This is a genomic window from Streptomyces sp. NPDC048565, assembly GCF_040650935.1.
Taxonomy (GTDB): Bacteria; Actinomycetota; Actinomycetes; order Streptomycetales; family Streptomycetaceae; genus Streptomyces.
The window spans coordinates 1-55,754 of sequence record NZ_JBEZIH010000017.1 but is presented as its reverse complement, the minus strand read 5'-3'; the positions used below and the strand labels follow the sequence as shown (position 1 = coordinate 55,754).

Sequence of the window (55,754 nt, the reverse complement as noted above, 5' to 3'; positions counted from 1 at the left end):
GATGGCGAACGAAGGCATCCGCGCCGAGTCGCCCGGGATGAGGGCGGCGGCGTCACGCCGCTTCGCCGCCCTGATGATCCAGTCGTTCCGGGCGGACCCGGTACCGGCTCCGCTCCCACCGGCCGTCCGGCTGCCCCTGTCGCGCTGAGAACCGTCTGTCCGGGAAATCCAGCCCGGCCGCGATCAGCCGAGCACGAACTCGCCCCCGGCCGCGGTGGCCAGAGCGGGCCCGAAGGCCGCCGCCGGGGTGTAGGCGCCGGGCTCGGCCTCGCCCCGTGACAGCCGCAGGGCGGTCTCCGTGGCGACGTCGGCCGTGTAGTCCATGCCGTCCCCGGCGCGCAGCCAGCCCTCGCGGCCGGTGCCGTCGGGCCAGGTGACGACGGCGTGCCCCCAGGAGTGCTGTCGGGGCCTGGGAGTGGCCCGACCGGTCATCCGTGCCATCCGGCGGACAGCGAACCGGCGCAGGGACGGGACGGACAGCAGCGCCCCCAGCAGGGGCAGTACGGCCCGGACGACGGGCGAGGCCGGGGCCAGTGCGGAGGTCACGGTGACGGACGGCGCCCCGCTCGCCAGCCGGGCGGCCAGGAGCTCGCCCGACGGGACACCGGCCGACTTCACTCGCTGCCCGTCGGGCAGCGTGAGGTGCTGCGGGCTCCCGCCGAGCCGGGCCCTGACCGGTCGGCCGTTCTCGTAGCGGCGTCCGCCGGTGGTCAGCACGTCGACGACGGAGAGAGCGAAGGCGGTGCCCATAGCCCCGGCCTCGACCGCCACCGACGCCAGGGCGTCCACCCGCACCTCCTGCGGAGTGGGACGGCCCTCGCACAGTGTCGCCACGACCGCCTCGGTCGCCAGGACGCCGAACCCCGCGCCGGTCACCAGGGTGCTGCCCGCGGCCTTCGCGTCCTGGTGCAGGCCGAGCAGCAGGGGGATGGCGGTCAGATCGGCGGCCAGGTCCACGTAGTGCCCGCCCGGCATGCAGGCTCGGGCGATCGGCGCGCCCGTCGCGGCGTAGTCGCCGATGGTGTTGACGACCACGGCGGGCCGCTGCCGCGTGATCTCGGCGGCGATGCGCTCCGCCGTACCGGCGACGAGTGTCCTCGCCCCGGCGTCCGGGCCGAGAGCCGCCCCGGCCGCGCGCAGACGCTCCTCGTCACGCCCCACCAGCACGGGCACGACTCCCTGGGCCACGAGGCGTGCGGCGACCGCACGGCCGATCCGGCCCGTGGCGCCCAGGATCCACACCTCGCCGGTCCGCCTGCCCTGCTCCGCTTCGTCCGACGTCGTCCTGTTCGGCATCGTGATCATTCCTCCCATCGTGATGTCTCACTGTGTCATCACTGAGGCTAGCACCGATGACACAGTGAGACATCAGCTTGGTAGGATCGGACCATGGCGAGATGGGACCCCGGAACGGAAGAGCGCCTCAAGAAGGCCGCGCTGGAGCTCTACGGCGAGCACGGATACGACAGCGTCACCGTGTCGCAGATCGCCGAGCGCGCGGGAATCACCCGGCGGTCCTACTTCCGCTACTTCGCCGACAAACGCGAAGTCCTGTTCGCGGGCTCCGAGCAGCTTCCCGGCGCGGTGGCCGCCGCGGTCCTGGACGCCGAGGGGGGCCTGTCCCCCCTGTCCACGGCGCTCGACGCCCTCACCCGGGTCGGCGCGCGGCTCGGCGCGCTCATCGAGCACGCCGCGGAACGCCGCGCCGTGATCAACAGCAGCGCGGAACTCCAGGAACGCGAGCGCACCAAGCACGCCGAGGTCACCACAGCGATACGTGACGCGCTCCGACAGCGCGGCGTGGATCCCGACAGGGCCGGTCTTGCTGCCCAGATCGCAACGGTCGTCTTCCAGAACGCGTTCGCCCGGTGGGTCGACGCCGAGGGACGCACCGACCTCCCGTCCTGCCTCCGCACCGTCGCCGCGTCGGTGCGGGAAACCCTGACCGACGACGAACAGCCGAAAACACCGCGTCCCGGCTCGCTGCGCGATGACCGGGACGACGGTGTTGTTGCCGGGGGCTCCTGAGCGGGCGGTCAGCCCTTGACGTGGCCCGACTTCAGCGACAGCTGGTCGAGGTTGGCGTCACACGAGTCGCCCTCGTTGCAGGACAGCATCAGGGTGTTCGGCCCCTCCTTCAGCTGCACGAAGGCGTACGTGTTCGTCCAGCCCTTCTCCAGGTCACCCTCCGCGGCCTGCGCGTAGTTCTTCATGTTGATCGAACGGGGGTCCTCGTCGTTGACCGTGAGGGACGTCTTGGCGTCCTTGCCCGGCACCCCGTACGTCACGAACAGCGTGTACTCGCCGCCCTTCGGCACCTCGACCGTCCAGGTCGCCGACCGGCCGACCTCGTTGAGGCTGATGTACTGGCCGTTGGCGCTCTTGGCACCCTTGACCGTGTTGTCCAGGGCGGCCGTACCGCCGAGCGTCAGCGTCGCCGCGTCCTGCTCAGGCAGATTGACGGGCTTCTCGGACGCGTCGGCGGACTTCTCCGGCTCCGGGGAGTCCTGGACCTCGCCGGCCGGGCCCTCCGACGAACCGGCCTCGGCCTTCTTGTCCCCGTTGTCGTCGCCCGTCATGAGCGCGGCACCGATACCGATGAGCACCACCGCGACCACGGCGACGGCCGCGATCAGCAGCGCCTTGGTGTTGGGGCCGCCACGGCCGGAACCGGAGTTCCTGCCGTCCCCGCCCCCGCCGTACGGCGGGACCTGGCTCTGCGCCGCGGGAGCACCGCCGGGATAGGTCTCCGGCGCCGCGTACTGCGCGTTCGGCTGACCGTACTGCGGAGGCTGCTGTCCGTACGCCTGCTGCGGCGGGACCTGCCCGTACTGGCGCTCACCGACCGTCCGCACCTGGTTGTACGACGTCCTGGGCACCCCGGGCTGTGCGGCCGGACCCGGGTAGCCGTATCCACCCTGCCCGGGCGGCTGTGCGCCTGCCGCCCGCCCGTCCTCGTACAGATAGCCGAACGGATCGTCGTCCTCGGGCTTGCTCGCGCCGTTGTTTCCGGCCGTCATCCCTGGGTCACTCCTCACCATGTCGCCAGCCGTCGCCGACCGGCCGAGCCTACCCCGAACGGAGCACGCGTCGAATTGCCATCGGCCCCCCGGAAAACCGGGCGGTGTACGGGGACAGCCGGGGCATGAACGTCAGCCGGCTCTGCGGTGAACCTTCGACCGGGACCGCTTCTCCATGTACATCCGCTGGTCGGCGGAGTGCAGGACCTCTTCCTCGGTCATGCCGCACTCGGCCCAGCCGATACCGAAGCTCGCCCCGACCCTGACTGCCCGGCCGTCCACCCGGATGGGCGGAATAATGGCATTACGCAAGCGTACGGCCAGATCTGCGGCATCTGCCGACCCGAGACCGTCCGCGAGGACGACGAATTCGTCACCCCCGAGCCGCGCGACGGTGTCACCGTCCCGTACGCAGGTCGTCAGCCGCCTGGCGACCTCGATGAGAACCGCGTCACCCGCGTGGTGCCCGAAACGGTCGTTGATGGACTTGAAGCCGTCCAGGTCGCAGAAGAGCACCGCGAGCCCCTTGGCCCCGTCGTCGCGGTCCGGATCGGGCGCCACGATGTGCACATGGTGGTCGTAGGGTCCGACACCCGGAGCCGCCTCCCCCTCGTGGCCGTCCGCCCGGTAGCCGTGGGCCGTGCTCTCCACGTCGCCGTAGGCGGCGTCCAGCGCCTCGATCGCGGTGGAGGTCACGGCGTGAGGCCTCTCACACAGCCGCGCGCCGAGCCGGGCGCGCAGCTCCGCGCTGTTGGGCAGACCGGTGAGCGCGTCGTGCGAGGCGCGGTGCGCGAGGTGCAGCTCGTTGCGCTTGCGCTCCTCGATGTCCTCGACATGCGTGAGCAGGAAGCGGGGGCCGTCGGTGGTGTCGGCGACGACGGAGTTGCGCAGGGAGACCCAGAGATACGTGCCGTCCCTGCGGCCGAGCCGCAGCTCCGCCCGGCCGCCCTCGGCCGAGGTGCGCAGCAGGGTGCCGATGTCCTCGGGGTGGACGAGGTCGGCGAAGGAGTAGCGGCGCAGGACGGACGCGGGGCGCCCCATGAGGCGACAGAGCGCGTCATTGGTGCGCAGCAGCCTGCCGTGCTGCTCGCCCCCGATCTCGGCGATGGCCATGCCGCTCGGCGCGTACTCGAAGGCCTGACGGAAGGATTCCTCACTGGCTCGCAGCGCCTGCTGCTCGCGCTCCAGTCTGACCAGGGCGCGCTGCATGTTTGCTCGAAGGCGAGCGTTACTGATCGCAATGGCCGCCTGGGATGCGTACATCTGGAGGGCTTCACGGCCCCAGGCGCCGGGTCGACGGCCGTTGCGCGGCCTGTCGACCGAGAGGACCCCGAGAAGATCCAGGCTTCCTCCGCCGGAGGCGTACATGGGGGCGTAGAGGCGGTCCAGGGGGTGCCACTCGTCCTCGAAGCGGGGCTCGGGCCCGTCGGTGTGCCACTGCGGTACGTCGTCGTCGAGGAGCACCCAGCCCTCGGTGTGCGGTATGAACCGGAGCTCGTCCCAGGCCTCGCCCATCGACAGCCTGCGCTCCCAGGATTCACGGGAGCCGACACGGCCGGTGATCAGGGATTCCGCGGCCCTGTTGCCGGCGAACGCGGCGACGACGAGATCGCCGTCGGGCCGGACGAGATTCACGCAGCCCAGTTCGTACCCGAGGCCGGCGACGATGCCGTCGGCCACGGACTGCAGCGTGTCCGCCAGGCTCCGCGCCGTATTGAGATCAGCGACGGCCTGGTGCAACTGCCGCATGGTCGCAAGGCGGACGTACGGCTCCGACTCGGCCTCCATTGCTCGCACTCCCTGAGACCTCGACAGCAACTCCAGGTTTCATATCGACGTACTTGTTGCACTGTCACGGCCACTGAATCACAGTGAGCTGTGCACCCGGTACACAGGGTCAACAAATATTGCTCTCTGTGACTCAAGTCACAACAGATGGTAAAGAGTTGTTCGAGGCTCCCTCAGAGGCCGCTGTTGTTCTCCACAAGCAAATCGGCGCTCCTCCGGAACCGGTCCCGGACCGTGGTCCTAGGACCCGGCTGGTCCTGTGGCCCGATGCGAGCCCGCGTGTCGCGGGACTAGCGTGCCCGGTGTGCTGCAGAAGACTCCCCCCGCCTCGCGATCCGAAGCCGTCCCCCATGCTGAAGGGGTGAGCAACGACGAATTCCGCGCCGCCCTGTCCCGCCTGGCCGCGGGCGTGGTGCTGGTCACCGCGCAGGAGCCGCCGCTGGACGCGGACGGCCGGGGCGAGGACGTCGGGATGACGGCGACCGCCTTCATGTCCGTGTCCCTCGACCCGCCGCTGGTCATGGTGAGCCTGCGCAACGACTCACGGATGGACGACCTGCTGGCCGAACAGCCCCTGTGGGCGGTGTCGGTACTGGCGCAGAGCCAGCGGCAGATCGCCGGCCGGTTCGCCATGAAGGGGCGGATCAGTGACCGACTGCTGTTCGAGGACATCCCCGGCACACGGGGCGACACCACGGGCGCGCTCCTGATGGGCGGGGCACTGGCCACCCTGGAGTGCCGCACGGAGCAGCGGGTCCCGGCGGGCGACCACACGCTGGTGATCGGCCGGGTGCTGACGGCATCGCTGCCGAGCTCGGACGGCGAGCCGCTGACGTACTTCAAGGGCCGCTACCGGCAACTGGGCTGAACACCGGGCCGCTCGCGGCCGCCTTCTCCCCCACCGGGCCGCTCGCGGCCCGCTCTCCGCCGGACCCTCGCGGCGGGTTCCGCCTTACCAGTCGCGGCCGGAGCGCCCCCGCTTCGTGTCGCCGCGCTGCTTCTTCTCGCGCAGCCTGCGTTCGTTGATCCCGCGCGGAATCTTCTTCTTGAGGCGCGGCTTCGGCGGTGGCGCGGTGGCCTCCGCCAGGAGCGCCGCGAGCCGCACGGCGGCCGTCTCACGGTTGCGCCACTGGGAGCGGTGCTCCGAAGCGCGTACGGACACGACACCGCCGACCAGCCGGCTCGCGAGGCGTTCGAGCGCACGGGCCTTCCACACCTCGGGCAGGGACTCGGTCGCCGCGAGGTCGAAGCGGAGCTCCACCTGGGAGTCGCTCGTGTTGACGTGCTGCCCGCCGGGCCCGGAGGACCGCGAGAAACGCCACATGAGTTCGGCCTCCGGCAGGGAGACCGAACCGCGGATGACATAGGGCCCGGACATGACACCCATGTTCCCTGGCGCGCGGCCGGTTCGTCACCTTGTTTTGCGCGCATCCGGCCGGAAATTCGGCAAAGAAAGTAAAGCGAACAGGAACCTCGTAGTCTCTTGCCTGCGTTAGGACGGGTGACGGTAGCTTTCGTGATGGCACGAAGCCCGCACACGACGAGGAAAGGGACTTCCCATGGCTGTAAGCCTGTCCAAGGGCGGCAACGTCTCGCTCACCAAGGAGGCCCCGGGCCTGACCGCCGTCACGGTCGGCCTCGGCTGGGACGTCCGCACCACCACCGGCACGGACTTCGACCTCGACGCCTCGGCGATCGCTGTCAACGCCGCCGGTCAGGTCTACTCCGACGGCCACTTCGTCTTCTTCAACAACAAGGCGACGCCGGACCAGACCATCGTCCACACCGGTGACAACGTCACGGGCCAGGGCGAAGGCGACGACGAGCAGATCAACGTCAACCTCGCGGGCCTTCCGGCGGACATCGACAAGATCGTCTTCCCGGTCTCCATCTACGACGCCGAGGCGCGCAGCCAGAACTTCGGCCAGGTGCGGAACGCCTTCATCCGCATCATCAACCAGGCCGGCGGGACCGAGATCGCCCGCTACGACCTGAGCGAGGACGCCGCCACCGAGACCGCCATGGTCTTCGGCGAGCTCTACCGCAACGGCGAGGAGTGGAAGTTCCGCGCCGTAGGCCAGGGTTACGCCTCGGGTCTGAGCGGCATCGCCCAGGACTTCGGCGTCAACCTCTGAGGTAGCGGCTTCCCGCGCGAGCCCTCGTCCGACTCCGGTCGGCCGGGGGCTCCCGTGCGTCCGGCCGCGTTCGGGCGTCCTTCGCGCGACGCCAGGACCGTGTGCGTAGCTGACTTCGCTTCATATAGCGGACACAGAAGAACTCCAGTCGGACAAGAACTGGTCAAAAACTTGTGAGGTAATTGTCGGCGACCCGTCAAAGTCGTTCATTCAGTGGCACGCTCTCTGCTCGTAACCCCCACAGGAACGAGCAACGGAGAAGGCATGACCCCCCACATGAACACCCGTCGCGCCGCCGCCCTGGCCGCTGCCGCAGCGATGGTCGTCGTCGGCATCCAGACCGGTACCGCAACGGCCGGTTCGCGCACCGCGGATGACACCGCCTCTTCCTCCCGCACCGTCGCCGGCGCCACCGCGCTCGGCGTGAACACGGCGACCCAGCGCGCCACCGCCCTCCAGTCCGCCCAGTCCGACGCCCCGGCCGCCGCGAAGTCCCTCGGACTCGGCAGCCAGGAGAAACTGATCGTCCGTGATGTGATCAAGGACGCCCACGGCACCGTCCACACCCGCTACGAGCGCACCTACGCCGGACTGCCGGTCCTCGGCGGCGACCTCGTCACGCACACCGCCGCCGACGGCGCGTCGAAGGGCGTGGACAAGGCCACCGACGCCCGCATCACCGTCCCCTCGACGCAGCCGAAGCTGAAGGCCGCGGCGAACGCGCGCACCGTCGTCTGGGCGGGCAGCGGCAAGCCCGCCCTCGCCTTCGAGACCGTCAAGACCGGTGTCCAGAAGGACGGCACACCCAGCCGGCTGCACGTCATCACCGACGCCACGACCGGCAAGCAGCTGCACAGCTACGAGGCCATCGAGACGGGCACCGGCAACAGCCAGTACAGCGGTGAGGTCGAGCTCTCCACCACCGAGAGCGGTTCGGGCTTCGAGCTGACCGACGGCGACCGGGGCGGCCACAAGACGTACGACCTCGGCCAGGGCGAGAGCGGCACCGGCGAGCTCGTCACCGACGACGACGACACCTGGGGCGACGGCACCGGCGACGACGGCCAGACCGCCGCGGTCGACGCCCACTACGGTGCGGCGGCGACCTGGGACTTCTACAAGTCGGAGCTGGGCCGCGACGGCATAGCCGGGGACGGCAAGGCGGCGTACTCCCGCGTCCACTACAGCAGCGGCTACGTCAACGCCTTCTGGGACGACAGCTGCTTCTGCATGACCTACGGCGACGGTGCCGACGACAAGAGCGCGCTCACCGCGGTCGACGTCGCCGGCCACGAGATGAGCCACGGCCTGACGGCTGCCACCGCCAACCTCGACTACGCCGGTGAGTCCGGTGGCCTCAACGAGGCGACCAGCGACATATTCGGCACCTCCGTCGAGTTCTTCGCCGACAACGCCACCGACCCCGGTGACTACCTCATCGGCGAGAAGCTCGACATCAACGGCGACGGAACCCCCCTGCGCTACATGGACGAGCCGAGCAAGGACGGCGGCTCGGCCGACTACTGGGACGCCGACCTCGGCGACCTGGACGTCCACTACTCCTCCGGTGTCGCCAACCACTTCTTCTACCTGCTGGCCGAGGGCAGCGGAGCCAAGACCATCGGCGACGTCGACTACGACTCCCCGACCGCCGACGGCTCCACGGTCGAGGGCATCGGCCGCCAGGCCGCCTACCAGATCTGGTACAAGGCGCTCTCCGTCTACATGACGTCGAGCACCGACTACGCGGACGCCCGCGTCGCGACCGAGAAGGCCGCCACCGACCTGTTCGGGGCGGACAGCACCGAAACCGCGGCCGTCGACGCCGCCTGGACCGCCGTCAACGTGAAGTAACGGCGCCCCCAGGGGAGTCCCACGGGAGTCCCGACTGAAGTCCCACAGGAGTCGGCCGGCCTCGGGCGGGCCGGCTCCTGCCGTCGACGCGGCGACCTACGAGTGGTCCAAGGATGTCATCCAGGCGGTGGACCAGGCGGCCGTGGAGAAGAACTCGGATCACTACAGCTCGGGCATCGGCGGTACGTACAGCCTCATCGACGCCTGGGCCGAGGACCGGGGTGTGGACGTCGACGACCCGAAGAACAGCAAGAACGACCCCGACCGGGACGCCTGGCAGGCTATGCGCAACGAGGCCAAGCAGCCCTACTCGGGATCGAGCGGCGACGGCGCTGTCCACCTCGGACGGGACTGAGCACGAATGAGCACGGAAACACCCCGCAAGGACCGCCGGGTATGGCTGGTCGCTGCCTCCATCTGCGCGCTGGTCGTGGTGGCGGGGGTGACAACGGCGACCAACACCAACGCTCTGGGGCCGAACGACCTGTGCGACGGGTGGCTGAGCAGCGGGGACGTCGGGAAGACTTTCGACGGATTCGGCCGGGTGACCGGGAAGACCGATCACGCGGACAGCTGCTTCGTGGAGCAGTCCGGCTGGCTCCCGGGCGCCAAGGACGCGCAGGTGGCTCTTGAGCCGTTGTCCGTCAACGCCGTCGACCCCTTCGCCCGAGGGGGGTGGGATGTGTCGGGTGCCCAGAACATCCTGCCCGGCGCCCTGCCCGGCGCCTTCGACCAGCACGGCAACGGCTGGGTGTCCCTTCCGGCCGGCTGCGCGGCGATAGGCGACGGGACGGCACCGGGCTCCCGTACGGTCCTGCATGTCAACGTCAGGCGGGGTGACGTGGATCCGACGGAGCTCGCCCGGCTGGCGCAGGGAGCCGCCCGTGAGCTCGCCGCCGACCACGACTGCGCACCCGCCGCCCCACAGCCGAAGAACGCCACGGCGGACCTCGTCGCAGCATCCGCTCCCGCCAAGAGCGACCCGGCCGAGGTGTGCGGCCTTGACGGCTTCGCCCTCGGAGCCGAGGCTCCTGCGGGCAGCCCTCTGCGGGAACAGACCTCGGGCTCCCGCGACGACTCCTGGTTCTGCGACCTCTCCCTCGACCACCCCGCCACAGGCCTGCCCCGGGACGACGAGCGCGAGCCCTTCGTCCGCCTCGCGATCATCCGCAACCCGGAACTGCTGGCGGCGGCGAAGGAACGGCGCTTCGACCATGCCGTCTGCGGCGGCAAGGAGACCTACTTCGCGATGGACACCGCCACCTACGTCTACGCCCCGGACACCCCGGAGGAGAAGGCCGAAGCGACCCTGTTCAAGGCATCCGACGTGGCAGACCGCTTCACCGAGGCCGCACGCGCCTCGCTCGGCTGCGCCTGACCCGGCGTGCGGGCCGGACGGCACGGCCTGCCCGCGCGGCATGACACCATCGAACCGTGCTCGACATCGGCTACTCCCTCTCCCGGCGCTTCCCGGACCCCCCGCAGACCGACTACCGCCGCGCGGACGTCCGTGCCCTGCGGCACGACCTGTTCTCCGGGGACGTCTACCTCGCCGACACCAAAGCCGACCGCGAGGTGTCCACAGCCTGGGGATGGGTCCCCGTACTCGACTTCGCCTGGGCCCTGTGCGACATCGTCGAGCAGATCGACCGCGACCCCCGGGGCAACCGCTCGCACCGCCAGCAGTACGCCGAGCTCGACTTCACCGAGTCCTCCGACCGCATGCTCTTCGAGCGCCGCTTCGGCTGGGTCGACGTCGAGGCCGACTGGATGCCCGGCGACGAGCCCCCGCTCACCTTCAGCCACTCCCTGCTGCGCCGCGAGGCCCGCGACTTCCTGCACGACCTCATCGCCGACCTGGCCGACATGCACGAAGGCCTCGCCGACAACCCCGTCGTATGGGACCTCCAGGCCCGCTTCCCCCGCCTCTGACAGCCCCGCAGACCCACAGGAAAGCCGACAGGCCGTCGCGCTAACCCTCCACCCGCACCCCGATCTGCGCCGCGAACGCCGGAGCCAGCTCCATCAGCTGCGACGGGCTGATCACCGCCCCCGCCAGCCGCTCCACACCCCGCGCGATGTCGAGCTCGGCGACCGTCCGCAGATCGACGGACTCCATCCGCACCGCGCTGAAGTCCGCGCGCTTCAGCACACAGTCCCGGAACTCCACCCGGACCAGCTGTGCCTCACCGAAATCCGGCTCCGAGAGCACGCACCCCTCGAACACGACGTCCTTCAGCCGCGCCTTGCGGAGATTCAGATAGTCGATCTTCCCGCCCCGCACCAGCACCCGCTCCAGCACCCCGCCGTGCAGCTGCACCCCTCCCAGCCGCGCGTCCAGGACCTCCACATCACGCAGCGACGCCCCCGCGAGATCGGTGCCCACACCCCGCACCCCCGTCAGCACCGAGTCGATGAACCTGGCCCGCACCAGCTCCGCCCGATCCAGGGCGCAGCCGCGCAGCTCACAGTCCATGAAGCGCGCTCCAGGACCCGACGCGTCGGCCAGGTCCGTCCCGTCGAACCGCACCCCGTCGTAATCGCCGTCGGGCTCCAGCCCCTCCCCGTCGAACTCCGTCAGGGGCGGCAACCGGACCTCCGGCCGCCGCGCCTCGGCCACCCCGTCCTTCGCGCCCGCGCCCCTGCTGCTCCTGTTGCCTGTACGTGCCATGCCCCCCATCGTGGCGCACACCACTGACATCGACCGCGGCCAGGTGTCACAGAACCGGCCGGCCGAACCGTCCTCCAGGCAGAAGCGCCCACCGCGAGGAGACAGCCATGCAGCGCATCCACATCGTCGGCGGCGGCCTCGCCGGACTGACCGCCGCGATCACCGCCGCCGAATCCCGGGTCCAGGTCACCCTCCACGAGGCCCACCACACCCTCGGCGGCCGGGCCAGGACCTCCGACGGCCCCTACCTCACCAACGAGGGACCACACGCCCTGTACCACCGCGGACCGCACTGGACCTGGCTCGAACAGCGAGGGCTCCTGGGCCGTGTCGCCTCAGTACCACCGCTCGAAGGCACCCGTTTCCTCTTCCACCGCGACGGCGCCCTGCGCAGGACCCCGCCCCTCGCCATGCTGCGCCTCACCCGCCGCGCCGCCCGCCGGGCCCCGGTCGACGCCGACTTCCTCAGCTGGGCCACCCGCCAGGTGGGCGAAGAAGGCGCACGCGCGGCAGCGAACTACATGGGCGTGGCCCTCTTCCACCACGACCCGGGTTCGCTCTCCGCCGCCTTCGTCCAGGAACGCCTGCGCCGCGCCACCGCCCTTCCGCCCGAGGCCCACTACCCCGTGGGCGGCTGGGCGGAGCTCGTCGACCGGATGGCGTCCCGGGCCTGGAGCCTCGGCGTGCGCATCGAAACCGCCGGACGCGTCGGCCCACGCGATCTGGCCGACTTCCACCGCAGCGGACCTGTGATCGTCGCCACCCATCTGGACTCTGCCCGCACCCTGCTGGACGACCCCGCCCTGACCTGGGACAGCGGCCGGACCGCCCTGCTCGACCTGGCCCTGCGGACCCGGCGCGGCGACCCGTTCATCATCTCCGACCTCGACGCCCCCGGCTGGATCGAACGGTTCACCGCCCAGGATCCGACCCTCGCCCCGGCGGGCGAACAGCTCGTCCAGGCACAGATCCCCCTTGCCCCGGCCGCCCCGCGCGCCGACGCCGTACGCCGCGCCGAGCACCTGCTCGGCCTCGGTTTCGCCGGTCTGCACGACCGCACAACCTGGCGCCGGGAGGCCCTGGCGTCCGGACGTACCGGCGCCGTCGACAAGCCCGGCACCACCTGGCGCGACCGGCCCGCCGTCGACCGCGGCGACGGAATCCTCCTCGCGGGCGACCAGGTGGCCGCCCCAGGACTCCTCAGCGAAGTCTCGTTCAACAGCGGCATCGAAGCGGCGGTCCTGGCTCTGGGACTCCTCGGCAGGACGGCACAGGACACTCCCCGCACAGCAGGAACTCCTTGACCTCAAGCGCACCTGAGGTGGGAGCAGTCGCCACGCACCAGCACCCGGGGAGTCCCACCCTGTACGCCATCCGCCTCCATGCCTTCGGTCCCGCGGAGGACCTCGTCCACGGAGCCTCCGGCGGTCAGATGCTCACCATCGGGCGAGGAGGGAACAGGCCGAGCACGGCGACGTAGACGGCCTCAGGCCGCGCCGAGCTCCGCCAGCGCCCCGTCGTCGAGCCGGTACACCGTCCAGCCGTCCTGAGGACGCGCGCCCAGGGACTCGTAGAAGGCGATGGACGGGGCGTTCCAGTCCAGCACCGACCACTCCAGACGCCCGTAACCGCGTTCCACGCAGATCCGCGCCAGCTCCCTCAGCAGCGCCTTCCCGTAACCGCCGCCGCGCCGCTCGGGGCGCACGTACAGGTCCTCCAGATAGACCCCGTGCACCCCGCGCCACGTCGAGAAGTTGAGGAACCACAGCGCGAAACCGACCACTTCGCCGTCGTCGTCCGACACCGCGACATGCGCGTACGCGGCGGGCCGCTCACCGAACAGGGCCTCGCGCAGCTGCTCCTCGGTGGCCTTCGCCTCGTCGAGCGCCTTCTCGTACTCGGCGAGCTCACGGACCATGGCGTAGATCGCGGGGACGTCTTCGGAAGTGGCGGTACGAATCATGGAGGCAGCCTAGGGCGCGTTTCGAAAGTCCCGCCCCAGCAGCCGGCGGCCGATCTCCGCATGGTCCGGCCACAGCCGCGGCCTCCCGCGCCCGATCCCCCACAACGCGTTCTGCAACACCCGCCCCAACGTCCACGCCCGCGCACGCTCCCGGTCAAGGCCCAGCACCCCGCACAGCAGATCGAACCTCCACAGCACATCGGACGCGTCGAACCTCTGGTCAAGCGCCGGGAAGAGATCGAACCCCGGATCGCCCGCGAGAGGCTTCGGATCCAGCACGACCCACTCCCCCGCCCGGTGCTCATCCGCGCGCCCGGCCAGGATGTTCGCGTAGTGCAGATCCCAGTGCAGCAGACGGTCCCCCGGCTCCCCCGCGACCTCCTGTACCGCGGACGCGCAGTCCAGCAGCAGCCGCCGCTCCCGCGCATCCGTCAGCAGGCCGACCGCCCCGGGGGTCTCCTCCAGCATCCTGGCCGCGGCGTCCGCCAGCCGCCTCATCCCCGGCGGAGCCGGCACACGCACCAGCCGGGCCAGCGACTGAGCGAGCGTCCGCACCGCCACCCGCACGTCCGGGACGCCGGTCAACGGCCGCCGCTCGTCGAGCCGTTCCAGCAGCATCGTGCCCGTCGCCGCGTCATGCTCCAGCAGGCCCACCACCCCCGCGCCCGCCGCACCCCAGGCCCGTAGCGCGACCGGCTCCCCCACCGTCTCCGCATCCACCATCTGCAGCTTCAGCGCCGCCCCACGGCCATCGGCCTCCCGCACCACAGGAACCACCAACGCGCACATCCCGCACATCGGTGCCCCGTCGGGCCGCAGCCCCCACTCCTCCAGGAACCTCCCCGCCAGCCCCGGCAGCCCGACGGCGAACTCCCGTCCCGCCGCGCCCTTGTGCTCACTCAGATTCACGGCCAAGTCATCCGGAACGTCGATCACGCCTGCGAGCGTAGGGCCTCACCAAGCGGTACCGTCCCACCAGCGACTGGGCTGCACACGGACAAGCAGGGGACACATGAGCACCGTCAGTACCGTCAACGGCGGCATATCGTTCTGGTACGCGAACGAGGGCACCCCGGCCCCACGCGAACCCCTGCCCGGCGGCACGAGCGCCGACGTCTGCATCGTCGGCGGCGGCTACACCGGACTCTGGACGGCGTACTACCTCAAGAAGGCCGTCCCCTTCCTCAACATCACCGTCCTCGAAGCGAAGTTCTGCGGCTACGGCGCATCCGGCCGCAACGGCGGCTGGCTCTACAACGGCATCGCGGGCCGCGACCGCTACGCCAGGCTGCACGGCCACGACGCCGCCGTCCGCCTCCAGCAGGCCATGAACGACACCGTCGGCGAAGTCATCCGCATCGCCGGCGAGGAGAACATCGACGCCGACATCCACCACGGCGGTGTACTCGAAGTCGCCCGCACCCCCTCCCAGCTCGCCCGCCTCAAGGACTTCCACTCCGTCGAGATCGCCTTCGGCGAGACCGACCGCGTCCTGCACGGCGCCCGCGACACCGCCGAACGCGTCCGAGTGTCCGGAGCCGTCGGCTCCAGTTGGACCCCGCACGGCGCACGCCTGCACCCCGCCAAACTCGTCAAGGGCCTCGCAGACACCGTGGAGGCCCTCGGCGTCACGATCCACGAGTCGACCCCCGTCACCGAGATCAAGCCCAAGCACGCCGTCACCCCGTACGGCACGGTCCGCGCCCCCTACGTGCTGCGCTGCACCGAGGGCTTCACCGCGGGGCTCAAGGGCCAGAAGCGCACCTGGCTCCCCATGAACTCCTCGATGATCGTCACCGAGCCCCTGTCCAAGACCCTCTGGGACACCATCGGCTGGGACGGCCGCGAGACCCTGGGCGACACGGCCCACGCCTACATGTACGCCCAGCGCACCGCCGACGACCGCATCGCCATCGGCGGGCGCGGGTTCCCCTACCGCTACGGCTCCGCGACCGACCACGACGGACGCACCCGCCCCGCGACCGTCGAGGAACTTCGCGACCTGCTCGTCCGCTTCTTCCCCACCACCGCGGGCACCCGCATCGACCACGCCTGGTCCGGCGTGCTCGGCGTTCCCCGCGACTGGTGCGCGACCGTCACCCTGGACCGCTCCACCGGCCTCGGCTGGGCCGGCGGCTACGTCGGCTCCGGCGTCGCCACCGCCAACCTCGCGGCCCGTACCCTGCGCGACCTGATCCAGCAGGACTCAGGCCAGGCCGGCCCCACCGACCTGACCGCCCTGCCCTGGGTCAACCACAAGGTCCGCCGCTGGGAACCCGAACCCCTGCGCTGGCTCGGCGTCCACGCCCTGTACGCCGCCTACCGCACGGCGGACCGCAGGGAGACCACCTCACCGCGCCTCGGCACGGACCGCGTCGCGAAGGTGGCGAACCGCATCGCGGGCCGCCACTGAACCGGCCGGTCCGCGGCCTTCAGGCGGCCTCCGCCCCGTCCCGGTGGTCGTCCCGCCTGCCGTCCCGGTGAATCGGCGTCGCGGAACCCGTCAGCGGGACACCCGTCCCACCCCTCCGGGCCGCCACGATCTCCGCCGCGATGGACAGGGCCGTCTCCTCGGGCGTACGGGCCCCGATGTCAAGACCGATCGGCGACCTCAGCCGAGCCAGCTCCTCGTCCCCCAGGCCCGCTTCCCGCAGCTTCCGGTCGCGGTCCGCATGGGTCCGGCGCGACCCCATCGCTCCCACGAACGCGACAGGCAACCGCAGGGCCTGCTCCAGCAGGGGTATGTCGAACTTCGCGTCGTGGGTGAGCACGCACAGCACCGTGCGCCCGTCCGTCCCCGTGCGCCGGAGATAGCGGTGCGGCCAGTCCACGACGAGATCGTCGGCCTCGGGGAAACGGGCCCTGGTCGCGAAGACCGGACGGGCGTCGCACACCGTCACGTGGTAGCCGAGGAACTTGCCGACGCGGACCAGCGCCTGGGCGAAGTCGATCGCTCCGAACACGATCATGCGAGGCGGCGGCACGTTCGCCTCGACGAGGAGAGTGAGGCCGCCCGGGCAGTGCGTTCCGTCCTCCGCGAGTGCGAGGGTGCCGGTGCGCCCGGCATCCAGCATCGCCCCCGCCTCGGCCGCCACCGTCCGGTCCAGCTCCGCGGAGCCGCCGTACGACCCCTCGTACGATCCGCCGGGGTGCACCAACAGCGCCCCGCCCAACAGCTCGGCCGGGCCCCGGACGACCCTGGCCAGGGCCAGAGGTCCGCCCGACGCGGCGGCCGAGAGCGCCGACCGGAACACCTCCCGGACGGGCGCTCGCGCACCGACCGGGGTCACCATGACATCGATGACCCCACCGCAGGTCAGGCCCACCGCGAAGGCGTCCTCATCGCTGTAGCCGAACCGCTCCAGGACGGTCCCACCGTCCTGGAGCGCCTGGAGGCACAGGTCGTACACCGCCCCCTCCACACAACCGCCGGAGACCGAACCGACCACCGTGCCCTCGCTGTCGACAGCGAGCGCGGCGCCCGGCCCGCGCGGCGCACTGCCGCCGACGGCCACCACCGTGGCGACGGCGAACTCCCGGCCCTCATCGGCCCAGCGGGCCAGCTCGCCGGCGATGTCAAGCATGCGGGCCCGCCGTGAGAACACGGTCCGGCCTGATGGGCAGAGTCCGATGGCGTACACCGGTCGCGTGCCAGACCGCGTTCGCGATCGCCGCCGCCGCCCCCACGATCCCGACCTCACCGATGCCCTTGATCCCGACCGGGTCGTCCGGATCCGGGTCATCCACCCAGTCCGCCTCGACGAGCGGCACATCGGCGTTCGACGCGACGTGATAGCCCGCGAGATCCGCACCGTAGAGAGCACCGGTGTTCCGGTCCCTGACGGCCTCCTCGTGCAGGGCCATGGAGATGCCCCAGATCATCCCGCCGGTGAACTGGCCACGCGCCGTGAGCGGGTTGACGATCCGCCCGGCGGCGAAGATGCCGAGCATGCGACGCACGCGCACCTCCCCGGTGGCCACATCCACGGCGACCTCGGCGAACTGCGCCCCGAAGGAATGCCGCTCCTTCTGCGCGAGGGCCCCGATGGCGGCGGTGGTGTCCGACCGCACCGTGATGCCCTCCGGCGGGATCCCGTCGCCCAGGGCGATCCGCTCCCGCAGTTCATCGGCCGCGGCCGTCACCGCCCATGCCCACGACCGGGTGCCCATCGAGCCGCCGGCGATCATCGCCTGGCCGAAGTCACTGTCACCGATCCGTACGCGCACCCGGTCGGTCGGCACATCGAGGGCGTCGGCGGCGACCAGGGTGAGGGCCGTCCGTGCCCCGGTCCCGATGTCCGCAGCATTGATCCGCACGGTGAAGGTGCCGTCGGCCTCCGCGGTCGCGGCCGCCGTGGAAGGCGCCGCCCCCGCGAAGAACGAGGCCGCCGCCGTCCCCGTACCGAGCAGCCAGCGCCCGTCCCTGCGCACCCCGGGACGCGGGTCCCGGTCGGCCCAGCCGAACCTGCGCGCGCCCTCCCGGAAGCAGGCGGGCAGATTGCGGGTGCTGAACGGCAGCCCGGAGACCGGACCGACCTCGGGCTCGTTGCGCGTGCGCAGCTCGATCGGATCGATGCCGCACTTCTCGGCGAGTTCGTCGAGCGCCGACTCCAGCGCGAACGACCCGGGCGCCTCACCGGGAGCGCGCATGAACGTCGGACTCGGCACATCGAGCCGCACGACCCGGTTGGCGGTGTGGTGAGCGGGGGCGTCGTACATCACCCGCGCCACACCCGCGCCCGACTCGATGAACTCGTGCACGGTCGAGGTGAGACTCAGGCAGCTGTGCTCCAGCGCACGCAGCCGCCCCTCGGCATCGGCACCCAGCCTGACCCGCTGCCTCGTGGGGCTCCGATAGCCGGCGAGCGAAAACATCTGACGGCGCGTCATGACGACCCGGACCGGCCGCGCCAGAGTCGTGGCCGCCATCACCGCCGCGACCTGGTGCGCGCGTACGCCCTTGCTCCCGAAGCCACCACCCACATGCTCGGACCGCACCCGCACCGAAGCCGGGTCGAGCGAGAAGAGGTTCGCGAGCTCACCCGCGACCCACACCGTGCCCTGGTTGGAGTCCACGACCTCCAGCCGGCCGCCGTCCCACAGGGCCGTCGCCGCATGGGGCTCCATCGAGTTGTGGTGCTCCTCCGGAGTGGAGTACTCGGCGTCCAGGACCACGTCGGACGCGCCCAGCTCCGCCTCCAGGTCGCCCTTCCCCGTCACCCCCTCCCCACCCGGACCTGAGATCGAGTACGCGTCCGGGTGCTCACCGGCGAACGTGACGTCGTGCGGCTCCTCCTCGTACCACACCACCAGCGCCTCGGCGGCCTCCCTGGCCTGCTCGGAGGTCTCGGCCACGACCAGCGCGACCGGCCAGCCCGCGTGCGGCACCCGGTCGTGCTGGAAGACGGCGACGGTCGGGTCCGGCGGCATCCCGAGCATGCCGACGTAATCGGTGTCGACCCGCGGGGCGTTCCCGTGGTGCAGGACAGCGAGGACACCCGGCATCTCCAGGACCTCCGCCGTCTCCACCGAACGGACACGGCCACGGGTGATGGTCGACAGCACCAGCCATCCGTGCGCGAGGCCGGCGAAGGGGATCTCCCCGGCGTAACGAGCGGCGCCGGTGACCTTGTCCCGGCCCTCCACACGGGTGTGCGCGGCGCCGACGGCCTTCGCCGCCCTGGCTGCCCCGGTCGTGGTGGTGGTCATCGGGCTGCCTCCTCGGCGAGTTCGCTCAGCACGGCGACGACGAGGTTGCGCATCAGCGTCACCTTGTATCCGTTGTGCGGCAGCGGCCGGGCGGCCGCCAGTTCGGCATCGGCCGCGGCGGCGAAGGCCGCGGCATCGGCGGGCCCGCCGACCAGGGCCTGCTCGGCCGTACGCGCCCGCCACGGACGGGAGGCGACCGCCCCGAAGGCCAGTCGCACCTCGCTCACAACACCGTCACGGACATCCAGCGCCGCGGCGATCGAACCGATCGCGAAGGCGTACGACGCCCGCTCACGCACCTTGCGGTAGCGGGAGTTGGCCGCCACCGGAGCGGGCGGCAGGGTGACGCCGGTGATCAGCGCGCCCACCGGAAGGGCGGTCTCCCGGTGCGGGGTGTCGCCCACCGGCAGATAGAAGTCGGCGAGCGGCAGCCGGCCCGGCCCGTCGGCCGTCTCGTACTCGACGACGGCGTCGAAGGCCGCCAGCGCCACCCCCAGATCGGACGGACTGGTGGCCACGCAATGGTCGGAGGCCCCCAGCACCGCGTGGTTGTGGTGCTCGCCCTCGATCGCGGGACAGCCGCTGCCGGGCACACGCTTGTTGCACGGCTTGGTCACGTCGGCGAAGTAACCGCAGCGGGTCCGTTGCAGCAGGTTCCCGCCGACGGTGGCCATGTTGCGCAGCTGCCCCGACGCGCCTGCCAGCACCGCCTGGGTCAGCGCCGGGTAGTTCCGTCGCACCTCCAGGTGCGCCGCGAGGTCGCTGTTGGTGACGGTCGCACCGATCCGCAGCCCGCCGTCCTCGGCCACCTCGATCCGGTCCAGCGGGAGTTCACGTACGTCGACGAGCCTGCCGGGCCGCTCCACACCGGTCTTCATCAGGTCGACGAGGTTCGTACCGCCGCCGAGGAACCGGGCGTCCGGGTCGGCGTCGAGCAGCGCGATGGCGCCGGAGACATCGACCGCGCGCTCATATCCGAACTCCCTCATGCCGCCGCCCCCGCACGCTTCACCACGGGCTTGCTCCCCGCGGCCCGTTCACCGTCCGCCGCTCGGGCCGTCGCATCGGCCTCGGCCGCCCTGGCGACCGCCTGCACGATCGAGACATACGCGCCGCAGCGGCACAGGTTGCCGCTCATCCGCTCCCGGATCTCCTCGGCCGTCAGCGGCGGTGGCCCCGCTTCAGGGCGTACGTCATCGGTGGCGGCACTCGGCCAGCCGGCGGCATGCTCCTCGATCACCGCGACGGCCGAACAGATCTGGCCCGGCGTGCAGTACCCGCACTGGTAACCGTCGAGATCGAGGAACGCCTGCTGCACGGGGTGCAGTTGCTCACCCTCGGCGACGCCCTCGATGGTGGTGATCTCCCGCCCCTCGGCCGCCACCGCCAGCTGCAGGCAGGCGACAGCACGACGCTGATCGAGCAGAACGGTGCAGGCACCGCATTGCCCCTGGTCACAGCCCTTCTTCGTGCCGGTCAGATCGAGCCGCTCACGCAGGGCGTCGAGCAGGGTGGTGCGGTGGTCGACGGTCAGCGTGTGCTTCTCGCCGTTGATGTTCAAGGTCACGGGGCTGTACGTCGACGTGGGCGCTGGGGCCATGATCAGCCTTCTCTCACATTCCGGACGGACACCGACGCCGGCGCGGCGACGGGGGCCAGAAGTACGGCTGTCCGCCGGGGCCGCTCACCGCTAAGGTGAACCTAACCGGACAGCTGTCCACTCAGCGTGAAAAACGTAGTGGACAGTTGTCCACTTAGCAAGGGTGGGATTCGGCCACGAACCCGCGAGGAGGACGAGTGCAGCAGAAGAAGGACGCGCCTCTGCGCTCGGATGCGCAGCGGAACCGTGAGCGCATCCTGGAGGTGGCCCTGACGGAACTGACGCTCTGCGCGGACGTCCCGCTCAGCGTGATCGCCAGGAAGGCGGGCGTCGGGCAGGGCACGTTCTACCGCAACTTCCCCAGCCGCGAAGCCCTGGTCCTGGAGATCTACCGCCACGAGATGAAACAGGTCGCCGACGCCGCGACCGAGCTGATCAGGACCCACGAGCCGGACCGGGCCCTGCGCGCGTGGATGGACCACCTCGCCGGATTCGCCATGACCAAGGCCGGCCTCGCGGACGCCATCCGCCAGGCCACCGGCGCACCGGGCAGCCCGGAGAAGCCGGGCCACACCTCGCTGATGTCCGCGGCGGAAACCCTGCTCCGCACCAACGAGAGGGCCGGCGCCATACGCCCCGGAGTGACCGCGGACGACTTCATCCTCGCCATAGCCGGCCTCTGGCAACTGGACCCCCACGGCGACTGGCAACCACGGGCCGCCCGCCTCCTGGACCTCGTCATGGACGGCTTGCGCGCGGGAGCCCCGGACGGGGGGAGCACGGAAAGGCCCAGATCAGAGGATTCCTGACCTGGGCCTTCGTGGAGCCCCCTGTCGGATTCGAACCGACGACCTACGCATTACAAGTGCGTTGCTCTGGCCGGACTGAGCTAAGGAGGCATGCGGAAGCATTGTAACCAACGCCAGGACCGGAACCCGCTCGATATTCGGGACCCCGGACTGCTGACAGATTCGAAAACGCCAGGTAGCGTCACCTCAGGTTCACTCCAGTGGACCACACCACTCCCTACTCGGATCGTCCGGCACGTTCCTGCCGGTGGAGGAGAAGAACCGTCATGGCCAGTGTCACGTTCGACAAGGCGTCCCGCGTCTACCCCGGTTCCACGAAGCCGGCTGTGGACCAGCTCGAGATCGACATCGAGGACGGCGAGTTCCTCGTCCTCGTCGGTCCTTCCGGTTGCGGCAAGTCGACCTCCCTGCGCATGCTCGCGGGTCTCGAGGACGTCAACGGCGGTGCGATCCGCATCGGTGACCGCGACGTCACGCACCTGCCGCCGAAGGACCGGGACATCGCCATGGTGTTCCAGAACTACGCGCTCTACCCGCACATGTCCGTCGCGGACAACATGGGCTTCGCCCTCAAGATCGCCGGTGTGAACAAGACCGAGATCCGGGCGAAGGTCGAAGAGGCCGCCAAGATGCTGGACCTCACCGACTACCTGGACCGCAAGCCGAAGGCGCTCTCCGGTGGTCAGCGCCAGCGTGTGGCGATGGGCCGCGCGATCGTGCGTGAGCCGCAGGTCTTCCTCATGGACGAGCCGCTGTCGAACCTCGACGCCAAGCTCCGTGTGTCGACGCGTACGCAGATCGCCTCGCTGCAGCGCCGTCTCGGCATCACCACCGTGTACGTCACCCACGACCAGGTCGAGGCCCTCACCATGGGCGACCGTGTCGCGGTCCTCAAGGACGGTCTGCTCCAGCAGGTCGACTCGCCGCGCAACATGTACGACCGCCCGGCGAACCTCTTCGTGGCCGGCTTCATCGGCTCCCCGGCGATGAACCTCGTCGAGGTCCCGATCACCGACGGTGGCGTGAAGTTCGGCAACAGCGTCGTGCCCGTCTCCCGCGAGGCGCTCAGCGCCGCCGCGGACCGTGGCGACCGCACCGTCACGGTCGGCATCCGCCCCGAGCACTTCGACATCGTCGAGCACGGTGGCGCCGCCGCGCAGGGCCTCTCCAAGGGTTCGGCCGACGCCCCGGCCGGTCTGGCCGTCGCCGTCAACGTCGTCGAGGAGCTCGGCGCCGACGGCTTCGTCTACGGTGCCGCGCAGGTCGGTGGCGAGCACAAGGACCTGGTCGTCCGTGTCGGCGGCCGTGCCGTACCGGAGAAGGGCACCGAGCTGCACGTCGTGCCGCGCCCGGAGGAGCTGCACGTCTTCGCGACGTCGACCGGTGAGCGCCTGACCGCCTGATCGTCCGGCTGTCCGACCCGCACGTCGTTCCAGTCGTCACGGCCCCGCGCCATCGAGGATCTCCTCGATGGCGCGGGGCCGTTCGCGTGGCCGGATTCCCCGGCACACCGGTCAATTCCCCACGCCCCGTCAACGCGTAATTCGAAAGAGGCTCTCGAACCATCCCCCACAGGGGTGACGAAATGTCGCCAAGTCATCACTGCCCGCTACGCTCGCCTGCGTGACCCACACCGCGCGCCGAATCGGCCGAACCCTAGCCCTCGTACTGCCCGTCGTCATGGTTCTGTCCGGGACCCTCGCGGTCACCCGTGTGCAGTGGTCGGGGCAGGACACCGAGACCCAGCTGCTGACCGCCGCATCCGAGACCACCGCCAAGAAGGCGAAGGCCCAGGCACCCCAGGACATTCTGCGGGACAAGCTCCTGCTTGAGCTCCGTGAGAAGGACCCGGGGGTCGCGCTGACGAGCCTTCAGCGCACCGTCGAGGGTCGGCCGTCCCTGGCCAAGCACTGCATGTCGATCGCGAAGGCGCTGGGCAAGGCCGCCGTGGACCAGTACGGCCCGACGCGCGCCCACCGTTTCTCCCGTCCGGTCTGCGACACGTCGTTCGCCTCGGGCGTCGCGCAGTTCAGCTGAGCCGGGTGTGCCCGGGCACGGCCTATCGTGCCTGGCATGCATACGTTTCCGACGCAGGCCGTGATCCTGGCGGGTGGTCAGGGCTCGCGGTTGCGCCCGTACACCGATGACCGCCCCAAGCCGATGGTCGAGATCCCGGGGACCGGGACCCCGATCATCGGCCATCAGCTGTCCTGGCTGGCCGCCGAGGGTGTCACCGACGCCGTGGTCTCGTGCGGCCATCTTGCCGATGTGCTGGAGGAGTGGCTGGACTCGGCCGTTCTTCCGTTGCGCGTCACGACCGTCGTCGAGACCGAGCCCTTGGGCCGGGGCGGCGGTCTGAAGCACGCCGCGGCGCGGCTGCCCGATCCGTCGGAACCCTGGTACGCGACGAACGGTGACATCTGGACGCGCTTCTCGCTGCGGGAGATGGCCGCGTTCCACGCCGAGCGGGACGCCACCGCGACGCTCGCGCTGGCCCGTCCGCGGATCCCCTGGGGGGCCGTGGAGACGGACGCGTTCGGGCACATCACCGACTTCATCGAGTCTCCGCCGTCGCCGTATCTGATCAACGCGGGTGTGTACGTCTTCGCGCCCGCGTTCACCGCGATGCTGCCGGACCGCGGCGACCATGAGCGTACGACCTTCCCGCGGCTGGCCCGTGAGCGCCGGCTTGCCGGGTTCCCGCTGCCGCACGGGGCGTACTGGCGGGCGATCGACACCGCGAAGGACCTCACGGAGGCGGCGAAGGAGCTGGGCGGCCAGGCGGGCGGCTGAGACCGACCGCACACACTTGAGGACGGCCACCAAGGGTTCGGTGGCCGTCCTCGTACGTGCGGTACCTCGCGGGTGTCAGCCGAGCAGGCCGCCGATGGGGTTCTGTCCCGCGCTGCCGGACGAGCCGCCGTCGGAACCGCCGGTGGAACCGTCGCCGTCCGAGCCGCCGGTCGTGCCGCCCGCGGAGCCGTCGGAGCCGGAGGAGCCGGTGCTCGCGTCACCGGACGGGGGCTCCTGCGGGGTCGGATCCTGCGGGGGTGCCTGGCCCGTGCCCTGGGTCTGGCTGGGCTGCCCGGTGCTCGCCCCGGCCGTCGGACCGGTCTCCCTCGACGAGCCGGAGCCCGGGGTGGACTTCTCCGCCTCCGGGGTGCCGGGGGCGCTGGACGGTGAGGTCTCGGGAGTGCGGTTCTCCGGGATGGTGGAGGGCTTGCCCTTCTTGCCCTTGGTCTCGTCGGGGAGCGGCGAGCCGGGCAGCTGGTTGGACGGGTAGCGGTCGGGTCCCGGCACGGTGACGACCTCGGTGGAGCGGACGGCGCCGCCGAGCATGGAGCCGACCAGCAGGGTCAGGCCGACGACGACGGTGGCGATGGCGGCGCCGCGGCGCAGTACGCGGCGGCGGAGGTCCCAGAGCGCCGAGCGGGGACCGAGCGTGCGCCAGGCCTCTCCGGCGAGGCGTCCGTCGAGGGAGTAGACGGGAGCACCGGCGATGACGAGGGGGCTCCAGGCGGCCAGCAGGATGATGTCGGGGGTGTCGTAGGCGGCGGCGGTGCGCCAGCTGACCGTCACCAGGATCGCTGCGGAGAGCAGGGCGCCGAAGCCGGCCGCGATCCGCTGCCAGAGACCGAGGACGGTGAGGACGCCGACGACGACCTGGAGGAAGGCGACGGTGAGTCCGGCGGCGACGGGGTGGCCGAGCGCGAAGTCGCGCAGGGGCTCCGCGGCGGCCCAAGGGTGCAGTGAGCTCAGCCACTTGACCATGGAGCCGCGGTCGCCGCCGTCGAAGTAGGCGGGGTCGCAGAGCTTGCCCATGCCGGCGTAGATGGAGAGGAAGCCGAGGATGACGCGCAGCGGGAGGAGCACGACGCCGAGGTTCATGCGGCGGCCGGGGTAGTAGGCGTGCCGTACGGAGTCGTTGGCGTGGCGCCTGTCGCCTGCGGTGTCGCCGTCCTGGCCTTCGGCGTCGGTGCCGGCGGCGTAGGCGTCGTCGTGGGTGAGGTCGTACGCGCCGCGGGGCGGGGTGTCGGTGGCGGTGACGTCGTAGGCCCCGACGGCCTGCCGCATGGGGGGCAGGAGTGGGCCTGTACGGCCGCCTCCGGGCTGGTGGGGCGTCCTGAGCACGGGGTTGGGCTGGGTCTCGTCGAGGCGCGGGATGACCTGTGTGCCGCCGCCCGCGTCGTCGTGGCCCATGCCGAAGTCGCCGCCGGGGCGGGCGTCGAGGTGGCCGGCGGAGTCGAGGTGGCCGGCGGTGGAGTTCCGTACGGCCTGCAGGAGTCCGGTCGCTCCGGGGTCTCCCGGTTGGGACCTGCCGCTCCAGACGACGGGAGCCCGCCTGCGCGCGCCTGCGCCGCTCATGGCGGGGATCCTGGCCGGTCCGGCGGGGCCCACGGGGCGCAGACGGGTGCGCTGGCCCGGGGCGAGCTGCACCCGGAAGCTGGCGTGGCTGACGATGACCTGCGCGGGGTCGCTGTCCACCTTCGTCATGCTCAGGGCGGGTTGGTCGTCGAACCGAGGCGTTCTGGTGTCCACACTCATCTAACCGAGTGATGTGTGATTAGGACACTGCCTTGACGCGTCCGAAGTGTCCGAGACCCGTCAACCCTCCTTCGGGGCGCGCCGATCCTCCGCGCGCGCGGGCCGGCCGAGGCCCGCGCGCCGCGGTTCACGCCCTGCGGCGTGCCACCTCGTAGAGAACGATGCCCGCGGCGACACCGGCGTTCAGGGATTCGGCGCCGCCCGGCATCGAGATGCGCACCCGGTAGTCGCAGGTCTCGCCGACGAGGCGGCCGAGGCCCTTGCCCTCGCTGCCGATGACGACGACGACGGGGCCCGCCAGGGCCTCCAGGTCCTCGACGGTGTGTTCGCCGTCGGCGGCGAGACCGACGACGGTGAGGCCGGCCTTCTTGTAGCCCTCCAGGGCGCGGGTCAGGTTGGTGACGCGCGAGACCGGTGTACGGGCCGCGGTGCCGGCCGAGGACTTCCAGGCTCCGGCCGTCATTCCGGCCGCCCTGCGCTCGGGGACGACGACGCCGTGGCCGCCGAAGGCGGAGACGGAGCGGACGATCGCGCCGAGGTTACGGGGGTCGGTGACTCCGTCGAGGGCGACGATCAGCGGGTCCTCGTTGTTGTCGTACGCGGCGGAGGTGAGGTCCTCCGGGTGGGCGTACTCGTACGGCGGGACCTGGAGGACGAGGCCCTGGTGGTTCAGGCCGTTCGTCATCCGGTCGAGCTCGGGGCGCGGGGCCTCCATGAGGTGGATGTTGCCGCGCTCACCGGCGAGCTGGAGTGCCTCGCGGACCCGCTCGTCGTTGTCGATGTACTGCTGGACGTAGAGGGTGATCGCGGGGACGCCGTCCCGCAGCGCCTCGAAGACCGGGTTGCGGCCGACGACCATCTCCGACGTTCCCTTGGCGCCACCGCGGCGCGGGGCGGGGCGGCGGGAGGCGGCCTGCTTGGCCTGGGCGTTCGCCACCCGGTTCTTCTTGTGTCCCTTACGGTCGGAGGCGGGCGGCGTCGGTCCCTTGCCTTCGAGACCACGGCGTCGGTTACCGCCGCTGCCGACCTGCATGCCCTTCTTGTTGGACGTGCGGCGGTTCCTGCGCTGGCTGTTCCCGGCCATGACCTGTACCTGTTTCGTTGCTTCAGAGAAAACGTCGTCAAGTGAAAGTGTGCCGCCCGGACGGCCGGGCGGCACAGGTGCGCTGCTCACGCACGGTGCGAAGGGTCCGCTCAGCGCGGCCCGAGTGTCCACCGGGGTCCGCTGGGGCTGTCCTCGATGACGAGACCGGACTGGTTGAGCTGGTCGCGGATGGCGTCGGCGGCGGGCCAGTCCCTGCGCGCCCGTGCGGACTGGCGCTGGTCGAGGACGAGGCGTACGAGGGTGTCGACGACACCGTGGAGGTCTTCGCCCCGGTCGCCCTCGCCCGCCCAGTGCGGGTCGAGCGGGTCGAGTCCGAGGACACCGAGCATCGCACGGACCTCGGCGACGCGGGCGACGGCGGCTTCCTTGTCGTCGGCGGCGAGGGCGGAGTTTCCCTGGCGGACGGTCGTGTGGACGATCGCGAGCGCCTGCGGGACCCCGAAATCGTCGTCCATGGCCTCGGCGAACGCGGGCGGCACCTCGGCCGCCGCCTCGACCGGTCCCGCCTTCTCCACCACGCGCTGGACGAAGCCCTCGATCCGCGCGAAGGCGGACTCGGCGTCGCGCAGCGACTCCTCGCTGTACTCGATCATGGACCGGTAGTGCGGGGTGCCGAGGTAGTAGCGGAGGACGATCGGGCGCCAGTTCTTGACCATCTCGCTGACCAGCACGGAGTTGCCGAGGGACTTCGACATCTTCTCGCCGGCCAGGGTGACCCAGCCGTTGTGCACCCAGTACTTCGCGAATTCGTCGCCGAAGGCCTTGGCCTGGGCGATCTCGTTCTCGTGGTGCGGGAAGATCAGGTCGATGCCGCCGCCGTGGATGTCGAAGGCGCTGCCGAGGTACTTGTGCGCCATGGCGGAGCACTCCAGGTGCCACCCGGGGCGGCCACGGCCCCACGGGGTCTCCCAGCTGGGCTCGCCGGGCTTGCTGGCCTTCCACATGGCGAAGTCGCGCTTGTCGCGCTTGCCGGTCTCGTTGTCGCCGGAGGGCTGCCGCAGGTCGTCGAGGTCCTGGTTGGAGAGCTCCAGGTATCCCTCGTACGAGCGGACGTCGAAGTAGACGTTGCCGTCGGCCTCGTAGGCGTGGCCACGCTCGATGAGGCCGCGCATCATCTCGACCATCTCGGTGATGTGGCCGGTGGCGCGCGGCTCGTACGTGGGCGGGAGGCAGCCCAGGGCGTCGTAGCCGTCGTTGAACGCGCGCTCGTTCTCGTAGCCGATGGACCACCAGGGGCGGCCCTGTTCCGCGGACTTCTTGATGATCTTGTCGTCGATGTCGGTGACATTCCGGATGAACGTCACGTCGTACCCGCGGTATTCGAACCAGCGGCGCATGATGTCGAAATTCAGCCCGGACCTGATGTGCCCGATGTGCGGGGCGGCCTGCACCGTGGCGCCACAGAGGTAGATCGAGACACAGCCCGCGGTGAGCGGGACGAAGTCACGGATCTGCCGGGCGTTGGTGTCATGCAGGCGAATAGTCACCCCTCAAGGGTAGTGGGCCCGCACCAGTGCCCAGCGCCCCCTGTGGAAAACGTGTCACAACTAATCGGTGACGGTGCTATCGCGCGACGGCGCGCCCCGTCCCTGGTCCGGCGTGCGCCCCTCCGCGGGCAGGGTCAGAGCGAGCCCGGCACCCGCCAGGGGGACGGCCGCGAGCGCGGCCCAGAGGACGGGCGCCGGGGCGTCGAGGAGGGTGCCGGCGGCGGCGCTGCCCAGGAGCACGGCGACTCCTGAGAGCGAGGACAGGGCCCCGGTGGCGAGCCCGAGCCGGTGGTCGTCGACCAGGTCGGGTACGAGGCCCCGGGCGGCCGGGACCAGCAGCATCTGGCCGAGGGTGAGCAGGACGACGAGCGCGGCCGCCGGGAGCAGCCCGGCGGGGCCGCCGGGGGCGAGGGGCACCACGGCGAATCCGGCGGCCACGACGGCGAGCCCGCCGACCAGGGCGGTCCGGGGCGCGACGCGGCGGGCGGACCAGCGGGTCAGCGGCAGCTGGGCGGCGACGACGAGCAGGGAGGACAGCGCGAAGAGTCCGCCGAGCGCGCTCTGGGAGCCGGTGGCGCGCTCCACCTCCGCCGGCAGGGCGAGATAGAGCTGGTTGTAGGAGACGAGGTAGCTGCTGTACACGAGGCAGAGCACGAGGAACGGCCGGTTGGCGAAGACCTCGCGGGGCAGGACGGCGCCGGCACGGGCGGTCGGGGCGCGGCGCGGCCTGCGGGGCATGAGGCGGGCGTGTCCGGCGAGTACGCCGACGAAGACCACGGCCCCTGCCAGGCACGCCGTCCGGAATCCGCCTCCCAGGAGCAGCAGCAGGCTGCCGAGCAGGGGGCCGATGAACGCTCCGGCCTGGCCCGCGGCGGAGAAGACGGCCAGCACCTGGGCGCGCGGCGTCCCGGTGGCGGTCTCGTGGGCGACGGCCGCCCTGGCGGTCTCGGACTCGACGGCGGGCGAGAAGAGGGCGGCGGCGAAGCCGATGAGGAGGACGGCGCCGATGACGGTGGCGGTGCCGCCGGCCTGGGCGAGCCAGCAGAATCCGGCGATGCGCAGGACGCAGCCGCTGAGGACGACGGGCCTGGGGCCGTAGCGGTCGGTGAGCGCCCCTCCGACGACGAAGAGGCCCTGCTGGCTGAAGGTGCGCAGGCCGAGCACGAGCCCGACGAGCCATCCCGCCATGCCGAGCCCGTCACCGAGATGGGCGGCGAGATAGGGCAGGACCGCGTAGAAGCCGGTGTTGAAGGCGCACTGGGTGGCGGTCAGGAGCCGGAGGTAGGGGTTGAGCGGGGCTGATCCCGACCGGGTGCGCGCTGTGGTGGCCGTCATGTGCGGTGCCTGCCGCGTACGGCCGCCGAGGTGAGCACCGCGAGCGCGCCCAGGGCCGCGAGGGCGGCGGCGGGGGCGAGGACGGCCCAGGGGGCGCGTTCGGCGTAGGGCATGTTCTCGGAGAGCATGCGGCCCCACTCCGGTGCCGGGGCGGGGGCGCCGAGGCCGAGGAAGCCGAGGGAGGCGAGCGCCAGGGCGACGGCGGGGACGCGCAGGACGGCGTGGCGTACGACGGGGGGCACGACGCCCGGCAGGAGGTGGCGGCGCAGCCGGTGCCACCGTCCGGCTCCGAGGGCGCGGGCCACGGTGAGGTGCGGGGCGGCGCGCTCCTGGGCGTACAACGCGGAGGTGTGGGCGGCGAGCGGGGCCCAGGCGACGGCGGCGACGGCGACGGCCGCGCCCCGGGCGCCGGGGCCCGCGATCCCCGCGACGACGAGGCCGGCCAGGACCGCCGGCAGCGCGTTGGCCGTCTCGGTGAGGGCCCCTGCGCGGGCGAACCCGGCGAGCAGTCCCAGGAGCAGTGTGACGGCGCCGACGGCGACGGCGGTGAGCACCGTGGTGGCGGCCCCGTGGCCGAGGCGGGCCAGGACGTCGCGGCCCAGGGAGTCGGTGCCCAGCGGGTGGGTGGCCGACGGCGGGGCGAGGCGGGCTGCGGCATCGGCGTACAGGGGGTCGCGCAGCAGTCCTGTGAGGACGACGGCGGCGATGAGGGCCGCCAGGACCGTGGCACCGACGGCCACGGCGCGGCGGGTCGGCAGGGGCGGCGCGACGAGCGGGGGCAGCGCGCCGTCGGTCCGTGCGGGGCCGAGCAGGGCTCTGGAGCCGAGCCTGGCCGCGAGTCCGGCGGCGACGCCCAGGAGCAGCAGGAACAGCACGCAGGCCTGGAGGACGGGCAGGTCCTGGGCAAGGGCGGCGGCCAGCGCCGTGCCGCCGAGCCCGGGGATGGCGTAGAGCGTCTCGACGGCGACCGCGCCGCCGGTGAGCCCGACGACGACGAGGCCGAGCTGGGGCAGCAGCGCGGGCAGGGTGCGGCGCAGGGCGTGGGCGGCGATCCGGTGGGCGGGCATCCCGTGGGCGGTGGCGGCGCGCGCCCAGGGTTCGGCGAACGCGGCGGGCAGCGCGTCGTCGAGCAGCCGCCCGAGCAGCGCGCCGGCGGGGACACCCATGGCGAGGGCCGGCAGGACGGCCTGCTCGGGGCCGCCCCAGCCGAGGGCGGGGAACCAGCCCGCCTGTACGGCGAGGACGGTGGCCAGGACCGCGGCGATGAGGAATTCCGGCAGTGCTGCGAGCACGGCGGCGCCGACGCCGGCCCGGGTGGTGACGAGCCTGCGGTGCGCGCCCCGCCGGAGCGTTCCGCCGACGAGGGCGAGCGCCAGGAGGACGGCGACGGCGAGTGAGGCGCCCATGAGGGTGAGGGAGACGCCGAGCGCGGAGGTCACATCGGGACCGACCGGCTGTCCGGAGACCCAGGAATCCCCCAGGTCGCCGTGTGCCAGTCCGGACGCCCAGCTGCCGAGGACGCGCAGGGGCCCGCCGTCGAGGCCGGTCTCGGCGCGGATCGCGTCGAGCACGGCCGGTGTGGGCGGACGGTCGGCGTAGCGCGCGTGCAGGATCGTCAGCGCCGGGTCGGTGCGGGTCAGCCTGGGCAGCAGGCCGATGACGGCCACGACGGCCAGGAGCGCGCCGAACCGTCCGGCCAGGTACTTCACCCGGTCACCCGACGTGGGTGTCGGCGGTGATGAGGGTGCGTTCCATCGGGTCGAGCGCGACGCCTTCGACGCGGGCGTCGTCGTAGCCCTGGATGAAGCGCTCGTGGACGAGGGGTACGAGGGCGTCGGCGACCAGGACGGCGGCCTCGGCGGTCATCTCGGCGTTGTGGCGGGCGTCGGTGCCGGTCAGCGATGCGGCCCTGCCCACCGCTGCGTCGACCTGCTCGTCGCAGAGCTGGGAGATGTTGAAGCTGCCGTCGCAGGTGAAGTCGGAGGCGAGGTAGGAGACGGGGTCTGCGGTGTCCAGCAGGGTGTTGCGGGCCTGGATGAACGCGTCGTACTTCCCGGCGAGCGCGTCGGCCTCCATCTGCGCGTAGTCACGGACGACCTGCTTGACGGTGAAGCCTCGCTTCTCCAGCTGCTGCTGTACGAGCGTGGCGACCTCGGGGAGTTCGGGGCGGTTGGTGTAGGTGGCGAGGGTGATCTCCTTCGTCCTCGCCACCTCGGCGCGGCTCGCCGCCGGGCTACGGCCGCCGGGCGTGGCGCGCTTCTCGGCGGCCCAGGGGATGCCGGGGCCGAGGAGTCCCTGTGCGGTGTCGGCGCGGCCCTCGTACACTCCGTCGGCCAGGGCCTTGGAGTCGATGCCCTCGCGGGCGGCGGCGCGCATGGCGGGGTCGGCGAAGACTCCGTGTGCGGTGTTGAGCGAGAGGCCGTTGGTCCTGGCGGAGGGGAACTCGTGCACGTAGGAGTCGCCGAGCAGCGACGCCTGTGCGATCGGTACGTACTCGGCGATGTCGACGGTCTTCGTGCGCAGTGCGTTGGCGCGCGCGGTGCCGTCGGCGGCGAAGGTGACGTCCACGCCCGGGGCCTTCGCCTTGCCGCCCCAGTAGTCGGCGTTGCGTTCGAGGGTGGCGGAGACCGCGCCCTTGACGCCGGTCAGGGTGAACGGGCCGCTGGCGTGCCCGGCGGGGTTCACCTTGCCGTTCTTGTAGGCGCCCGCCGACAGGATCGTGAGGGAGGGGTTGGCGAGCCGTTGCGGGAGCAGCGGGTCGGCCTCCTCGGTGACGATCCGTACGGTGCGCGCGCCCGCGTCCGTCGCCTTCAGGGTGGTGTCGGACAGCACCCTGGGCAGCGGGGACGCCTTGGACGCGGCGGTGAGGGACCGTACGACGGCGTCGGCGTCGACCTTCGCGCCGTCCTGGAAGACGGCGTCGCGGAGGGTGAACGTCCAGGTGGTGGGGTTGTCCTGCTTCCAGGACGCGGCGAGGGCGGGCTTGGCGGTGCCGTTCTTGTCGAGGCTGGTGAGCCCCTCGATGACGGCGAGCCTGCTGAGGGTGACCGCGTCGTCCCCGTACGGGGACATGGCCTGGGCGGGCGGGAAGGCCATGACGACCCGGAGCCGCTGTGCGTCGCCGGACGCGCCGGAGCCGCTCGACGAGGAGCAGGCGGCCAGCGGGAGCAGCAGAGCCGCGGTGGCGGCGATGAGCGGCAGCGGAGAGCGGCGGCTTCGGGGCGTAGACATGACGGGAACCCTATATGGAAACGATTGTCATCTGATATGAGGGGTGACCGGAACCGCGGGAGAGGGCATCGGCAGCTCGAAGTGGACGATGCCCTGCCCCCCGTCCGGAGCCGCGCGTTCGTCGCAGACCTCATGGGCGAGCGACCGCCAGAACGGCTCGGCGCCGGGGACGGCCGGATCGGTGTGCAGATAGAGCGAGGTGTAGCCGCCCGCCCGCGCGGCGAAGTCCCCGAGCTCCCGCACCAGCCTGCGGGCCAGACCGTGCCTGCGATGCTCGGGGCGTACGTAGATCCGGCACAGCTGGGCCGTCGAGCCCGAGGGGAAGCGATCGGCGACCCACTGGGGATTGGGCGGCGCCTGCGGGCCCCGGTCCCGCACCGCGCCCGTCGCCACGACCTCGTCGCCGCGCACGACGACCAGCAGGGTGCAGCGCTCGGGGAGCAGATAAGCACCCTCGAGGTCGATGATGTCGGCGTGCCAGCGGGGCACGTAGCCCGAGCGCAGGTCGTGGTAGACGGTGTCCAGCATCACGGCCCTCGCGCCGCCGATGTCCTGCGCGGTGGCGGTCCGCAGGACGTACCCGCCCGCTCCGGCCGGCGTGACCGGCATCCTTGTCGCCCCGGCGGTCGCGGTCACCACTGACGCTCACCCTCGCTCTCGGCCGTACGGCACACCACTTGCCGTACCAGCGTACGTGCGAGTGATGCGCAATAAGACCTCGGGCTCCGGGTCAGCCGGCCGTGCGGTAGACGAGAGCGGTCGCGATCCCCGCGATGCCCTCGCCCCGGCCGGTGAACCCCAGACCGTCGGAGGTCGCGGCGGAGAGCGAGACGGGGGCGCCGATCGCGTCGGACAGCACCTTCTGGGCCTCGTCGCGCCGCTTGCCGATCTTCGGCCGGAGACCGACGACCTGCACGGCGACATTGCCGATCCCGAAGCCTTCGCCGCGCACGATCCGGGCGGCCTCGGTGAGCAGCGTGACCCCGGACGCACCCGACCACTGCGGCCGGCCGGTCCCGAAGTGCTGCCCGAGGTCACCGAGCCCGGCGGCCGAGAACAGCGCGTTGCAGGCGGCGTGCGCCACGACGTCGGCGTCGGAGTGCCCCGCGAGACCGGGGCCCTCGCCCTCCCACAGCAGCCCGGCGCACCAGAGCTCGCGACCCTCCTCGAAGGCGTGGATGTCGGTCCCGATGCCGACCTGCGGAATCACGGGAGCCGGCTGCCGCGCCGCTGCTTCAGAATCCATCGTTCGCCCTCCGGCGTGCGAGAACCGCCTCGGCCAGGACCAGGTCCAGCGGCCGGGTCACCTTGAACGCTTCTTCGTGCCCGGGTACGACGACGACCGGCGCGCCCAGCCGCTCGACCATGCCCGCGTCGTCGGTCGCACCCTCACCGTCGACGGCCACCCGCTCGTGCGCCTCGGCCAGGGTGCCCCGGTCGAAGCCCTGGGGCGTCTGCACGGCCCGCAGCCGCGCCCGTACGGGGGTCGAGAGCACCGACTCCGGTGCGCCGTCGCCCGGCTCGACCTCCTTGACGGTGTCGGCGAGGGGCAGCGCGGGGACGACGGCCGGAGCCCCGCCCCGTACGGCCTCGATCACGCTGTCCACGGTGTCGACCGGCACCAGCGGCCGGGCCGCGTCATGGACGAGCACGACGGAGACGTCCTCGGGAAGAGCGTCGAGCCCGAGCTTCACGGACTCCTGCCGTGTCGCACCGCCGGGGACGACCACGTAGTCGGTGTGCTCGGGCAGCACATGCCCGTCCATGAGGTTCTTCACCTCGGGCGCGCCGTCCGGCGGCGCGACCACGACGACGAGAGTGACGGCGCGGGACGCGGCCATGGCCCGTACGGCGTGGATCAGCATCGGGACACCTCCGAGCGCGCGCAGCGCCTTGGGGGTACCGGGGCCGAGCCGGACACCGCGGCCCGCCGCGGGGATCACCACGGCGGTGCGGGAATGGCTCGATCCGGCGGGCGTCGGGGACATCGGTGACATCGGTTGCACTCCGAAGCTTGGGCAGGTTTGTTTCCACGGCCGACATGGGTATGGCCACACCAAGCCGGGCTCGACGCCTCGACCTGACCGGGAACCCTTCCGTGACCCCCGGTCGGCCAGGGCGGAGCAAGCTCGGCGAAGGCCCCGAGGGGACGGCGCCGGGGCACATCACCCGGGTCCGAGCGCGTCGCCCGGGTCCGAACATGCCGCAGCGCCCGACGACTCACCGTAAAAACGGCTGGTCAGCGGGCACCACGGCAGATTTTCTTCGCACCGGACCGATCGAACACCGGATCCGGCTACCGGTGGGGTCCGGTCACTGTCCGGTCACCGGTGTGGTGCGATTCAGGACGCGAGGACCTCGTCGAGCAGTGCCTCGGCCTTGTCCTCGTTCGTGTTCTCCGCGAGAGCGAGCTCGCTCACCAGAATCTGGCGGGCCTTGGCGAGCATGCGCTTCTCACCTGCGGAGAGTCCACGCTCGCGCTCGCGACGCCACAGGTCACGCACCACTTCGGCGACCTTGATGACATCGCCGGAGGCGAGCTTCTCGAGATTTGCCTTGTAGCGTCGGGACCAGTTCGTCGGCTCTTCGGCGTACGGCGCGCGCAGCACCTCGAAGACCCGGTCCAGCCCCTCCTGCCCGACTACGTCGCGCACACCGACGAACTCCGCATTGTCCGCCGGTACACGAACCGTCAAGTCGCCCTGAGCGACCTTGAGCACCAAGTAGGTCTTGTCCACGCCTTTGATCTGGCGAGTTTCGATAGCCTCGATCAGCGCGGCCCCGTGATGGGGATAGACCACGGTGTCGCCAACCTTGAACGTCATGTGACAGGTACCCCTTCCGTGGCTATCCAGAGTAACACGAGAACGGCTTCTCCTGAATGGTGTTTTCGCAGGTCAGGGCATATCTCGGGGCTTGACAACTACAACACGAACGTGCTGCGGGAGCCTTCCGGAAGGCGATATTCGCAGGTCGGAGCGGGCGTACGGGCAGCCCGAAACACGCGCGTCACAGGCGCCGGAAGCCCTCAAGAAGGGGCCGAAAGTCCCGTTTTGCCGGATTCTTGGCGGTGGACTTTCTGCGCTCCGTTCGAGTCTCGATCATCCGTACGGCTCTTAGCGTCGATGGCCATTGAAATTGATCTACGCCCGGGCGGGCGGATTATGCACGGGAAATGCGCCGCCGTCCGGAAATCGATCATCGGCCGGTCAGCCACTGCTCCCGCGTTTTGTGAACGCTGTGCGAATCACCATGCGCGGGACCGCCCGGTCCCCATGCCGGCCGGACCTGGACCCCGCAAGGGGCGGGTCGGGTGCGGGCCCGGGACCCCGGCTCGGTAACCTGAGGCCGCTGACACACACTTAGGGCGGCTTTACAGCCGCTCGGGCCTTCCTGTCCGCAGAGTCCGAAGTCCGCAGTCCGAACGTTCAAGGAGTTGCCGCCGCCGTGAGCCGCAGCCTTCGACACGGCGCCTTCGCCGCCACTGCCCTCGTGTTCTCGATCGCCGCGCTGTCCGCGTGCGGTGCCGGCAAGGACGCGCAGACGCTTCAGGTCAGGCCGGACAACGCAGCCACCGCTGTCGACTCCATCAAGATCCAGAACCTGAACATCATCACCCAGCCCGAACCGGACGCCGAGGGCCCGGCGGTCATCTCCGCCACCCTGTTCAACGACGGCCCCAAGCGCGAGGTCGTGGAGAAGGTCGCCCTGCCGGGCACCGACGCGACGGTGAAGCTGCAGCCCGCCAAGGGCAAGGGACCGCTCGTGGTCCCGGCCGGCGGACGGCTCATCATCGGCGGGAAGGACAACGCATCGGCCGTGATCGAGAACGGCCGTCAGGCGGGGAGTGACGGCAGCGTGCAGACCGTCGCCTTCACGTTCAGCGAGACGGGCGACATCGACCTGGGCGCCGCTGTCGTCCCGGCGACCAGCTTCTTCGAGAAGTTCGGCCCGAGCGCCCTGCCGTCGGCCAAGCCCTCCCCCTCCGACTCCGCGTCCGGCACACCGGGCGCCGAGGCGGACGCGGAGTCCGGCAGCCCGTCGGGCGCGGGCACCGGGGACGACTCGGCGAACCCCTCCACGGACACGAACACGGACGACGCGGCGAACTCGACGGACGACGCGACCGTCGGCCGGTGAGCGTGCGCGTGGGGGGTGCCTCCGGCCGGAGGCACCCCCCACGCGATCCGTGGTGCCGGTTTACGGCTCGAACTTGTAGCCCAGGCCCCGCACCGTCACCAGATAGCGCGGCGCCCCGGGGTCGGGCTCGATCTTGGCGCGGAGCCGCTTGACGTGGACGTCCAGGGTCTTGGTGTCGCCCACGTAGTCGGCGCCCCAGACCCGGTCGATCAGCTGCATACGCGTCAGTACGCGCCCGGCGTTGCGCAGGAGCATCTCCAGCAGGTCGAACTCCTTCAACGGGAGGTCGACCTTGGCGCCCGAGACCGTGACGACGTGCCGGTCCACGTCCATCCGGACCGGGCCGGCCTCCAGGGCCGCCGGGGTGACCTCCTCCGGCTCGCCGCGGCGGCGCAGGACCGCGCGGATGCGGGCCACCAGCTCCCGCGAGGAGAAGGGCTTGGTCACATAGTCGTCGGCTCCTATTTCCAGGCCGACGACCTTGTCGATCTCGCTGTCCTTGGCGGTGACCATGATCACCGGAACGTTGGACTTGACGCGCAGTTGCCTGCAGACCTCCGTACCGGGCAGTCCCGGCAGCATCAGGTCGAGCAGCACGAGGTCGGCGCCGTTGCGCTCGAACTCGTCGAGGCCCTCGGGGCCGGTGGCCGCGATGGCCACCTCGAAGCCTTCCTTGCGGAGCATGTAGGACAGGGCGTCGCTGAAGGATTCCTCATCCTCGACGACAAGCACTCGGGTCACGGAAGAGCCTCCGGGGCAGGGAATGGTTCATAGGAATCGGTCTCGTACGGCCCGTCGTCGTCAACAGCACCGTTGACGACGAGAGGTCCGCCGGTGGTACGACCCCGTACGACGCCCGACTCGGGCAGTCGCAGGGTGAACGTGGAGCCCTGGCCCTCCGAGCTCCATACGGTGACCTCCCCGCCGTGCGAGGCGGCCACGTGCTTGACGATGGCGAGGCCGAGACCGGTGCCACCGGTGGCCCGTGAGCGGGCCGGATCGACGCGGTAGAAGCGCTCGAAGACGCGCTCACGGTCCTTCTCCGAGATGCCGATGCCCTGGTCGGTCACCGCTATCTCGATCTGGTCCCCGCCGGGCGCCGCGAGCTTCCGGGCGGCGATACCCACGCGTGTGCGGGCGGGGCTGTAGTTGACGGCATTCTCCACGAGATTGCCGAGGGCTGCCGCGAGCTGGCTCCGGTTGCCCCAGACGAAGAGGTCGGCGGTGCCGCCCGAGGCCATGGTGATCTGCTTCGACCCCGCCTGCTGACGGCACCGGTCGACGGCCTCGACGACCAGCTCCTCCACCCGTACCGGCTCGGCGTCCTCCAGCGGGTCGTCGTTCTGCACCCGGGAGAGGTCGATGAGCTCCTGCACGAGGTTGGTCAGCCGGGTCGCCTCTATCTCCATACGGCCGGCGAAGCGCTGCACCGCCTCCGGGTCGTCGGAGGCGTCCATGACGGCCTCGGAGAGCAGCGAGAGCGCTCCGACCGGGGTCTTGAGCTCATGGCTGACATTGGCCACGAAGTCGCGCCGCACCGCTTCGATGCGACGGGCTTCCGTGAGGTCCTCGACCAGCAGGAGGACCAGGCGTGAGCCCAGTGGAGCGACCCGGGCCGAGACGGCGAGCGCCTCCCCGCGGCCCGTACCCCGGCGCGGGAGGTCCAGCTCGACCTGTCGTATCTCACCGTCGCGCCGGGTGTCCCTGGCCATGTGGAGCATCGGCTCGACCGCCAGCCGTCCGCCCCTGACCAGGCCCAGCGCATACGCGGCGGAGCTGGCCTTGACCACGCTGTCGCTCTCGTCGAGCACCACAGCGGACGAGCTGAGCACGGAGAGGACCGTGTCCACTCCCGGGGGAAGCGCGGCATTTCCGTCGGGCCGCAGGGACGTACGCGTGGGCCGCTTCTGCTCGCGCTCGCTCCAGCGGAACGCCAGCATCGCGATCACACCGGTACAGAGCCCGGCGATCGCGGCAGCTGCGGCGACTGCCGCGTTCACGTCCATGCCTCAAGGTTATGCGGGCGCACGGACACTCTCCCAGCCATCCGGGTGCCATCTCGAACACTCGTCGCCCAGAGTTCACCAAGGGGATAGTGCTGGTTCACTTGAGCGGCCGGATCCCGACGCGTTGGACCCGCACCGTGGCAGCGTGGGGGTCGGCCCCCACGCTGCCACGGGATCTGGAGAGGGACTTCTCATGCGCGACGCTTATCACGAGGAACTCGATTCGATCGGCGAGGACCTGGTCGAGATGGCCCGGCTCGTCGGCTCGGCGATCGGGCGGGCCACGACGTCCATGCTCGACGCCGATCTCAAGCTCGCCGAGAGCGTGATCGCCGCGGACCAGAAGGTCGACGACCTCCAGCACGACCTGGAGGCACGCGCCATCGCGCTGCTGGCCCGCCAGCAGCCGGTCGCCACCGATCTGCGGATCGTGGTCACCTCACTGCGGATGAGCGCCGACCTGGAGCGCTCGGGCGACCTGGCCCAGCACGTCGCCAAGCTGGCGCGGCTGCGTTTCCCGGCGTCGGCGGTACCGCACGACCTGCACGCCACCATTCTGGAGATGGGCCAGCTCGCCCAGCGGCTGATGGCGAAGGCCGCCGAAGTGATCATCACGAAGGACGTCGACCTGGCACTCCAGCTGGAGCAGGACGACGACGAGATGGACCTGCTGCACCGCACCCTGTTCCAGCACCTGATGGACGACCGCTGGAAGCACGGCATCGAGACCGCTGTCGACGTCACCCTGCTCGGCCGTTACTACGAGCGTTTCGCCGACCACGCCGTGTCGGTCGCCAAGCGAGTCGTCTACCTGGTCACGGGTGAGCACGCGGACGAGATCCAGGCGGCGCCGGTGGAGGGGGCGTAGGGGGCGCGGCCCTCACGGCGGCCGCACTTCTGTTCCCGCACTCGTGCGCCGTTGATGCGCCCTCCTGGCTGGGCATGCAATGGGTGCGGGGGCGGCGTGCCATGCCGTAGCCCCGCCCTACGCCCTGAGGAGGGACCATGGCCGATTCCCCCGTGACCGAACCCCAGCAGCAGGAGACCCCGACCGAAGTGGTGCATCTGACCGTGCTGGGGGCCTGCGGCTGCGGCTCGGGCTGCGGGTGCGGCTGCCAGTCCGGCGCGCCGTGCCAGTGCGGTGGCTGAGTGGCTGAGTAAAGCCGCGTAGGGGTCGGGTGCGGTGCGCCGCGGGGCGCTACCGCGGGCCCTCTGTGTCTTGCCGGGCCCGCCGCGCGCCGCTCAGACCACCGGGCCGGCTGCCGCCTGCTCGGCGGGCGGGGCCGGGGCGGCGGCGGGTGCCCCCACGGCGACGGCGACCGGTTCCTGCGGGCTCAGGTTGCGCATCAGCAGCCAGTAGCCCAGCGCGGCGGCGGTGCCCAGCACCGCGCAGGTGGCCCGATGGCCATCCGAGCATGACGAAGCCGAAATCCCCGGCCGCCACTCAATTGACGCCGCCCGTCAACCGTCGTACGCCGTCACGTCCCGCCCGCGCGCGTCCACGCCCGCCCGCCCCGGTCCCCTGGTTCCCCGATCCCCCTGATCCCCCCGTTCCGCCCTTTGGCCGAGCGAGCGGAGGGCGCACGGGTTCGATTACGCTCGGACCCATGGCCGACGCACCGTACAAGCTGATCCTCCTCCGCCACGGCGAGAGCGAATGGAACGCGAAGAACCTGTTCACCGGATGGGTGGACGTAGACCTCACCGACAAGGGCGAGAAGGAGGCGGTCCGCGGCGGTGAGCTGCTCAAGGACGCCGGCCTGCTCCCCGACGTCGTGCACACCTCGCTCCAGAAGCGCGCGATCCGCACCGCCCAGCTCGGGCTGGAAGCCGCCGACCGCCACTGGATCCCCGTGCACCGCTCCTGGCGGCTGAACGAGCGCCACTACGGCGCCCTCCAGGGCAAGGACAAGGCGCAGACGCTCGCCGAGTTCGGCGAGGAGCAGTTCATGCTCTGGCGCCGCTCGTACGACACCCCGCCGCCCGCGCTCGAGGACGGCACGGAGTTCTCGCAGAGCGCCGACCCGCGCTACGCGACGATCCCGCCGGAGCTGCGCCCGCGCACGGAGTGCCTCAAGGACGTCGTCATCCGCATGCTGCCGTACTGGTACGACGGCATCGTCCCGGACCTCCTCGACGGCAAGACCGTCCTGGTCGCCGCCCACGGCAACAGCCTGCGCGGCCTGGTGAAGCACCTGGACGGCATCTCCGACGACGCCATCTCGGGCCTCAACATCCCGACCGGCATCCCGCTCGCCTACGAGCTGGACGCCGACTTCCGCCCCCTGAAGCCGGGCGGCACCTACCTCGACCCGGACGCGGCAAAGGCCGCGATCGAGGCAGTGGCGAACCAGGGCAAGAAGAAGTAGCAACGCCCAACGCCAGCCCCCTACCTGTGGTTTCTCCACGGGTAGGGGGCTGGTTTTTTGCTCCGTCCCGGCCGGCACCGGCTAACCTGACCCCCACACCTGCCTGTTGCCCGGATTCACACCCCTGGCTGGACGGGCAGGCGGGTGCGGAGGGGCAAGGAGATCGGGGAGAGCGATCATGGGCGAGTCTCTGAAGACCTTCGTCGGCGGCGCCGAGGTCGAGGTGCCGAACAGCATTCCGGCGATCCGCTCCGCGCTGCCCGAGGAGAGACGCGAGGAGTTCGACCAGGCGATCAACGAGGCCGGGGTGAACGAGATCCAGGCCGTCATGCGGCACTGGATGCTCGAAGCCGTGCCCGATCCCGAGGCCGAACAGATCCTGGACCGGCTGGCGCAGGACGAGGCCGAGAGGCGGAACGTCGCTTGAGCTTCCGCATCTCCTACGCTCCGCCTGCCGACGACACCCTGGCCAAGATGCGCGACGGCGAATCGTTCCGGGACGAGATGGCGCGCACCCTGGGCCTCGATCCGTACGGTCATGCCTCCTCCGCCGTGAAGCGCGAACGCGACCGGCGCGAGGCGACCGTGTACGGCGCCATCGTCCTCTACTACGTCTCCGGTTCCGTGCTGACGGTCACCGTGGTCAGACTCGTGCCGCTACCATGACCGTCGATGTGACAACAGCCGTGCTGGAGGCCGTCGGTGCCCACGGCCCCGCGTCCCGCCGGCCGCTCGCCGGGGGCACGTACAACACCGTGACCCGCGTGACGTTCGATGACGGACGCGACTGGGTCGTCAAGGTTCCGCCGCCGCACGCCACCGGACTGAGCTACGAACAGCACCTGCTCGTCAACGAGGTCACCTTCTACGAGGCCGCCGCCGGTGGCCCGATCCCGCAGGTCGTGCACAGCGAGCTGGACCCCGGGGCTCCGACCGGGGCGTACGTCGTCATGACCACGCGCCCGGGACTGCCCTGGAGTGCCGTCGCCGATGGCCTGACGGCCGATGAGACCCGTGCCCTGCGCGCCGAGTTCGGTGCCGCTGTCGGGCGGCTGCACGGTGTTACGGGCCCGGGTGGTTACGGATATCCCGCCGAGCCCCTGGGGCCGCTCGCTCCCAGCTGGCGCGAGGCGTTCACCGCGATGACCGACGCCGTGCTCGCGGACGCCGAGCGGTACGCCGCGAGGCTGCCGTGGCCGGTGGGGCGGATCCATGAGGTGCTCGCCGGGGCGTCGGACGTGCTGGACGAGGTGACCCGGCCGGCTCTGGTCCACTTCGATCTGTGGCAGGGGAATCTCCTGGTGACCGGGGAGGCCGGCGCCCGGCGCATCGGGGGGATCGTCGACGGCGAGCGGATGTTCTGGGGCGATCCGGTCGCCGATCTCGTCTCCACGTCCCTGTTCGGCGACCCGGAGACGGACGTGGACTTCCTCGCCGGATACGCGGCGGCGACGGGCTCACCGCTGGTGTTCACCCCGTCCGTGCGCCGCCGGCTCGTCCTCTGCCGCAGCTACCTCTACCTGATCATGCTCACCGAGACGGTGCCCAGGGGTGTGGGGCCCGACGCCATGGAGGCGACATGGAATGCGGTGGCACCACGGCTCGTCGCCGCGCTCGATGAGCTCGGGCAACCCTTCGGACGGGGCTTCAGCGGCAGGGAGCTCAGGAGGGGCGCCGCGTCAGATGGGTGAAGGCGTCCAGGTTGCGGGTGGATTCGCCGCGCTCCACACGCCAGGCGTACTCCTTGCGGATCGCGCTCGCGAAGCCCAGTTCCAGCAGCGGGTTGAAGGCCCCGTCCGCCGCCTCCAGCACCGCGCCCAGCAGCCGGTCGAGCTCTGCGGGCGTGACGACCGAGAGCGGTAGCCGGCCGACGAGGTAGACGTCGCCCAGCTGGTCGATGGCGTAACTGACCCCGAACAGGCGGAGGTTGTGCTCCAGCAGCCAGCGGTGCACGGCCGCGTCGTTCTCGTCGGGGTGCCGGATGACGAACGCGTTGAGGGAGAGCGAGTGCTGCCCGACGATCAGGGAGCAGGTCGTGGACAGCTTGCGCGTACCGGGCAGCTTCACGACGTAGTTGCCGGGCCCCGGGCTCTCCCATTCGAGCTCCGCGTCGTCCAGCGTCGCCTCGATGACCTGCGCCGCTGCTGCCTCGTCGGATACGTCAGCCATGATCCGAGCGTACGACAAGGCGCACGCCGGGACACTCGGTCGGGGCGCACGCCGGGGCACACACCTGACGCCGCGCCGATGCGCGCTCCTCGCCGGTGCGCGCTGCTCAGCCGGGGCGCGCTGCTCAGCCGTGGCGCGAGCGGGCGCCGCGCCGGTGGTCGTACATCGCCGCCGTGTAGACATCGGCGGTGGCCGACGCCGCCGTGTCCCAGCCGAACGACTGCGCGTGCGCGGCCGCGGCCTCGCCCATCCGGTCGGCCAGCTCGGCGCTGTCCGCGAACCGGCCCAGCGCCTGTGCGTACGCCTCCGGGTCGTGGCCCTGCACCAGGAAGCCGCTGACTCCGTCCCGTACGGCGACCGGGAGGCCGCCCACCGCCGCCGCGACCACGGGCGTGCCGGCCGCCTGCGCCTCTATGGCGACGAGCCCGAAGGACTCGCTGTACGAGGGCATGACCAGCACGGACGCCGCCCGGAACCAGTCGGCGAGCTGTTCCTGCCCGACCGGCGGGTGGAATCGTACGACGTCGGCGACACCCAGGCGCGCGGCCAGCTTCTGGAGGCCCTCCGGCTTGGCGAGCCCGCTGCCACTGGGGCCGCCGACGACGGGCACGACGATGCGCGAACGCAGCGACGGGTCACGGTCCAGGAGCACGGCGACGGCGCGCAGCAGCACGTCCGGGGCCTTCAGCGGCTGGATACGCCCCGCGAACAGCGGGATCAGGGCGTCCTGGGGCAGGCCGAGGCGGGCGCGCGCGGCGGCGCGGCCGTCGCCGGGGCGGAAACGCTCCAGGTTCACGCCGGGGTGCACGACGGCGACGGACGCCGGGTCCGCGTCGTAGAAGCGGACGAGTTCGTCGGCCTCCCCCGCGGTGTTCGCGATGAGCCGGTCGGAGGCGTGCACGATCTGGGTCTCGCCGATGACGCGGGCCGCCGGCTCAGGGGTGTCGCCATCGGCGAGCGCGGCGTTCTTGACCTTCGCCATGGTGTGCATGGCGTGGACCAGGGGGACGCCCCAGCGCTGGGCGGCGAGCCAGCCGACCTGGCCGGAGAGCCAGTAGTGGGAGTGGACCAGGTCGTAGTAGCCGGGGCGCTGACCTGCCCAGGCTTGCATCACGCCGTGGGTGAAGGCGCAGAGCTGCGCTGGCAGCTCCTCCTTGGCGAGCCCCTCGTACGGCCCCGCGTCGATGTGCCGGACCAGGACTCCGGGTGCCATTTCGACCGTGGGCGCGAGCCCGCCGGCAGTGGCCCGGGTGAAGATCTCGACCTCGACGCCGATCGCGGCGAGGCGCTTGGCCAGCTCCACGATGTAGACGTTCATGCCGCCGGCGTCACCGGTGCCGGGCTGGTGCAGCGGAGAGGTGTGCACGGAGAGCATCGCGACACGGCGAGGCTTGCGGTGCCCGGCGAACGCGCCCGGGAAGCGGATACGGGGTGCCGCACGGCTGCTGCCGAGCCGGGAGACGTACTGGCTCACGGGTCCGCTCCTTTTCGCTCAGGGCATGACACGTACAGGGCACACGGCCCCTTCGAAAACCCAGAACAGCGGAACCGAGCCTTTCATTTCCACTTTGCCAAATCATTGCGTTCCCTCCGGCGCGTCGGGGAGCACCCCCGTGCACACCACTGCCCCGGCGTGCGCCCTCGGCGCTTCGCATACGCTCCCTTGCATGCACCAGCGCCCCATCGGCACCGCGACCCGCGGGACCACCAACCCCAACCGGCTCCGCCGTATGGACCGCTGGATCGCCGCCACCCACGGCCCCGCACTGCGCCGCAGCGACGCACCCCTCGCGGTCGACCTCGGCTACGGTGCCGCGCCGTGGACCGCCGTGGAACTGCTGGGGCGACTCCGCACCGTCGAGCCGCGCACGACGGTCGTGGGCGTCGAGATCGACCCCGCACGGGTGGAGGCGGCGCGGCCGTACGAGCGCGAGGGGCTCACCTTCGTGCACGGCGGCTTCGAGATCCCCACCGCGGGCCGGCCGGTCCTCATCCGGGCCGCGAACGTGCTGCGCCAGTACGACGAGGGCGAGGTCGCCGCGGTCTGGCAGCGGCTGTGCGCCCGGCTCGCCCCGGACGGGCTGCTGGTCGAGGGGACCTGCGACGAGATCGGCCGCCGGCACGTATGGGTCGCGCTCGGCCCGGAGGGCCCGCGCACCATCACCTTCGCGACCCGGCTCGGCTCGCTGGAGCGCCCATCCGACCTCGCCGAACGCCTCCCGAAGGCCCTGATCCACCGCAACGTGCCGGGCGAACCCGTCCACGCCTTCCTGCGGGACCTCGACCGGGCCTGGGCCACGGCCTCCCCTTACGCACCACTGGGCGCACGGCAACGCTGGATCGCGGCGGTCCGCGCGGTCTCCGCCGACTGGCCCCTGGCGGACGGCGTACGCCGGTGGCGGCAGGGCGAGATCACGGTGCGCTGGTCCGCGCTGCGCCCCGCCACGGGGTGAACGGCGCCGAAGCCGCTCCGAGATGAACGACGCCGGGCGGGCCGCGGAACCGCACCGGAACGCGCGGACACGAACGGTGGGACCTGACCGGTTCCGGGAACACCGGTGGATCACCGTTCGTCCCCTGAGAGACGGGGCAGGTGTGACGCGGGCCTCTGTTGCTTTGCGGCACGACATGGCACGATCGCGGCGTCACCCAAATGTTACTGACGGTAAGTCACATGTGCGCGATACGGCTTTCGTTGCCTTTCGCCCGGAGGGGGAGCTTGTGAACCGACGCCACTGCGCCGCTGCCGCGATCACACTGGTCTGCGCCCTGGCCGTGCTGTCCGCGCCGGCCCAGGCCATGGCCGCACCGACCCCCACTCCCACAACCACCCCCTCCGCCACACCCACGTCCACTCCCACCACTCCCTCGCCCGCCGAGAAGCGCCTCCAGGAGGTGCGCGAGGAGATAGAGACCCTGTACCGCAAGGCCGAAGCGGCCACGGATGCGTACAACCTCGCCGAGGGGCAGGCGAAGAAGCAGTCCGGCGAGATCGTCCGGCTGACCAGGTCCATCGCCGAAGGTCAGGCGAGGATCGCCGAGCTGAAGGACAGCGCGGGCGCCCAGGCCCGCGAGCAGTACCGCAACGCCGGACTCCCGCCGGGCGCCCAGCTGGTACTCAGCGGCGATCCCGATCTCTTCCTCGACGGCGTCAACCAGGCCAAGCAGGGCCAGCAGGCCACGAAAGGCATGCTGACCGAACTGGAGCAGGCCCAGGAGGACTTGGAGACCTACACCGAGGACGCCGGCCTCAACTGGGAGAAGATCGAGGCCAACCGCGTCAAGCAGGCCAAGGCCAAGAAGCACGTCAAGGCACAGATCGCGGCGGCGGAGAAGCTCGAATCGCAGCTCGCGAAGAAGGAGCAGGCCAGGCTCCTCGAGCTGGAACAGGACGCCGCCTCCACGGCGCAGGCCGCCTGGCTCTCCTCCGGTGCGCTCAAGGACATCAACCGCGAGGCCAGCCCGGCCGGCAAGAAGGCCCTGGCCTTCGCCACCGCCCAGATCGGCAAACCCTATGTATGGGGAGCCGAGGGCCCGGGTTCGTACGACTGCTCGGGGCTGACCTCACAGGCCTGGGCCGCGGCGAAGCAGCCGATTCCCCGGACCTCGCAGGAGCAGTGGCGGCAGCTGCCCCACATAGCCATCCAGGACATGCGCCCCGGCGACCTGATCATCTACCACAGCGACGCCAGCCACGTCGGGATGTACGTCGGCGACGGCTCGATCGTGCACGCCCCCCGGCCAGGACGGCAGGTCGCCCTGACCGGAGCGGGTTCGATGGAGATCCTGGGCGTGGTCCGGCCGGACAAATAGACGGCACCACGAGCGCGCCGGCGGAAGCGCTCGACGAGATGTGCACGGTGCGTGTCGAGTGCGTGATGTTTGTCATGGCCCCATGTCCGTTTCGTGCGCGCCCATCACGCCGGATCCGTGTCGGGAAGCGGCTTATGGCCGCGCATATGACAAAGGATGATCGTCGAGCGCCATTCCGTTCCCCTGCTGCGGACCGCTATCGTCCCCGTCGGCGGGTCGTCGATCGTCGGTCCGCCGCGCCCTCGGGGGGAGGGAAGGAAACCCGAACCGATGCCCGTACCCGTACCGCAGCAACGGACCGTTCCCGCTGCGGAGACCACTCATGGCGCCGACCTCACCCTTCTGGTGATCGAGGACGACCCTGCGGGCACCTTCGCCGTCCCCGAGCCCTCGTCCACCACAGGGGCGCGGGTCCGTGTCCGTACCGCCCGTAACCTCACCGAAGCCGGCCGGTTGCTCACCGACGACGTCGACTGCATCCTGCTCGACCTCGACCTTGAGGCGGCCGCGCTTCCCACCGGCGCACGCGCCGACGGCCCTGACGACGACACCGGCGCCCCGGACGAGCTCGCCGCCCTCAAACACGTCCTGCGCATCGCACCGCGCCACGCCGTCCTCGCCCTCACCGCGGAGGACGACGCCGAGCGGGCCGCCGAGGCCGTACGCGTCGGGGCCCAGGACTATCTCTTCCGCGGCGAGCTCGACGGCCGCCTCCTCAGCCGCGCCATCCGGTACGCCGTGGAGCGCAAGCGCGCCGACACCGCCCAGCACCAGCTGACCGAGTCCAGGCTGCGCGCCCAGGAGAACGCCCGCCTCGAACGCGGACTGCTGCCCACCCCGCTCCTGGACGGCTCCGATCTCGCCTTCGCCGCCCACTACCGGCCGGGCCGCAGCCGCGCCCTGCTCGGCGGGGACTTCTACGACACGGTCCGCACGCCCGACGGCACGGTCCACGCGATGATCGGCGACGTCTGCGGGCACGGCCCGGACGAGGCCGCGCTCGGTGTCGAGCTGCGTATCGCCTGGCGGGCGCTCACGCTGGCCGGGCTCTGCGGCGACGACCTGCTCTCCACGCTGCAGCAGGTCCTGGAGCACGAACGACAGAGCGAGGAGATCTTCGCGACGCTCTGCGCCATCGACATCGCCCCCGACGGCCGGGACGCCGGCCTGTGCATCGCGGGTCACCCGGCACCGCTGATCGCCCGCCGGGGCCGGGCGGCGCACCTGCTCCCGCACGAGGACGGTGGCCCGGCTCTCGGCCTGCTGCCGCAGGCCCGGTGGCCCCACCGGCAGGTCGAGCTGGGCAGCTCCTGGAGCCTGATGATGTACACCGACGGGCTGATCGAGGGGCGCGTCGAGCAGGAGGGGACCCGGCGGCTGGGCCAGGACGGCATGGTCGAGATGGTCAACGGCCGGCTGGACCAGGGGCTCGGCGGCGAGGCCCTGTTGGAGGCCGCGGTCACCCAGGTGCAGGAGCTGAACGGCGGCGAGCTGACCGACGACGTGGCGGTCCTGCTGCTGGAACGCGCCGAAGCCGGGACCTATGGCCCCGGCGCCGCCTGGCCCTCGGGCGCTTCTCAGCGCCCGCCGTTGTAGGGGCCGTACGGTCCGTCACTGCTGGACCCCCCGCGACGGCCGCCGCCACCCGTCACGGTCTTGATCGCCGGCCGCACGTCCACCATGAAGACGATGGACGCGATCACGCCCGCGATCTGCAGGAACAGGATCGGGATGACGAGGTTCACGAAGACGGTGGCGCCGAGGATGATCAGCCAGAAGGACTTCTTCTGCTTGTCCGCGGCCCGGTAGGCGTCCTCGCGCGCCGTCACGGCGAAGACCAGCGCGACCACGGCCAGGACGAGCATGGCCAGGTACAGCAGCTGGAGGAACGAGCCGAAAGCTTCGAGCAACACGGTGGGTACCGCCTAGTCAGTGGATGAACGCCTAGGGTCTTCCGCTCGGATCAGGCCGGCCGGACCCGAAACGAAATGCCTAGCGGCCAAGGTACCGGGACAACGACCCGGGCACCCTCAAAGGTGCCCGGCCCGTTCTTCCGGCAACCCCCGAACCGCTTCCGGCTACTTCGCGGAGGGCGGAGTCGTCTTCTTGGCCGCGGGCTTGCGCGCCGGCGCCTTCTTCTCCGCCGGGGCGGACTTCTTCGCAGCGGGAGCCGCAGGCTTCGCAGCACCGGCGGGCTTCACCGGCGTCACGGGCTTGACCGGGGCGGCGGGCTTCACCGGCGTCACGGCCGGCTTCGCCGCCACCTCGGACTTCTGCTTGGGCACGGGCTTCGGCTCCGTCTCGACGACGGCTGCGATCTCGACGATCTCCCCGGCCGTCTCGCCGCGCCACGTCCGCACGCTCTGCTCGCCACGCTCGGCGACCTTCTCGTACGTCTCCCGGGCCCGGACCGCGTACTCGGCGGCCACGCCCACGCTGCGCAGCGCCAGGTCCTGGGCGCTCTCGCCCCACTTCTTCAGGTCGGTGTCCAGGGCTCCGAAGACCTCGGTCACCTTCGCCTGCACGGTGGCCTGAGCCTCCTTGGCCTGCGTGGTGACCCGCTCCTGCACGGCCTTCGGGTCGGTGTTTCGCACAGCCTCGATCCGCTCGGGCGCCTCGGTCCGCAGCTGCTCGATCAGAGCCGGAACCCTGCGCGCCTGCTCAACGGCGAGATCGGCCGTGCCGGCGGCGAAGTAGAGGGGGGTGGGGTCGGTGAGGGTCTTACGCAGGTCATCGGTGATGGCCATGACTGTGGTCCTCCCGGATCATCAGAAGTCAGTTCGCTGGTGGGTCTGCATCACTGCCGCCGGCCGTGCGGGGGCCGCGGGCATCCGGACCGGCACCGTCCGCGTCTGCGGCACCGCTTTCCGCGTCGGCATCGATTCTGCTCTCCGCGACACCGGCACCGTGGAACCCGGCGCCGGTGTCGGGCTCGGCATCGAAACCGTTCTCCCGGCGGAAGGAGTCATAGATCTGCAGCAGCACGCTCTTCTGCCGCTCGTTGATCGACGGATCGGCCAGTACGACCGCCCGCGTCTCCAGCTCCTCCCGCTCCCGCTCATCGAGAATCCCGGCCCGCACATACAGCGTCTCGGCGGAGATCCGCAGGGCCTTGGCGACCTGCTGCAGCACCTCGGCGCTCGGCTTGCGCAGACCTCGTTCGATCTGGCTGAGATACGGATTGGACACCCCGGCGGCGTCGGCGAGCTGCCGCAGCGAGAGCTGAGCGGTACGCCGCTGCTCACGCAGGTACTCACCGAGATTGCCGACGTTGAGTGATGCCATGCCCCGATGGTGCCCCACCCTTGCTAACTATTGCAAGCGCATGCTTGCAATAGTGTCCCAAGCCACGCCGGGCGAACTGTGCCTGAGCACGATAGGTGTCGTATTTGCAGGACAACTGTCGTGCCCCGCGTGCGATCCACTCTGACTTGAGAGAGCCGCGATCGATCAGAAACCCGAAGACCGAGATCGAAACGTTTTGAGCAGGGGTCAGGACAATGTCAGACCTGGGCGCTGTCGTCGCAGAACCCGGCGAGGAATGCCAGGAGCGGCGCGGTTACAGCATGCATCGCAGTCGGCTCCTCTCGTGCCACCCGTTCGACGGTCCGGAGGGTCGCTGCGTCCCGCGGCCAGACCAGAGACAGCAGCCTCAAGGCGTCAACGCGCAGCGGGCCGTCCACGCAGCGCTCCACGGCGGCGCGGGTCCCGGGGTCGTCGCGCCACCGCTGCGCGAGCACCTGAAGCGCTCTCAAGGCAACCCACGGCTCAGCGTCGTTCGTGGCCTGGAGAGCAGCCGCCCGGACCTCTGCGCGCTCTGGCCAGTAGTCGCCCAATAGGCCGAGGGCAATGCCCCGGGCGGAGGGGTCCGCGTCGCCGACCGCCGCAAGCACGGCCAGCCGCACCTCAGGACACTCCGGCCACTGCTCAGCCAGCGCTCTTATCGCCGTAGTCCGAACTGTGATGTCGCTGTCGTCGATGGCGGCAAGCACAACGTGTCGCACCTCGGCGTCCTGAGGCCATTGCTGGGCGATGCTCTCCACAGCGAACCACCGGACATCGGAATCGCTGTCCCGAACGCCCGCCATAAGCGCGGCCCGCAGCTCAAGATCCCCGGCCCACTCATATCCGGCGAATTCAAGCGCCGCTTGGCGAACTGCGGGCACGACATCGCCTGTGGCGGCGATCGTTGCCCGGCGTGCCTCATCGTCGGCTGGCCAGAATTCCTGCAATGCTCCCAGCACCTGCCAACGGAGTTCAGGGTCTGCATGGCGGGTGAGTCCGAAGATCAGCTCCCGAACTTCGGGATCTTCCGGCCAGTGCTCGCCCAGACTCCACACGGCCGAATAGACCTCGCCCGCGGACAGCGTGTCGTCACGAGCGGCCTCGAGCAGGGCCTGCCGGACCTCACTGTCCGCAGGCCAACTCGCGCCCAAAGCGTGAAGTACTTCTGTGTCACCTCTCGAGCGCGCTGCGGCGAACACGGCCGAACGCACTTCGGCGTTCTGCTGCCAATGCCTGCCTAGAAAACGCATCGCGGCCCCGCGCACGTGTGGGTCGCTGTCGTCCATGGCCGCCACTGCCAGCAGCCGAAACTCCTCGTCAGCCGGCCATTGCTCACCCAGCTCCCTCCATGTGCCGGAGCGCACGTGCGACCTCTCGTCAACGACCGCATCTAGCAGCCGGGACCGTGCCTCCGGGTCCGCCACCCAGTAACGTGCGAGCGCGCCCACCACCCTCACCCGCGCCTTCGGGTCAATGCTTGTGTCAGAGACAGCCTTGAGAACCGTTCGCCGGGACTCCGGGTCCGAAGGCCAGTGCTTGGCTAGGAGGAGCAGGGCCGCGCCCCGGCTAACCGAGTTCGTTTCGGCATCGTGGGCGATGCCGACCAAGAGTGCTCGTGCGTTGTCGTCGGCCGCGTATCGCTCCGCTATTGTCCGCAACGCCTCGGACTGCGTCTCAGGAGATGCGTCGGTACCGCGCGCCAAGGCGAACACCGCCGCCTTAACCCCGGGCTCATCAGGCCATCGCTCACCGAGGGCACGTACGGCAACCGCCCCGGCCTCATTCCAATTAATCCGGGCGAACTCCATGGCCTCCGTAGCATCGCGACACATCGCCAGCCCGATTCGGGCCGCGCTGCGGCTCGCTCCCACCGTGCCGACGAGGTGTGGCCACAGCCAGCGGCGGAAGCGCTCGCGACCGCTCCACGAACCTGGGAAGCCCGGGAGGACCGCCCGCCCGCGCGGGAAGTCCACGCCGGGGAACATGGCGAGTTCCGCTGTGACCGCATCGATCACCGCGTCGCTCTGCAGGGCGAGTGAAGCTTCCGCCTGCTCCGGCGAGACGGTCGGCCGACCGATGCGGTGCGCCTCGGCGAGGGCCTGGAGCGTGAAGTCGAGGAACGCGGTGTCGCCGTGGGTACGGAAGAGTGGGGCCCCACCGCAGTGCCGGTGCAGCCTCAGTAGCCGCGCGATGAACCTCGCGTGCAGGGCCTCGGAGTCCCGACTGATCATGCCGAGGAACAGAAGAATGACTTCGCGCCAGCTGGGGTTGACCACGCGGTCCATCAGCTGGTTGAGGAGCAACTCCTCGCTCCACTGCCGGTAGCGGTGAGCGAGGTCGCGGGCCGCTAGGTACTCCAGGAAAGTCCGGTGCACGAAGCCGTACGCGCCAGCGCCGAACGGGTGAATAAGGAAGGCGCGCTCGTGTAGTCGTTCGATCATCGCGCGTGCAACAGTGCGCGCGACAGGCAGCGAGTAACCCAGCTCTGAGACAAAGTCCCGGACTACCTTCTCCAGAGCGCCGACGGCAAGCAACGGGCTGTCGCCGCCGCCCGACTGACCACCCGAGCCAGCCCCCTCCTGGATGTGGGAGGCGATCCGCTCCAGCAGTTCCTGGAGGACCCGGCCGTCGAGTTCCTCAATGGCATGCGCAACGTCCGGGTGCGCGTGATACGGGAGGCGAAGGTGCTTGGCGTCCCGGTCCCAGCGGCTGGCCAGTACAACCACGGCGTGCTCGTAGACATCCTTGCGGTCTCGGGGGATGGAGGCGCCGAGACCGATCGCAGCCAGGATCGCCAGCAGTAGCGGGTTCCCGGCAAGTTCGGCCACGGAGGGGAAGTCGCGTACGGCGTCGTTCAGTCGGCGGGCGAGCCGGGCGGCCTCGCCGGGGCTGTCAGGGTGAGCGGCGGCGTACCACCGGCTGACGAACGACTCAATCTGTGCCCGCGCGAGGTTCTCCAGCTTGGTGATCCTGAAGTTCGCGCGGGTGAACTCCCCCGCACCGAAGCCGACGATGCGGGAGGTCACGACAACGCGGGTGCCCGGGTGGCTCTGAGCGAAGGCGGTGATCTGCCGAGCGATGTCGGCGCGCCGGGCGGGGTCGAAGACCTCGTCCAAGCCGTCGAAGACCATCACTACCTGGCGCTGCCGACCGGCCAGCAGATCCTCTAGGACCTCACGGGGCAAGCCCATGCGCTCGGCGGCGTTGTGCTCCGCCCAGTACTCCTCGACGGTCGCCCCAATCCAGCGAGGGTCGGCGAGCCTCCGCAGCTCCACCACGACCGGAACGGTGTCCTTGAGCGCGACGACGCCGTCGGGGACCGTGTCCAGCCCGCCGGCCACGGCCAACGCCAGGTACTTCGCAAGCGTAGTCTTCCCCGAGCCGGGGTCGCCGAGCACCACCAGACGGCGGCCGTCCTCTGAGCCGATAACTTCGAGGGCGGGTTGCGCGGGTCGTACACGGGTGGGCTGACGCCGCGTGGCGTCGGGCCCCCGCGAGGCCACCTCGGCGGCGTCTCGTTCGTCCAGCTCCCCGTGATCCAGCAGGTCTTGGACGAGCCGCTGCGAGAAGTACTGACTCGGCCAGTCCCACGCCAGGAGCGGTTCCTCGAACACCGCACCCAGGCCAATCTGCGGCTGCTCGCCCGCCCTGCCAGCCTCGCCGAGCACATCCATGTTCAGTCGGCCATGTGTCTGTACCAGACGCTGGAGGTATTCGCCGATTGCGGCATCCGTCCGAGCGCTGAGGCCGCCCCGACGATCCCGGGACCGCCGGTCCTCGTTGGCTTCGGCAGCGGCCTCTTCGTAGCGACGGAGCCAGGAGCGCCCGCCCGCTTGCGACACCAGCCAGTCTCGCCTCACCCGGCCGTCCGACTCCAGGGTCCGCTGTTCCGTCCAGGACAGCCAGACGGCGACAACCGCCAAGAGAACGTCTGCGTTCTTCGGCAGTCGGAAGTCTTCAGCCGATGCTGTTGCCCACTCGCTGGCACGCTGGCCATGGAACCGGTCCGTGCCTGTGAGCCCTGTGCGTCGCACCTGCCGTTGCAGATTGACCTGGGTGCGTTCCGGCTCCTTCCGGGCTGCCGCTTCCTGCAAGTCCAGCAGCGCCCTGCGTAGTTCTTCGCGAGCGAACCCCATGAATCGATGCTCCCTGGTCGCCTTCGCGCCCCCTGTCCGTTTCCCCTGTGGCGGCGGGACCGCCCGAGGCGGGCGATCCGGGAAGCCGCACTCAGGGGACGCTGAACAGGCAGGGTAACTGCCGCGCTGCCCGGAGCGCCCGTGTGTCGGGACGCCCGGTGGGACCGAGGGCGAGAGTCGGGGACAGAGCCGGATCCGACCCACCATCGGACCTACCGACGCACCGTCAGGAGACCGCTGTGCCCCGTGCACGCAAGACCACCGCCAGCCGCGTGCCGAAGGTGAGCCGCCCCCGCCGCGGGCGCCGCCCGTCCCAGCACACCCCCTCGAGCCCGCCGGTGACACTGTCCTGGCGCAAGACTTGGCGTGAGGGCGCGCACCGCATCACGCTCAGCCTCGCTGGCTCCGCAGGCGCCGCCGCCGTCGTCATCCTTGAGTGGTGGCTGCGGAGCTACTGAGGGTCCCAGGAATAGCCCTACCGGCGATGAACTAGGCACTGTTTCTCGGATCTCCTGACGTGGGTGGGGTGTTGGGGTCAGGCTGGCTTCATGGGTCGTGGGGATCTGACGAATGCGGAGTGGGAT

General features: G+C 70.9%; 55 protein-coding genes and 1 tRNA gene (1 of these 56 running past the window's edge). 25 read left to right on the top strand and 31 right to left on the bottom strand.

Translation table 11 applies throughout. From position 1 onward, the window contains the following. Positions 1-148: the final stretch of a helix-turn-helix domain-containing protein gene (locus AB0C75_RS20955; RefSeq protein ID WP_362892927.1), read on the top strand. It extends 473 nt beyond the left edge of the window; 148 of the gene's 621 nt are visible here — the last part of the coding sequence; its start codon lies beyond the left edge, outside the window; it ends in the stop codon at positions 146-148. Positions 149-183: 35 nt separating this feature from the next. Here the strand turns inward: AB0C75_RS20955 and AB0C75_RS20950 are convergent, their stop codons facing one another. Further along, positions 184-1,305 (bottom strand): saccharopine dehydrogenase NADP-binding domain-containing protein, encoded by a 1,122-nt coding sequence (locus tag AB0C75_RS20950; protein ID WP_362892925.1) that lies wholly within the window; start codon positions 1,303-1,305, stop codon positions 184-186. Positions 1,306-1,389: 84 nt separating this feature from the next. On the opposite strand from AB0C75_RS20950, the gene AB0C75_RS20945 reads away from it, so the two are divergent. Beyond that, complete coding sequence (locus AB0C75_RS20945; protein WP_362892923.1) at positions 1,390-2,028, top strand: helix-turn-helix domain-containing protein; 639 nt, start codon at positions 1,390-1,392, stop codon at positions 2,026-2,028. A gap of 8 nt (positions 2,029-2,036) precedes the next feature. On the opposite strand, the gene AB0C75_RS20940 is transcribed toward AB0C75_RS20945, so the two are convergent. Both AB0C75_RS20940 and cdgB read right to left on the bottom strand, forming a co-directional pair. Further along, positions 2,037-3,020 carry a carbohydrate-binding protein gene (locus AB0C75_RS20940; RefSeq protein WP_362892921.1) on the bottom strand — a complete coding sequence of 328 codons (984 nt, stop codon included), beginning with the start codon at positions 3,018-3,020 and terminating at the stop codon, positions 2,037-2,039. A gap of 132 nt (positions 3,021-3,152) precedes the next feature. Further along, on the bottom strand, positions 3,153-4,808 hold the full coding sequence (gene cdgB, locus AB0C75_RS20935; RefSeq protein WP_362892919.1) for a diguanylate cyclase CdgB: 1,656 nt from the start codon (positions 4,806-4,808) through the stop codon (positions 3,153-3,155). 361 nt (positions 4,809-5,169) lie between these two features. Here cdgB and AB0C75_RS20930 point away from each other — a divergent pair, with 361 nt between their 5' ends. Next, complete coding sequence (locus AB0C75_RS20930; RefSeq protein WP_362892917.1) at positions 5,170-5,676, top strand: flavin reductase family protein; 507 nt, start codon at positions 5,170-5,172, stop codon at positions 5,674-5,676. A gap of 84 nt (positions 5,677-5,760) precedes the next feature. Here the strand turns inward: AB0C75_RS20930 and arfB are convergent, their stop codons facing one another. Then, on the bottom strand, positions 5,761-6,195 hold the full coding sequence (gene arfB / locus AB0C75_RS20925) for an alternative ribosome rescue aminoacyl-tRNA hydrolase ArfB (RefSeq protein WP_205018118.1): 435 nt from the start codon (positions 6,193-6,195) through the stop codon (positions 5,761-5,763). Between the two features lie 172 nt (positions 6,196-6,367). Between arfB and AB0C75_RS20920 the strand changes: the two genes are divergently transcribed. The 5 genes from AB0C75_RS20920 (at position 6,368) to AB0C75_RS20900 (ending at position 10,729) form a co-directional block, all read left to right on the top strand. Further along, positions 6,368-6,943 (top strand): TerD family protein, encoded by a 576-nt coding sequence (locus tag AB0C75_RS20920; protein WP_362892915.1) that lies wholly within the window; start codon positions 6,368-6,370, stop codon positions 6,941-6,943. 264 nt (positions 6,944-7,207) lie between these two features. After that, positions 7,208-8,797, top strand: coding sequence for a M4 family metallopeptidase (locus AB0C75_RS20915; RefSeq protein WP_362892913.1), 1,590 nt, complete (start codon positions 7,208-7,210; stop codon positions 8,795-8,797). Between the two features lie 127 nt (positions 8,798-8,924). Next, positions 8,925-9,152, top strand: a complete 228-nt coding sequence (locus tag AB0C75_RS20910; RefSeq protein ID WP_362892911.1) for a hypothetical protein — start codon at positions 8,925-8,927, stop codon at positions 9,150-9,152. 6 nt (positions 9,153-9,158) lie between these two features. Beyond that, positions 9,159-10,175 carry a hypothetical protein gene (locus tag AB0C75_RS20905; protein WP_362892909.1) on the top strand — a complete coding sequence of 339 codons (1,017 nt, stop codon included), beginning with the start codon at positions 9,159-9,161 and terminating at the stop codon, positions 10,173-10,175. A 56-nt stretch (positions 10,176-10,231) separates the two neighbouring features. Then, a complete protein-coding gene (locus tag AB0C75_RS20900) occupies positions 10,232-10,729 on the top strand; it encodes a hypothetical protein (protein WP_031093423.1) in 498 nt (165 codons plus the stop codon). 40 nt (positions 10,730-10,769) lie between these two features. Here the strand turns inward: AB0C75_RS20900 and AB0C75_RS20895 are convergent, their stop codons facing one another. Beyond that, the gene (locus tag AB0C75_RS20895; protein WP_362892907.1) at positions 10,770-11,477 is read right to left on the bottom strand and encodes a pentapeptide repeat-containing protein; all 708 of its coding nucleotides are present in this window, start codon (positions 11,475-11,477) and stop codon (positions 10,770-10,772) included. Positions 11,478-11,575: 98 nt separating this feature from the next. On the opposite strand from AB0C75_RS20895, the gene AB0C75_RS20890 reads away from it, so the two are divergent. Further along, positions 11,576-12,772, top strand: coding sequence for an NAD(P)-binding protein (locus AB0C75_RS20890; RefSeq protein ID WP_362892905.1), 1,197 nt, complete (start codon positions 11,576-11,578; stop codon positions 12,770-12,772). A gap of 182 nt (positions 12,773-12,954) precedes the next feature. Here the strand turns inward: AB0C75_RS20890 and AB0C75_RS20885 are convergent, their stop codons facing one another. Continuing rightward, positions 12,955-13,431: a GNAT family N-acetyltransferase gene (locus tag AB0C75_RS20885; protein WP_362892903.1), complete on the bottom strand. Its 477-nt coding sequence runs from the start codon at positions 13,429-13,431 to the stop codon at positions 12,955-12,957. A 9-nt stretch (positions 13,432-13,440) separates the two neighbouring features. Then, complete coding sequence (locus tag AB0C75_RS20880; RefSeq protein ID WP_362892901.1) at positions 13,441-14,367, bottom strand: aminoglycoside phosphotransferase family protein; 927 nt, start codon at positions 14,365-14,367, stop codon at positions 13,441-13,443. Between the two features lie 76 nt (positions 14,368-14,443). On the opposite strand from AB0C75_RS20880, the gene AB0C75_RS20875 reads away from it, so the two are divergent. After that, positions 14,444-15,844, top strand: coding sequence for an FAD-dependent oxidoreductase (locus AB0C75_RS20875; RefSeq protein ID WP_362892899.1), 1,401 nt, complete (start codon positions 14,444-14,446; stop codon positions 15,842-15,844). A 19-nt stretch (positions 15,845-15,863) separates the two neighbouring features. Here the strand turns inward: AB0C75_RS20875 and AB0C75_RS20870 are convergent, their stop codons facing one another. Genes AB0C75_RS20870 through AB0C75_RS20855 form a run of 4 tightly spaced genes read right to left on the bottom strand, consistent with a single transcriptional unit; the run spans position 15,864 to position 20,740 of the window. After that, positions 15,864-17,015 (bottom strand): XdhC/CoxI family protein, encoded by a 1,152-nt coding sequence (locus AB0C75_RS20870; RefSeq protein ID WP_362892897.1) that lies wholly within the window; start codon positions 17,013-17,015, stop codon positions 15,864-15,866. Continuing rightward, complete coding sequence (locus tag AB0C75_RS20865) at positions 17,008-19,140, bottom strand: xanthine dehydrogenase family protein molybdopterin-binding subunit (RefSeq protein WP_362892894.1); 2,133 nt, start codon at positions 19,138-19,140, stop codon at positions 17,008-17,010. Before AB0C75_RS20865 ends, AB0C75_RS20870 begins: the two co-directional genes overlap by 8 nt. Next, positions 19,137-20,129, bottom strand: a complete 993-nt coding sequence (locus AB0C75_RS20860; RefSeq protein WP_362892893.1) for a xanthine dehydrogenase family protein subunit M — start codon at positions 20,127-20,129, stop codon at positions 19,137-19,139. Before AB0C75_RS20860 ends, AB0C75_RS20865 begins: the two co-directional genes overlap by 4 nt. Further along, positions 20,126-20,740 carry a 2Fe-2S iron-sulfur cluster-binding protein gene (locus tag AB0C75_RS20855; protein WP_362892891.1) on the bottom strand — a complete coding sequence of 205 codons (615 nt, stop codon included), beginning with the start codon at positions 20,738-20,740 and terminating at the stop codon, positions 20,126-20,128. The genes AB0C75_RS20860 and AB0C75_RS20855 overlap by 4 nt, the downstream gene beginning before the upstream one ends. Before the next feature lie 197 nt (positions 20,741-20,937). Between AB0C75_RS20855 and AB0C75_RS20850 the strand changes: the two genes are divergently transcribed. After that, positions 20,938-21,549: a TetR/AcrR family transcriptional regulator gene (locus AB0C75_RS20850; protein ID WP_362892889.1), complete on the top strand. Its 612-nt coding sequence runs from the start codon at positions 20,938-20,940 to the stop codon at positions 21,547-21,549. A 12-nt stretch (positions 21,550-21,561) separates the two neighbouring features. Here the strand turns inward: AB0C75_RS20850 and AB0C75_RS20845 are convergent. Next, positions 21,562-21,639 (bottom strand) — tRNA-Thr (locus tag AB0C75_RS20845). A gap of 176 nt (positions 21,640-21,815) precedes the next feature. On the opposite strand from AB0C75_RS20845, the gene ugpC reads away from it, so the two are divergent. From ugpC to AB0C75_RS20830, 3 genes are all read left to right on the top strand, one after another. Next, positions 21,816-22,952: a sn-glycerol-3-phosphate ABC transporter ATP-binding protein UgpC gene (gene ugpC / locus AB0C75_RS20840; RefSeq protein WP_362892887.1), complete on the top strand. Its 1,137-nt coding sequence runs from the start codon at positions 21,816-21,818 to the stop codon at positions 22,950-22,952. Positions 22,953-23,172: 220 nt separating this feature from the next. Further along, complete coding sequence (locus AB0C75_RS20835) at positions 23,173-23,586, top strand: hypothetical protein (protein ID WP_362892885.1); 414 nt, start codon at positions 23,173-23,175, stop codon at positions 23,584-23,586. 36 nt (positions 23,587-23,622) lie between these two features. Next, positions 23,623-24,342 (top strand): nucleotidyltransferase family protein, encoded by a 720-nt coding sequence (locus AB0C75_RS20830; RefSeq protein ID WP_362892883.1) that lies wholly within the window; start codon positions 23,623-23,625, stop codon positions 24,340-24,342. A 75-nt stretch (positions 24,343-24,417) separates the two neighbouring features. On the opposite strand, the gene AB0C75_RS20825 is transcribed toward AB0C75_RS20830, so the two are convergent. From AB0C75_RS20825 to AB0C75_RS20780, 10 genes are all read right to left on the bottom strand, one after another. Further along, positions 24,418-26,094: a DoxX family membrane protein gene (locus AB0C75_RS20825; protein ID WP_362892881.1), complete on the bottom strand. Its 1,677-nt coding sequence runs from the start codon at positions 26,092-26,094 to the stop codon at positions 24,418-24,420. Between the two features lie 127 nt (positions 26,095-26,221). Next, complete coding sequence (gene rlmB, locus AB0C75_RS20820) at positions 26,222-27,178, bottom strand: 23S rRNA (guanosine(2251)-2'-O)-methyltransferase RlmB (protein ID WP_362892880.1); 957 nt, start codon at positions 27,176-27,178, stop codon at positions 26,222-26,224. A 110-nt stretch (positions 27,179-27,288) separates the two neighbouring features. Continuing rightward, on the bottom strand, positions 27,289-28,686 hold the full coding sequence (cysS, locus tag AB0C75_RS20815; protein ID WP_362892878.1) for a cysteine--tRNA ligase: 1,398 nt from the start codon (positions 28,684-28,686) through the stop codon (positions 27,289-27,291). Between the two features lie 60 nt (positions 28,687-28,746). Next, a complete protein-coding gene (locus AB0C75_RS20810; RefSeq protein WP_362892876.1) occupies positions 28,747-30,021 on the bottom strand; it encodes an MFS transporter in 1,275 nt (424 codons plus the stop codon). Continuing rightward, positions 30,018-31,730, bottom strand: a complete 1,713-nt coding sequence (locus AB0C75_RS20805; RefSeq protein ID WP_362892874.1) for an ABC transporter permease subunit — start codon at positions 31,728-31,730, stop codon at positions 30,018-30,020. Before AB0C75_RS20805 ends, AB0C75_RS20810 begins: the two co-directional genes overlap by 4 nt. A 4-nt stretch (positions 31,731-31,734) precedes the next feature. Next, a complete protein-coding gene (locus AB0C75_RS20800; RefSeq protein WP_362892872.1) occupies positions 31,735-33,252 on the bottom strand; it encodes an ABC transporter substrate-binding protein in 1,518 nt (505 codons plus the stop codon). A 27-nt stretch (positions 33,253-33,279) separates the two neighbouring features. Then, positions 33,280-33,861 carry a GNAT family N-acetyltransferase gene (locus AB0C75_RS20795; RefSeq protein ID WP_362893160.1) on the bottom strand — a complete coding sequence of 194 codons (582 nt, stop codon included), beginning with the start codon at positions 33,859-33,861 and terminating at the stop codon, positions 33,280-33,282. Between the two features lie 121 nt (positions 33,862-33,982). Next, positions 33,983-34,498, bottom strand: a complete 516-nt coding sequence (gene ispF, locus AB0C75_RS20790; RefSeq protein WP_362892870.1) for a 2-C-methyl-D-erythritol 2,4-cyclodiphosphate synthase — start codon at positions 34,496-34,498, stop codon at positions 33,983-33,985. Further along, positions 34,488-35,249, bottom strand: a complete 762-nt coding sequence (ispD, locus tag AB0C75_RS20785; RefSeq protein WP_362892868.1) for a 2-C-methyl-D-erythritol 4-phosphate cytidylyltransferase — start codon at positions 35,247-35,249, stop codon at positions 34,488-34,490. Before ispD ends, ispF begins: the two co-directional genes overlap by 11 nt. Positions 35,250-35,594: 345 nt before the next feature. Then, positions 35,595-36,077: a CarD family transcriptional regulator gene (locus AB0C75_RS20780; RefSeq protein WP_006380568.1), complete on the bottom strand. Its 483-nt coding sequence runs from the start codon at positions 36,075-36,077 to the stop codon at positions 35,595-35,597. A gap of 622 nt (positions 36,078-36,699) precedes the next feature. On the opposite strand from AB0C75_RS20780, the gene AB0C75_RS20775 reads away from it, so the two are divergent. Continuing rightward, a complete protein-coding gene (locus AB0C75_RS20775) occupies positions 36,700-37,392 on the top strand; it encodes a DUF461 domain-containing protein (protein WP_362892866.1) in 693 nt (230 codons plus the stop codon). Positions 37,393-37,452: 60 nt separating this feature from the next. On the opposite strand, the gene AB0C75_RS20770 is transcribed toward AB0C75_RS20775, so the two are convergent. Then, positions 37,453-38,133 carry a response regulator transcription factor gene (locus AB0C75_RS20770; protein ID WP_362892864.1) on the bottom strand — a complete coding sequence of 227 codons (681 nt, stop codon included), beginning with the start codon at positions 38,131-38,133 and terminating at the stop codon, positions 37,453-37,455. Then, positions 38,130-39,398 carry an ATP-binding protein gene (locus tag AB0C75_RS20765; protein ID WP_362892862.1) on the bottom strand — a complete coding sequence of 423 codons (1,269 nt, stop codon included), beginning with the start codon at positions 39,396-39,398 and terminating at the stop codon, positions 38,130-38,132. The genes AB0C75_RS20770 and AB0C75_RS20765 overlap by 4 nt, the downstream gene beginning before the upstream one ends. Before the next feature lie 193 nt (positions 39,399-39,591). On the opposite strand from AB0C75_RS20765, the gene phoU reads away from it, so the two are divergent. Both phoU and AB0C75_RS20755 read left to right on the top strand, forming a co-directional pair. Further along, on the top strand, positions 39,592-40,266 hold the full coding sequence (gene phoU / locus AB0C75_RS20760; RefSeq protein ID WP_362892860.1) for a phosphate signaling complex protein PhoU: 675 nt from the start codon (positions 39,592-39,594) through the stop codon (positions 40,264-40,266). 137 nt (positions 40,267-40,403) lie between these two features. Further along, positions 40,404-40,547, top strand: coding sequence for a hypothetical protein (locus tag AB0C75_RS20755; RefSeq protein ID WP_362892859.1), 144 nt, complete (start codon positions 40,404-40,406; stop codon positions 40,545-40,547). Between the two features lie 93 nt (positions 40,548-40,640). On the opposite strand, the gene AB0C75_RS20750 is transcribed toward AB0C75_RS20755, so the two are convergent. After that, a complete protein-coding gene (locus tag AB0C75_RS20750) occupies positions 40,641-40,784 on the bottom strand; it encodes a hypothetical protein (RefSeq protein ID WP_362892857.1) in 144 nt (47 codons plus the stop codon). Positions 40,785-41,005: 221 nt separating this feature from the next. Between AB0C75_RS20750 and AB0C75_RS20745 the strand changes: the two genes are divergently transcribed. From AB0C75_RS20745 to AB0C75_RS20730, 4 genes are all read left to right on the top strand, one after another. Next, the gene (locus AB0C75_RS20745) at positions 41,006-41,767 is read left to right on the top strand and encodes a phosphoglyceromutase (protein WP_362892855.1); all 762 of its coding nucleotides are present in this window, start codon (positions 41,006-41,008) and stop codon (positions 41,765-41,767) included. Positions 41,768-41,945: 178 nt separating this feature from the next. Further along, positions 41,946-42,194 (top strand): DUF6694 family lipoprotein, encoded by a 249-nt coding sequence (locus AB0C75_RS20740; protein WP_362892853.1) that lies wholly within the window; start codon positions 41,946-41,948, stop codon positions 42,192-42,194. Further along, a complete protein-coding gene (locus tag AB0C75_RS20735; RefSeq protein ID WP_362892851.1) occupies positions 42,191-42,433 on the top strand; it encodes a hypothetical protein in 243 nt (80 codons plus the stop codon). Before AB0C75_RS20740 ends, AB0C75_RS20735 begins: the two co-directional genes overlap by 4 nt. Continuing rightward, the gene (locus AB0C75_RS20730) at positions 42,430-43,458 is read left to right on the top strand and encodes an aminoglycoside phosphotransferase family protein (RefSeq protein WP_362892849.1); all 1,029 of its coding nucleotides are present in this window, start codon (positions 42,430-42,432) and stop codon (positions 43,456-43,458) included. The genes AB0C75_RS20735 and AB0C75_RS20730 overlap by 4 nt, the downstream gene beginning before the upstream one ends. Here AB0C75_RS20730 and AB0C75_RS20725 read toward each other — a convergent pair. Together AB0C75_RS20725 and mshA are read right to left on the bottom strand one after the other, a co-directional pair. Beyond that, positions 43,430-43,936 carry a YbjN domain-containing protein gene (locus AB0C75_RS20725; RefSeq protein ID WP_362892847.1) on the bottom strand — a complete coding sequence of 169 codons (507 nt, stop codon included), beginning with the start codon at positions 43,934-43,936 and terminating at the stop codon, positions 43,430-43,432. The genes AB0C75_RS20730 and AB0C75_RS20725 overlap by 29 nt on opposite strands. A gap of 124 nt (positions 43,937-44,060) precedes the next feature. Then, the gene (gene mshA / locus AB0C75_RS20720) at positions 44,061-45,410 is read right to left on the bottom strand and encodes a D-inositol-3-phosphate glycosyltransferase (protein ID WP_362892845.1); all 1,350 of its coding nucleotides are present in this window, start codon (positions 45,408-45,410) and stop codon (positions 44,061-44,063) included. A gap of 193 nt (positions 45,411-45,603) precedes the next feature. On the opposite strand from mshA, the gene AB0C75_RS20715 reads away from it, so the two are divergent. From AB0C75_RS20715 to AB0C75_RS20705, 3 genes are all read left to right on the top strand, one after another. Then, the gene (locus AB0C75_RS20715) at positions 45,604-46,389 is read left to right on the top strand and encodes a class I SAM-dependent methyltransferase (RefSeq protein WP_362892843.1); all 786 of its coding nucleotides are present in this window, start codon (positions 45,604-45,606) and stop codon (positions 46,387-46,389) included. A 268-nt stretch (positions 46,390-46,657) separates the two neighbouring features. Continuing rightward, positions 46,658-47,749 (top strand): NlpC/P60 family protein, encoded by a 1,092-nt coding sequence (locus tag AB0C75_RS20710; protein WP_362892841.1) that lies wholly within the window; start codon positions 46,658-46,660, stop codon positions 47,747-47,749. A gap of 270 nt (positions 47,750-48,019) precedes the next feature. After that, the gene (locus tag AB0C75_RS20705) at positions 48,020-49,345 is read left to right on the top strand and encodes a SpoIIE family protein phosphatase (protein WP_362892838.1); all 1,326 of its coding nucleotides are present in this window, start codon (positions 48,020-48,022) and stop codon (positions 49,343-49,345) included. On the opposite strand, the gene AB0C75_RS20700 is transcribed toward AB0C75_RS20705, so the two are convergent. From AB0C75_RS20700 to AB0C75_RS20685, 4 genes are all read right to left on the bottom strand, one after another. Further along, the gene (locus AB0C75_RS20700) at positions 49,327-49,662 is read right to left on the bottom strand and encodes a DUF2516 family protein (RefSeq protein ID WP_362892836.1); all 336 of its coding nucleotides are present in this window, start codon (positions 49,660-49,662) and stop codon (positions 49,327-49,329) included. The genes AB0C75_RS20705 and AB0C75_RS20700 overlap by 19 nt on opposite strands. Before the next feature lie 165 nt (positions 49,663-49,827). Continuing rightward, a complete protein-coding gene (locus AB0C75_RS20695) occupies positions 49,828-50,496 on the bottom strand; it encodes a hypothetical protein (protein ID WP_362892834.1) in 669 nt (222 codons plus the stop codon). A 28-nt stretch (positions 50,497-50,524) separates the two neighbouring features. Beyond that, a complete protein-coding gene (locus AB0C75_RS20690) occupies positions 50,525-51,034 on the bottom strand; it encodes a helix-turn-helix transcriptional regulator (protein WP_362892833.1) in 510 nt (169 codons plus the stop codon). Between the two features lie 218 nt (positions 51,035-51,252). After that, a complete protein-coding gene (locus AB0C75_RS20685) occupies positions 51,253-55,170 on the bottom strand; it encodes a HEAT repeat domain-containing protein (protein WP_362892831.1) in 3,918 nt (1,305 codons plus the stop codon). Between the two features lie 239 nt (positions 55,171-55,409). On the opposite strand from AB0C75_RS20685, the gene AB0C75_RS20680 reads away from it, so the two are divergent. Then, positions 55,410-55,628 carry a hypothetical protein gene (locus tag AB0C75_RS20680; protein ID WP_362892829.1) on the top strand — a complete coding sequence of 73 codons (219 nt, stop codon included), beginning with the start codon at positions 55,410-55,412 and terminating at the stop codon, positions 55,626-55,628. Positions 55,629-55,754 lie beyond the last annotated feature (126 nt).

Bases quoted from the DNA above. Each gene is read 5' to 3' on its own strand.
- AB0C75_RS20950 (WP_362892925.1), bottom strand. From the start codon at position 1,305: ATGATCACGATGCCGAACAGGACGACGTCGGACGAAGCGGAGCAGGGC.
- AB0C75_RS20945 (WP_362892923.1), top strand. From the start codon at position 1,390: ATGGCGAGATGGGACCCCGGAACGGAAGAGCGCCTCAAGAAGGCCGCG.
- AB0C75_RS20940 (WP_362892921.1), bottom strand. From the start codon at position 3,020: ATGACGGCCGGAAACAACGGCGCGAGCAAGCCCGAGGACGACGATCCG.
- cdgB (WP_362892919.1), bottom strand. From the start codon at position 4,808: ATGGAGGCCGAGTCGGAGCCGTACGTCCGCCTTGCGACCATGCGGCAG.
- arfB (WP_205018118.1), bottom strand. From the start codon at position 6,195: ATGGGTGTCATGTCCGGGCCCTATGTCATCCGCGGTTCGGTCTCCCTG.
- AB0C75_RS20920 (WP_362892915.1), top strand. From the start codon at position 6,368: ATGGCTGTAAGCCTGTCCAAGGGCGGCAACGTCTCGCTCACCAAGGAG.
- AB0C75_RS20915 (WP_362892913.1), top strand. From the start codon at position 7,208: ATGACCCCCCACATGAACACCCGTCGCGCCGCCGCCCTGGCCGCTGCC.
- AB0C75_RS20905 (WP_362892909.1), top strand. From the start codon at position 9,159: ATGAGCACGGAAACACCCCGCAAGGACCGCCGGGTATGGCTGGTCGCT.
- AB0C75_RS20895 (WP_362892907.1), bottom strand. From the start codon at position 11,477: ATGGGGGGCATGGCACGTACAGGCAACAGGAGCAGCAGGGGCGCGGGC.
- AB0C75_RS20890 (WP_362892905.1), top strand. From the start codon at position 11,576: ATGCAGCGCATCCACATCGTCGGCGGCGGCCTCGCCGGACTGACCGCC.
- AB0C75_RS20885 (WP_362892903.1), bottom strand. From the start codon at position 13,431: ATGATTCGTACCGCCACTTCCGAAGACGTCCCCGCGATCTACGCCATG.
- AB0C75_RS20875 (WP_362892899.1), top strand. From the start codon at position 14,444: ATGAGCACCGTCAGTACCGTCAACGGCGGCATATCGTTCTGGTACGCG.
- AB0C75_RS20870 (WP_362892897.1), bottom strand. From the start codon at position 17,015: ATGCTTGACATCGCCGGCGAGCTGGCCCGCTGGGCCGATGAGGGCCGG.
- AB0C75_RS20865 (WP_362892894.1), bottom strand. From the start codon at position 19,140: ATGACCACCACCACGACCGGGGCAGCCAGGGCGGCGAAGGCCGTCGGC.
- AB0C75_RS20860 (WP_362892893.1), bottom strand. From the start codon at position 20,129: ATGAGGGAGTTCGGATATGAGCGCGCGGTCGATGTCTCCGGCGCCATC.
- AB0C75_RS20855 (WP_362892891.1), bottom strand. From the start codon at position 20,740: ATGGCCCCAGCGCCCACGTCGACGTACAGCCCCGTGACCTTGAACATC.
- ugpC (WP_362892887.1), top strand. From the start codon at position 21,816: ATGGCCAGTGTCACGTTCGACAAGGCGTCCCGCGTCTACCCCGGTTCC.
- AB0C75_RS20830 (WP_362892883.1), top strand. From the start codon at position 23,623: ATGCATACGTTTCCGACGCAGGCCGTGATCCTGGCGGGTGGTCAGGGC.
- AB0C75_RS20825 (WP_362892881.1), bottom strand. From the start codon at position 26,094: ATGAGTGTGGACACCAGAACGCCTCGGTTCGACGACCAACCCGCCCTG.
- rlmB (WP_362892880.1), bottom strand. From the start codon at position 27,178: ATGGCCGGGAACAGCCAGCGCAGGAACCGCCGCACGTCCAACAAGAAG.
- AB0C75_RS20810 (WP_362892876.1), bottom strand. From the start codon at position 30,021: ATGACGGCCACCACAGCGCGCACCCGGTCGGGATCAGCCCCGCTCAAC.
- AB0C75_RS20800 (WP_362892872.1), bottom strand. From the start codon at position 33,252: ATGTCTACGCCCCGAAGCCGCCGCTCTCCGCTGCCGCTCATCGCCGCC.
- AB0C75_RS20795 (WP_362893160.1), bottom strand. From the start codon at position 33,861: ATGCCGGTCACGCCGGCCGGAGCGGGCGGGTACGTCCTGCGGACCGCC.
- ispF (WP_362892870.1), bottom strand. From the start codon at position 34,498: ATGGATTCTGAAGCAGCGGCGCGGCAGCCGGCTCCCGTGATTCCGCAG.
- ispD (WP_362892868.1), bottom strand. From the start codon at position 35,249: ATGTCACCGATGTCCCCGACGCCCGCCGGATCGAGCCATTCCCGCACC.
- AB0C75_RS20780 (WP_006380568.1), bottom strand. From the start codon at position 36,077: ATGACGTTCAAGGTTGGCGACACCGTGGTCTATCCCCATCACGGGGCC.
- AB0C75_RS20765 (WP_362892862.1), bottom strand. From the start codon at position 39,398: ATGGACGTGAACGCGGCAGTCGCCGCAGCTGCCGCGATCGCCGGGCTC.
- phoU (WP_362892860.1), top strand. From the start codon at position 39,592: ATGCGCGACGCTTATCACGAGGAACTCGATTCGATCGGCGAGGACCTG.
- AB0C75_RS20755 (WP_362892859.1), top strand. From the start codon at position 40,404: ATGGCCGATTCCCCCGTGACCGAACCCCAGCAGCAGGAGACCCCGACC.
- AB0C75_RS20745 (WP_362892855.1), top strand. From the start codon at position 41,006: ATGGCCGACGCACCGTACAAGCTGATCCTCCTCCGCCACGGCGAGAGC.
- AB0C75_RS20740 (WP_362892853.1), top strand. From the start codon at position 41,946: ATGGGCGAGTCTCTGAAGACCTTCGTCGGCGGCGCCGAGGTCGAGGTG.
- AB0C75_RS20730 (WP_362892849.1), top strand. From the start codon at position 42,430: ATGACCGTCGATGTGACAACAGCCGTGCTGGAGGCCGTCGGTGCCCAC.
- AB0C75_RS20725 (WP_362892847.1), bottom strand. From the start codon at position 43,936: ATGGCTGACGTATCCGACGAGGCAGCAGCGGCGCAGGTCATCGAGGCG.
- AB0C75_RS20715 (WP_362892843.1), top strand. From the start codon at position 45,604: ATGCACCAGCGCCCCATCGGCACCGCGACCCGCGGGACCACCAACCCC.
- AB0C75_RS20705 (WP_362892838.1), top strand. From the start codon at position 48,020: ATGCCCGTACCCGTACCGCAGCAACGGACCGTTCCCGCTGCGGAGACC.
- AB0C75_RS20695 (WP_362892834.1), bottom strand. From the start codon at position 50,496: ATGGCCATCACCGATGACCTGCGTAAGACCCTCACCGACCCCACCCCC.
- AB0C75_RS20690 (WP_362892833.1), bottom strand. From the start codon at position 51,034: ATGGCATCACTCAACGTCGGCAATCTCGGTGAGTACCTGCGTGAGCAG.
- AB0C75_RS20685 (WP_362892831.1), bottom strand. From the start codon at position 55,170: ATGGGGTTCGCTCGCGAAGAACTACGCAGGGCGCTGCTGGACTTGCAG.